General features: G+C 64.8%; 60 protein-coding genes, 1 tRNA gene and 2 pseudogenes (2 of these 63 only partly in view). 35 read left to right on the top strand and 28 right to left on the bottom strand.

Translation table 11 applies throughout. From position 1 onward, the window contains the following. From trpA to radC, 7 genes are all read right to left on the bottom strand, one after another. Positions 1-55: the 5' portion of a tryptophan synthase subunit alpha gene (gene trpA / locus WKH79_RS05165; RefSeq protein ID WP_341859814.1), read on the bottom strand. Its footprint begins 734 nt before the window's first position; 55 of the gene's 789 nt are visible here — the first part of the coding sequence; the start codon lies at positions 53-55; its stop codon lies beyond the left edge, outside the window. 496 nt (positions 56-551) lie between these two features. After that, entirely contained in the window at positions 552-1790 is a 1239-nt protein-coding gene (gene trpB, locus WKH79_RS05160) for a tryptophan synthase subunit beta (RefSeq protein ID WP_341859813.1), read from the bottom strand. A gap of 95 nt (positions 1791-1885) precedes the next feature. Further along, a complete protein-coding gene (locus WKH79_RS05155) occupies positions 1886-2518 on the bottom strand; it encodes a phosphoribosylanthranilate isomerase (RefSeq protein ID WP_050601081.1) in 633 nt (210 codons plus the stop codon). Between the two features lie 8 nt (positions 2519-2526). Next, positions 2527-3201 (bottom strand): orotidine-5'-phosphate decarboxylase, encoded by a 675-nt coding sequence (gene pyrF, locus WKH79_RS05150; protein ID WP_050601082.1) that lies wholly within the window; start codon positions 3199-3201, stop codon positions 2527-2529. After that, on the bottom strand, positions 3198-3584 hold the full coding sequence (locus tag WKH79_RS05145) for a DUF1049 domain-containing protein (RefSeq protein ID WP_341859812.1): 387 nt from the start codon (positions 3582-3584) through the stop codon (positions 3198-3200). The genes pyrF and WKH79_RS05145 overlap by 4 nt, the downstream gene beginning before the upstream one ends. A gap of 57 nt (positions 3585-3641) precedes the next feature. Next, positions 3642-4952 (bottom strand): adenylosuccinate lyase, encoded by a 1311-nt coding sequence (purB, locus tag WKH79_RS05140; RefSeq protein WP_341859811.1) that lies wholly within the window; start codon positions 4950-4952, stop codon positions 3642-3644. A gap of 107 nt (positions 4953-5059) precedes the next feature. Further along, positions 5060-5794 carry a DNA repair protein RadC gene (gene radC / locus WKH79_RS05135; RefSeq protein WP_082835715.1) on the bottom strand — a complete coding sequence of 245 codons (735 nt, stop codon included), beginning with the start codon at positions 5792-5794 and terminating at the stop codon, positions 5060-5062. A 36-nt stretch (positions 5795-5830) separates the two neighbouring features. On the opposite strand from radC, the gene WKH79_RS05130 reads away from it, so the two are divergent. From WKH79_RS05130 to WKH79_RS05090, 9 genes are all read left to right on the top strand, one after another. Then, a complete protein-coding gene (locus WKH79_RS05130; RefSeq protein WP_341859810.1) occupies positions 5831-6697 on the top strand; it encodes a hypothetical protein in 867 nt (288 codons plus the stop codon). Beyond that, complete coding sequence (locus tag WKH79_RS05125) at positions 6658-9054, top strand: YdbH domain-containing protein (protein WP_341859809.1); 2397 nt, start codon at positions 6658-6660, stop codon at positions 9052-9054. Before WKH79_RS05130 ends, WKH79_RS05125 begins: the two co-directional genes overlap by 40 nt. 5 nt (positions 9055-9059) lie before the next feature. Next, entirely contained in the window at positions 9060-9254 is a 195-nt protein-coding gene (locus tag WKH79_RS05120) for a YnbE family lipoprotein (RefSeq protein WP_050601086.1), read from the top strand. Positions 9255-9265: 11 nt separating this feature from the next. Beyond that, a complete protein-coding gene (locus tag WKH79_RS05115; protein WP_341859808.1) occupies positions 9266-9655 on the top strand; it encodes a YdbL family protein in 390 nt (129 codons plus the stop codon). A gap of 200 nt (positions 9656-9855) precedes the next feature. Next, entirely contained in the window at positions 9856-10176 is a 321-nt protein-coding gene (locus WKH79_RS05110; RefSeq protein WP_063505957.1) for an AtpZ/AtpI family protein, read from the top strand. 57 nt (positions 10177-10233) lie between these two features. Next, on the top strand, positions 10234-11022 hold the full coding sequence (locus tag WKH79_RS05105; protein WP_255357767.1) for a F0F1 ATP synthase subunit A: 789 nt from the start codon (positions 10234-10236) through the stop codon (positions 11020-11022). A 36-nt stretch (positions 11023-11058) separates the two neighbouring features. After that, on the top strand, positions 11059-11286 hold the full coding sequence (locus tag WKH79_RS05100) for a F0F1 ATP synthase subunit C (protein WP_050601089.1): 228 nt from the start codon (positions 11059-11061) through the stop codon (positions 11284-11286). An 82-nt stretch (positions 11287-11368) separates the two neighbouring features. Continuing rightward, positions 11369-11863, top strand: a complete 495-nt coding sequence (locus WKH79_RS05095; RefSeq protein WP_341859807.1) for an ATPase — start codon at positions 11369-11371, stop codon at positions 11861-11863. After that, a complete protein-coding gene (locus WKH79_RS05090; RefSeq protein ID WP_160766670.1) occupies positions 11856-12437 on the top strand; it encodes a hypothetical protein in 582 nt (193 codons plus the stop codon). Before WKH79_RS05095 ends, WKH79_RS05090 begins: the two co-directional genes overlap by 8 nt. 117 nt (positions 12438-12554) lie before the next feature. Here the strand turns inward: WKH79_RS05090 and WKH79_RS05085 are convergent, their stop codons facing one another. The 7 genes from WKH79_RS05085 to aroA form a co-directional block, all read right to left on the bottom strand. Further along, a complete protein-coding gene (locus tag WKH79_RS05085; protein ID WP_341860093.1) occupies positions 12555-13028 on the bottom strand; it encodes a zinc-binding dehydrogenase in 474 nt (157 codons plus the stop codon). Beyond that, positions 12920-13519 carry an alcohol dehydrogenase catalytic domain-containing protein gene (locus WKH79_RS05080; RefSeq protein ID WP_341859806.1) on the bottom strand — a complete coding sequence of 200 codons (600 nt, stop codon included), beginning with the start codon at positions 13517-13519 and terminating at the stop codon, positions 12920-12922. The genes WKH79_RS05085 and WKH79_RS05080 overlap by 109 nt, the downstream gene beginning before the upstream one ends. A gap of 5 nt (positions 13520-13524) precedes the next feature. Then, entirely contained in the window at positions 13525-14280 is a 756-nt protein-coding gene (gene gloB / locus WKH79_RS05075) for a hydroxyacylglutathione hydrolase (protein ID WP_341859805.1), read from the bottom strand. A gap of 197 nt (positions 14281-14477) precedes the next feature. After that, complete coding sequence (rpsA, locus tag WKH79_RS05070; protein WP_230833119.1) at positions 14478-16181, bottom strand: 30S ribosomal protein S1; 1704 nt, start codon at positions 16179-16181, stop codon at positions 14478-14480. Between the two features lie 393 nt (positions 16182-16574). Further along, positions 16575-17195: a (d)CMP kinase gene (locus tag WKH79_RS05065; RefSeq protein WP_341859804.1), complete on the bottom strand. Its 621-nt coding sequence runs from the start codon at positions 17193-17195 to the stop codon at positions 16575-16577. Next, positions 17192-17461 carry a permease gene (locus tag WKH79_RS05060; RefSeq protein ID WP_341859803.1) on the bottom strand — a complete coding sequence of 90 codons (270 nt, stop codon included), beginning with the start codon at positions 17459-17461 and terminating at the stop codon, positions 17192-17194. Before WKH79_RS05060 ends, WKH79_RS05065 begins: the two co-directional genes overlap by 4 nt. Continuing rightward, on the bottom strand, positions 17458-18765 hold the full coding sequence (gene aroA / locus WKH79_RS05055; RefSeq protein ID WP_341859802.1) for a 3-phosphoshikimate 1-carboxyvinyltransferase: 1308 nt from the start codon (positions 18763-18765) through the stop codon (positions 17458-17460). The genes WKH79_RS05060 and aroA overlap by 4 nt, the downstream gene beginning before the upstream one ends. A 169-nt stretch (positions 18766-18934) precedes the next feature. Here aroA and WKH79_RS05050 point away from each other — a divergent pair, with 169 nt between their 5' ends. The 5 genes from WKH79_RS05050 to rimM all read left to right on the top strand — a co-directional run bounded on the left by WKH79_RS05050 (position 18935) and on the right by rimM (position 22115). After that, entirely contained in the window at positions 18935-19282 is a 348-nt protein-coding gene (locus tag WKH79_RS05050) for a TIGR02300 family protein (RefSeq protein WP_050601097.1), read from the top strand. Positions 19283-19373: 91 nt separating this feature from the next. Next, a tRNA-Ala gene (locus WKH79_RS05045) sits at positions 19374-19449 on the top strand. A gap of 188 nt (positions 19450-19637) precedes the next feature. Continuing rightward, positions 19638-21125 (top strand): signal recognition particle protein, encoded by a 1488-nt coding sequence (gene ffh, locus WKH79_RS05040; protein WP_160766675.1) that lies wholly within the window; start codon positions 19638-19640, stop codon positions 21123-21125. Between the two features lie 34 nt (positions 21126-21159). Continuing rightward, a complete protein-coding gene (gene rpsP, locus WKH79_RS05035; protein ID WP_050601099.1) occupies positions 21160-21621 on the top strand; it encodes a 30S ribosomal protein S16 in 462 nt (153 codons plus the stop codon). Between the two features lie 8 nt (positions 21622-21629). After that, a complete protein-coding gene (rimM, locus tag WKH79_RS05030) occupies positions 21630-22115 on the top strand; it encodes a ribosome maturation factor RimM (protein ID WP_063512134.1) in 486 nt (161 codons plus the stop codon). A gap of 19 nt (positions 22116-22134) precedes the next feature. Here rimM and WKH79_RS05025 read toward each other — a convergent pair whose 3' ends face one another. After that, complete coding sequence (locus WKH79_RS05025; protein ID WP_341859801.1) at positions 22135-23049, bottom strand: NAD(P)/FAD-dependent oxidoreductase; 915 nt, start codon at positions 23047-23049, stop codon at positions 22135-22137. A 125-nt stretch (positions 23050-23174) separates the two neighbouring features. Between WKH79_RS05025 and WKH79_RS05020 the strand changes: the two genes are divergently transcribed. The 14 genes from WKH79_RS05020 to WKH79_RS04955 all read left to right on the top strand — a co-directional run bounded on the left by WKH79_RS05020 (position 23175) and on the right by WKH79_RS04955 (position 35864). Beyond that, positions 23175-23483 (top strand): hypothetical protein, encoded by a 309-nt coding sequence (locus tag WKH79_RS05020; RefSeq protein WP_341859800.1) that lies wholly within the window; start codon positions 23175-23177, stop codon positions 23481-23483. Positions 23484-23535: 52 nt separating this feature from the next. Next, on the top strand, positions 23536-24261 hold the full coding sequence (gene trmD, locus WKH79_RS05015; RefSeq protein ID WP_050601103.1) for a tRNA (guanosine(37)-N1)-methyltransferase TrmD: 726 nt from the start codon (positions 23536-23538) through the stop codon (positions 24259-24261). Between the two features lie 12 nt (positions 24262-24273). Then, positions 24274-24642 (top strand): 50S ribosomal protein L19, encoded by a 369-nt coding sequence (rplS, locus tag WKH79_RS05010; RefSeq protein WP_050601104.1) that lies wholly within the window; start codon positions 24274-24276, stop codon positions 24640-24642. A gap of 200 nt (positions 24643-24842) precedes the next feature. Further along, positions 24843-27131 (top strand): DPP IV N-terminal domain-containing protein, encoded by a 2289-nt coding sequence (locus WKH79_RS05005; RefSeq protein ID WP_341859799.1) that lies wholly within the window; start codon positions 24843-24845, stop codon positions 27129-27131. A gap of 85 nt (positions 27132-27216) precedes the next feature. After that, positions 27217-28242 (top strand): aspartate-semialdehyde dehydrogenase, encoded by a 1026-nt coding sequence (locus WKH79_RS05000; RefSeq protein ID WP_050601106.1) that lies wholly within the window; start codon positions 27217-27219, stop codon positions 28240-28242. Next, entirely contained in the window at positions 28239-28796 is a 558-nt protein-coding gene (locus tag WKH79_RS04995; protein ID WP_341859798.1) for a hypothetical protein, read from the top strand. The genes WKH79_RS05000 and WKH79_RS04995 overlap by 4 nt, the downstream gene beginning before the upstream one ends. A gap of 98 nt (positions 28797-28894) precedes the next feature. Further along, positions 28895-29542: a 2-hydroxychromene-2-carboxylate isomerase gene (locus tag WKH79_RS04990; RefSeq protein WP_341859797.1), complete on the top strand. Its 648-nt coding sequence runs from the start codon at positions 28895-28897 to the stop codon at positions 29540-29542. Further along, positions 29539-30294: an alpha/beta fold hydrolase gene (locus tag WKH79_RS04985; protein ID WP_341859796.1), complete on the top strand. Its 756-nt coding sequence runs from the start codon at positions 29539-29541 to the stop codon at positions 30292-30294. Before WKH79_RS04990 ends, WKH79_RS04985 begins: the two co-directional genes overlap by 4 nt. A 77-nt stretch (positions 30295-30371) precedes the next feature. Then, the gene (locus WKH79_RS04980; RefSeq protein ID WP_230833107.1) at positions 30372-30809 is read left to right on the top strand and encodes a hypothetical protein; all 438 of its coding nucleotides are present in this window, start codon (positions 30372-30374) and stop codon (positions 30807-30809) included. Positions 30810-30878: 69 nt separating this feature from the next. Next, on the top strand, positions 30879-32726 hold the full coding sequence (locus WKH79_RS04975) for a M2 family metallopeptidase (protein WP_341859795.1): 1848 nt from the start codon (positions 30879-30881) through the stop codon (positions 32724-32726). After that, positions 32720-33736, top strand: a complete 1017-nt coding sequence (locus tag WKH79_RS04970) for a YncE family protein (RefSeq protein WP_341859794.1) — start codon at positions 32720-32722, stop codon at positions 33734-33736. Before WKH79_RS04975 ends, WKH79_RS04970 begins: the two co-directional genes overlap by 7 nt. Then, positions 33733-34197, top strand: coding sequence for a RimK/LysX family protein (locus tag WKH79_RS04965; protein WP_050601113.1), 465 nt, complete (start codon positions 33733-33735; stop codon positions 34195-34197). Before WKH79_RS04970 ends, WKH79_RS04965 begins: the two co-directional genes overlap by 4 nt. Further along, a complete protein-coding gene (gene rimK, locus WKH79_RS04960; protein ID WP_050601114.1) occupies positions 34194-35099 on the top strand; it encodes a 30S ribosomal protein S6--L-glutamate ligase in 906 nt (301 codons plus the stop codon). Before WKH79_RS04965 ends, rimK begins: the two co-directional genes overlap by 4 nt. A gap of 6 nt (positions 35100-35105) precedes the next feature. Further along, positions 35106-35864, top strand: a complete 759-nt coding sequence (locus tag WKH79_RS04955) for a hypothetical protein (RefSeq protein ID WP_341859793.1) — start codon at positions 35106-35108, stop codon at positions 35862-35864. 3 nt (positions 35865-35867) lie between these two features. Here the strand turns inward: WKH79_RS04955 and WKH79_RS04950 are convergent, their stop codons facing one another. The 7 genes from WKH79_RS04950 to rpsF all read right to left on the bottom strand — a co-directional run bounded on the left by WKH79_RS04950 (position 35868) and on the right by rpsF (position 41414). Further along, positions 35868-36638, bottom strand: a complete 771-nt coding sequence (locus WKH79_RS04950) for an SDR family NAD(P)-dependent oxidoreductase (RefSeq protein WP_341859792.1) — start codon at positions 36636-36638, stop codon at positions 35868-35870. 62 nt (positions 36639-36700) lie between these two features. Next, positions 36701-38185, bottom strand: coding sequence for a methyl-accepting chemotaxis protein (locus tag WKH79_RS04945; protein ID WP_341859791.1), 1485 nt, complete (start codon positions 38183-38185; stop codon positions 36701-36703). Further along, positions 38175-38507 carry a hypothetical protein gene (locus tag WKH79_RS04940; protein WP_341859790.1) on the bottom strand — a complete coding sequence of 111 codons (333 nt, stop codon included), beginning with the start codon at positions 38505-38507 and terminating at the stop codon, positions 38175-38177. The genes WKH79_RS04945 and WKH79_RS04940 overlap by 11 nt, the downstream gene beginning before the upstream one ends. Before the next feature lie 67 nt (positions 38508-38574). Continuing rightward, positions 38575-40047 carry an AMP nucleosidase gene (locus WKH79_RS04935; RefSeq protein ID WP_255357743.1) on the bottom strand — a complete coding sequence of 491 codons (1473 nt, stop codon included), beginning with the start codon at positions 40045-40047 and terminating at the stop codon, positions 38575-38577. Between the two features lie 103 nt (positions 40048-40150). Further along, positions 40151-40813 carry a 50S ribosomal protein L9 gene (rplI, locus tag WKH79_RS04930; protein WP_050601120.1) on the bottom strand — a complete coding sequence of 221 codons (663 nt, stop codon included), beginning with the start codon at positions 40811-40813 and terminating at the stop codon, positions 40151-40153. 11 nt (positions 40814-40824) lie between these two features. After that, positions 40825-41049 (bottom strand): 30S ribosomal protein S18, encoded by a 225-nt coding sequence (rpsR, locus tag WKH79_RS04925; RefSeq protein ID WP_050601121.1) that lies wholly within the window; start codon positions 41047-41049, stop codon positions 40825-40827. Then, positions 41049-41414: a 30S ribosomal protein S6 gene (rpsF, locus tag WKH79_RS04920; protein WP_050601122.1), complete on the bottom strand. Its 366-nt coding sequence runs from the start codon at positions 41412-41414 to the stop codon at positions 41049-41051. The genes rpsR and rpsF overlap by 1 nt, the downstream gene beginning before the upstream one ends. 202 nt (positions 41415-41616) lie before the next feature. Here rpsF and WKH79_RS04915 point away from each other — a divergent pair, with 202 nt between their 5' ends. Together WKH79_RS04915 and WKH79_RS04910 are read left to right on the top strand one after the other, a co-directional pair. Further along, the gene (locus WKH79_RS04915) at positions 41617-42567 is read left to right on the top strand and encodes a DUF808 domain-containing protein (RefSeq protein ID WP_050601124.1); all 951 of its coding nucleotides are present in this window, start codon (positions 41617-41619) and stop codon (positions 42565-42567) included. Further along, complete coding sequence (locus WKH79_RS04910) at positions 42554-43198, top strand: glutathione S-transferase family protein (protein ID WP_341859789.1); 645 nt, start codon at positions 42554-42556, stop codon at positions 43196-43198. Before WKH79_RS04915 ends, WKH79_RS04910 begins: the two co-directional genes overlap by 14 nt. On the opposite strand, the pseudogene WKH79_RS04905 reads toward WKH79_RS04910, so the two are convergent. Further along, positions 43195-44623 (bottom strand): annotated as a pseudogene (locus tag WKH79_RS04905) (Mur ligase family protein). The gene WKH79_RS04910 and the pseudogene WKH79_RS04905 sit on opposite strands and share 4 nt — an antisense overlap. Before the next feature lie 53 nt (positions 44624-44676). Between WKH79_RS04905 and WKH79_RS04900 the strand changes: the two are divergent. The 5 genes from WKH79_RS04900 to WKH79_RS04880 all read left to right on the top strand — a co-directional run bounded on the left by WKH79_RS04900 (position 44677) and on the right by WKH79_RS04880 (position 49623). Continuing rightward, entirely contained in the window at positions 44677-45501 is an 825-nt protein-coding gene (locus WKH79_RS04900) for an LD-carboxypeptidase (RefSeq protein WP_341859788.1), read from the top strand. 21 nt (positions 45502-45522) lie between these two features. Continuing rightward, positions 45523-46461, top strand: a complete 939-nt coding sequence (gene fabD, locus WKH79_RS04895) for an ACP S-malonyltransferase (RefSeq protein ID WP_341859787.1) — start codon at positions 45523-45525, stop codon at positions 46459-46461. Continuing rightward, positions 46461-47213, top strand: a complete 753-nt coding sequence (gene fabG, locus WKH79_RS04890) for a 3-oxoacyl-[acyl-carrier-protein] reductase (RefSeq protein WP_050601329.1) — start codon at positions 46461-46463, stop codon at positions 47211-47213. Before fabD ends, fabG begins: the two co-directional genes overlap by 1 nt. 147 nt (positions 47214-47360) lie before the next feature. Continuing rightward, positions 47361-48485, top strand: a complete 1125-nt coding sequence (gene dnaN, locus WKH79_RS04885; RefSeq protein WP_063507049.1) for a DNA polymerase III subunit beta — start codon at positions 47361-47363, stop codon at positions 48483-48485. 55 nt (positions 48486-48540) lie between these two features. Then, positions 48541-49623 (top strand): DUF2855 family protein, encoded by a 1083-nt coding sequence (locus WKH79_RS04880; RefSeq protein WP_341859786.1) that lies wholly within the window; start codon positions 48541-48543, stop codon positions 49621-49623. Positions 49624-49704: 81 nt separating this feature from the next. Here the strand turns inward: WKH79_RS04880 and WKH79_RS04875 are convergent, their stop codons facing one another. The 5 genes and pseudogenes from WKH79_RS04875 to WKH79_RS04855 all read right to left on the bottom strand — a co-directional run. After that, complete coding sequence (locus WKH79_RS04875) at positions 49705-50715, bottom strand: NAD(P)-dependent alcohol dehydrogenase (RefSeq protein WP_341859785.1); 1011 nt, start codon at positions 50713-50715, stop codon at positions 49705-49707. Beyond that, the gene (locus WKH79_RS04870; RefSeq protein WP_341859784.1) at positions 50712-52463 is read right to left on the bottom strand and encodes a D-aminoacylase; all 1752 of its coding nucleotides are present in this window, start codon (positions 52461-52463) and stop codon (positions 50712-50714) included. The genes WKH79_RS04875 and WKH79_RS04870 overlap by 4 nt, the downstream gene beginning before the upstream one ends. A 62-nt stretch (positions 52464-52525) precedes the next feature. Next, positions 52526-52843 carry an MFS transporter gene (locus WKH79_RS04865; RefSeq protein ID WP_341859783.1) on the bottom strand — a complete coding sequence of 106 codons (318 nt, stop codon included), beginning with the start codon at positions 52841-52843 and terminating at the stop codon, positions 52526-52528. A gap of 131 nt (positions 52844-52974) precedes the next feature. Further along, positions 52975-53457 (bottom strand): annotated as a pseudogene (locus WKH79_RS04860) (MFS transporter); the annotation flags it as partial. Positions 53458-54150: 693 nt separating this feature from the next. Next, positions 54151-55351, bottom strand: the 3' portion of a protein-coding gene (locus WKH79_RS04855; protein WP_341859782.1) for an FAD-dependent oxidoreductase. The gene runs 110 nt beyond the window's last position; the window shows 1201 of its 1311 coding nt (coding positions 111-1311); its start codon lies off the right edge, out of view; the stop codon is at positions 54151-54153.

The following is a 55351-nucleotide window of genomic DNA, read 5'->3' as shown; positions in this document are numbered from 1 at the left end:
CGAGCGCGGGGTGGGGCTTGGCGAAGGCGGAGGCGAGGCGGGTCGAGGTACTCATAGGGTCAGGTTCGTCCATCTAACTTGGCAGAAGTCTGAGACATGGACCGCATGTTACACTGTCCAAGCGGTAAAAAGCCGGAGGGGGGCAAGCGGGCTTCTTGGGGTGCGGCGGGAGGAAGAGAAACGCGGCAGTTCATGCACTTCCCATGGCATGGAATGAGCCGTGTAGGACAGCGTCTATCCACCCCTCGTCACCCCGGCCCCCGAGCCGGGGTCCCGCTGGTTTGAGCGCCGCGGTGGAAGTAGCTGGACCCCGGATCAAGTCCGGGGTGACGAAGAAAGTTAGCGTGATCATTCGCCGATACTAAGGTCCGTTCCGCACCAGGGACAGAATTCGATAGCAACCATCGACGATCCGCCATCATGAATCAGGATGCCGTATCGTTCGAATTCAGGATTGAACTCGATGAGACAATCGGGGCAGTCGGAGCGATCCCGATGCTCTGAACACGTTTTTTCGACATTCTCCCGCATCATGTCGCAACAGTGCGTCGTCAAATCTCCACTCCCAGCCGCTCGGCCACGGTGAAGATGTCCTTGTCGCCGCGTCCGCACAGATTGGCGAGGATCACGCTGTCCTTGGGCATGTCCTTGGCGACCTTCGCCACTGCCGATATGGCGTGGCTCGGCTCCAGCGCGGGAATGATTCCCTCGGTGCGACAGAGCAGCTGGAACGCCTCCAGCGCCTCGTTATCGGTCACCGCAGTGTATTCGACGCGGCCTGAATCCTTGAGCCACGCATGCTCGGGACCAATGCCGGGATAGTCGAGCCCGGCGCTGATCGAGTGACCTTCGGTAATCTGGCCGTCCTCGTCCTGCAGCAGATAGGTCTTGTTGCCGTGAAGTACGCCGGGGAAACCGCCGAGCAGGCTTGCCGCGTGTTCGTTGCCATCGAGCCCGTGACCCGCCGCCTCGACGCCCAGCAGCTTGACCTCGGCGTCGTCGAGGAAGGGGTGGAACAGGCCCAGCGCGTTCGAACCGCCACCGATGCAGGCCACGGCCAGGTCGGGCAATCGTCCGATCCTCTCGAGCATCTGCGCACGCGCTTCCTTGCCGATGATGCTCTGGAAGTCGCGCACCATCTCTGGATAGGGATGCGGTCCGGCGGCCGTGCCGATAATGTAGAAGGTGTCATGGACGTTCGCGACCCAGTCGCGCAGGCCTTCGTTCATCGCGTCCTTCAGCGTCCCGCGCCCGCTGGTGACGGGCACGATTTCCGCACCGAGCAGCTTCATGCGGAAAACGTTGGGCGATTGGCGCCGCACGTCTTCGGCACCCATGTAGATTACGCAGGGCAGGCCGAAGCGTGCGCAGACCGTTGCGGTGGCGACGCCGTGCTGCCCCGCGCCGGTTTCCGCGATGATGCGAGTCTTGCCCATCCGGATGGCGAGCAGGATCTGCCCGATGCAATTGTTGATCTTGTGCGCGCCGGTGTGATTGAGTTCGTCGCGCTTGAACCAGACCTGCGAGCCGTGGCCCTCGGGCGAACCGGCGCGCAGCGCCTCGGTCAGCCGTTCGGCAAAATAGAGCGGCGAGGGGCGGCCGACGTAATGTTCGAGCAAATCGTCGAATTCGCGCTGGAATTCCGGATCGGCCTGCGCCTTGCGGTATTCACGCTCGAGATCGAGCACCAGCGGCATCAGCGTTTCAGCGACATAGCGTCCGCCGAAGTCGCCGAAATGGCCGCGCTCGTCGGGCTGGTTGCGATAGGAATTGGGATTGGTTTCGGTCATCGCGCTCCCCATGCCGTCCGCAGCAGGCGAAGTCGAGACAGCTTTGCTTTTTCACGAGGCATCAGGACTGCGGTTTGGCAGCCACGGGCCGCAGATCAGGCGGCGAGCGCGGCCCGGCAGAAATCGGCGATACGCTGCGGATCCTTCACTCCCGGTGCGCTTTCAACACCGCTCGACGTATCGACCAGCGGCGCACCGGTCGCGCGGATCGCTTCGGCGACATTGCCCGCCGTGAGGCCACCTGCCAGCGCCCAGTCGATCTTGTGGCGGTGCCCGGAAAGCAAGGACCAGTCGAAAGCCGTGCCATTGCCGCCGGGCAGTGCTTTGGCCGGTGCGTCGAACAGCAGGCGGTCGACCTTGCCGATGTATTTCTCGCTCCGGGTCAGCGTGCCAGCGTCCTTCAGCCCGACCGCTTTCCACACCTCATAGGGTAGGCTGCGACGGATACCGCCAATCCATTGCGGTGTCTCATTGCCGTGGAACTGGACCACGTCGGGCTGGATCGCGTTGAGGGCGCGTCCGGTGGTTTCGGGATCGGCATTGACCAGCAGCAGCACCGCCTTGGCCTTGCCCCGGGCCTGCTCGCGCAGTTCGCGGGCCAGATCGAGCGCGACATGGCGGGGCGAGGGTTGGTAATGAACCAGCCCGATATGCGTCGCGCCCGCGGCAAGCGCTGCATCTACCGTTTCGGGCGTCGAAAGCCCGCAGATCTTGATCTGGACCGCCATGGTGAAACCTACAGCGTGGCTTCGATGGCGCGGGCGGCCTGCGCCGGATCGTCGGCCCGGCTGATCGGGCGTCCGATGACCAGCACGCTGGCACCATCATCGCGCGCCTTGCGCGGGGTGACGACGCGCTTCTGGTCGCCGGTGCCGCTGCCCGCGGGGCGCAATCCCGGGACGACGAAAAACCCGTCCTTCCACTGGTCGTGGACCGATTTCACTTCCTGGCCCGAACAGACGATCCCGTCGAGACCGGCGCGGTGCGCAAGATCGGCAAGGCGCAGCACCTGATCGTGCGCGCTGCCTTCGATCCCCGTGCTCGCCAGATCGCGATCGTCCATGCTGGTCAACATGGTCACAGCAACGACCTTGGTGTGTTCGCCCGCTGCGGCCTTGGCATCCTCGAGCATGGCGCGCCCGCCGCTGGCATGCACGGTGACGATGCGCGGCTCCAGCACATGGATCGCCTGCATCGCGCCCGCGACGGTATTGGGGATGTCGTGGAACTTCAGGTCGAGGAAGATCGGCAATCCGAGCTGGCCGACCAGATGAACCCCATGCGCGCCATGCGCGCAGAAGAATTCGAGGCCCAGCTTCACCCCGCCGACATGGCCCTTGACCTTCCGGATCAGGTCGAGGCCGTCCTGGAGATGCGGGAGGTCGAGCGCGAGATAGATCGGATTGGTCATGCGGGCTTCGCAGGATCTGTGTCGACGGGGTCGACGGGATTGACCGGTTCGGGCGGCGGGTTGTGCACCGGAGCCTCGGGCGTAGGAGCAGGCGCGGGCTGGACGGTTGCCGAAGCATCGGGAGCGGGCGTAGCCGCGCCGAACCGGCTGGTCGCCGCCTCCAGCGCATTGATGCGCCTCGTCGCGCGCCACTTGCTCGCCCGGTGCACGAGCCACATCGGGATCAGCCCCAGCAGGAACGAGACCACTACCAGCGCGGGCAGCTTGGTTTCGAGCACGAGGTTCGACCAGATCTGAACCTCAACCGGCTTCCAGTTGAAAAAGCTGAATGCGAGCAGCGAAAACAGCAGCAGGACCCAGCCGATGGTGCGCACGATTTGCATGGAATGTAGCCCTCTTTCGTCTTGGCGTGGGATGCTAGGCCGGGACCCGTCCCGCGTCTAGCCGAAGACCCGCGCGAAGATCGTGTCGACATGCTTGAAGTGGTATTCGAGATCGAACTTCTCTTCGAGCTGCTCCACACCCAGCGCGGCGGTAACCTCCTCGTCGCGCTTGAGCAGATCGAGAAGCGTCAGCCGGCCGTCCGATTCCCACACCTTCATCGCATTGCGCTGGACGAGGCGGTAGGCGTCCTCGCGGCTGACCCCGTTCTGCGTCAGCGCCAGCAGCACGCGCTGCGAATGGATCAATCCGCCCATGCGGTCCATATTCGCCTGCATGCGCTCGGGATAGACCAGCAGCTTGTCGACCACGCCGGTCAGCCGCGCTAGCGCGAAATCGAGCGTGATGCAGGCATCGGGACCGATGAACCGCTCGACCGAGGAATGCGAGATATCGCGTTCGTGCCACAGCGCGACGTTTTCCAGCGCGGGCAGTGCATAGGCGCGGATCATGCGCGCCTGACCGGTAAGGTTCTCGGTCAGGATCGGGTTGCGCTTGTGCGGCATCGCGCTCGACCCCTTCTGGCCGGGCGAGAAATACTCTTCCGCCTCGAGCACTTCGGTGCGTTGGAGATGGCGGACTTCGACCGCCAGCCGTTCGATCGAACCGGCGATGACCGCCAGCGTCGAAAAGAACATGGCGTGGCGATCGCGCGGGATGACCTGCGTCGAGACGGGCTCCACGGTCAGGCCGAGCTTGTCGGCGACATGCTCTTCCACCTGCGGGTCGATGTTGGCGAAAGTGCCGACTGCACCCGATATGGCACAGGTCGCGATTTCCGCGCGCGCCGCGACCAGGCGGGTCTTGCAGCGGTCGAATTCGGCATAGGCCTGCGCTAGCTTGAGCCCGAAGGTCACCGGTTCGGCATGGATGCCATGGCTGCGCCCGATGGTGGGCGTGTATTTGTGTTCCTCGGCGCGGCGCTTGATCGCCTCGAGCAGGCCGTCGAGATCAGCCAGCAGGATATCGGCAGAGCGTGCCAGCTGAACCGCCAGCGTCGTGTCGAGCACGTCGCTGCTGGTCATGCCCTGGTGCATGAAGCGCGCTTCGTCGCCGACATTCTCAGCCACCCAGGTAAGGAAGGCGATGACATCGTGCTTGGTGACCGCCTCAATCGCATCGATCGCCTCGACGTCGATCTTGGGATCGGTTGCCCACCAGTCCCACAGCGCCTTGGCCGCGCTCGGCGGGACCACGCCCAGTTCGCCCAGCTTTTCGGTCGCATGCGCCTCGATCTCGAACCAGATGCGATACTTCGCTTCGGGCTCCCACAGGGCAGTCATATCGGGACGGGCGTAGCGGGGGACCATATAAGAGCTCCGATTGCGGGTCAGGCGGGATTCGCGGCTGCGCGGCGGCTAGGCCGAGCCGGCAGAATTGGCAAGGTTTGCCCCCGGGGGGGGCCGTCCTGAACAGATCAGAGGAGGCCCTTGGCGCGCAGCGAGACGTTGCCTTCGCGCCCGATGATGACGTGGTCGTGGACGGTGACCCCCAGCAGGCGGCCTGCTTCCGCGATCCGCGCGGTAATGGTGATGTCGGCGCGGCTGGGTTCGGGATTCCCGCTGGGGTGGTTGTGGACGAGGATCAGCGCCGTCGCGCCCACATCGAAGGCCTTGCGGATGACCTCGCGGGGATGGATGGCGGCTTCGTCGATCGACCCCTCGCTGAGGAGGTGGTCCAGGATCAGCCGGTTCCGGGTGTCGAGATAGAGCCCGCGCACCCGTTCATGCGTCAGATGCGCCATGTCGATGTTGAGATAGTCGAGCAGCGCTTGCCAGCTACCCAGCACCGGGCGGTTTTGCACCGCACCGCGCGCCATGCGCCGCGCCGCCAGCGCATTGGCGTGCAATGCCGCAACACTGGCATCGCCCATGCCCTTGACCTGGCGCAGCGCCTGCGGATCGGCCGTGAGCACCGCGGCGAAAGACCCGAAGTGTGCGATCAATGCCTTGGCGAGCGGTTTCGTATCGCCCTGGCGGATGGCAGCGAACAGCAGGAATTCGAGCAGTTCGTAATCGGCCAGCGCTTCAGCACCGCCGTCGAGCAACCGTTGGCGCAAGCGTTGTCGATGGCCGGTACCGGCATGGCCCGCCGAATTTTTTGGATCTCCCGGCAACCGATCCCCCACATCCCGCGTTTGAGGCACTTGCATTGCCTTTAGCAGGCATATCGCGCAAGTGTGGGATCGATGGAGCGGGCCGCGAGCGACAATGACATGACGGCCGACGATTCCGTCAGGCGATCCCGCTGGCGCCGCAAGCGCTGGGCGGCGCTGCTGGTCGTGCTGGGAGCGCTGCTACTGGCTGGCCTCGGCCTATGGCTGTCGCGCGAACGGATCGTCGACGACATCATTCGCGACCAGCTCGAGGCCTATGATATCCCGGGCAGCTACACGATCGAGCGGATCGGCGGGACCACGCAGATACTGTCCGACGTCGTGCTCGGAGATCCTGACAATCCCGACTTCACCGCCGAGCGGCTGGTGGTCACCCTGCGCCACCGGTTCGGCATTCCGGAAATCGGCGGCGTGGTGCTGGTCAAGCCGCGCCTCTATGCCAGCTACCGCGATGGCGAACTGAGCCTCGGGCGGCTCGATCCGCTGGTGTTCGGCGGGGACGACAGTCCGGCGAGCCTGCCCAATCTGAATTTCGAAGTCCGCGACGGCCGTGCGCTGCTGGCGACCGACTACGGGCCGGTCGGCATCAAGCTGGCGGGTTCCGGACTTCTCAGCCATGGCTGGCAGGGATCTATCGCGGCGAGCGCCCCCGAGCTCGCGACTGCGGGCTGCGGTATCGAGAATGCCACCGCCTTCGGCAAGCTCACCTCGGTATCGGGTGAGCCGCAGTTCGCAGGACCCGTCCGCTTTGCGGCGCTCACCTGCGAGGAAAGCGGCCTTGCGCTCGACGACTACGCGATGGAGCTGAGCGTCGTTGCCGATACGGCGCTGGCCAATCCCGCGATCGAAGCAAGGCTCGAGGGGGAGAAACCCGGTTCGGCGACCAGTCCGCTGCAGCCTTGCTGGGCACGGTCCGCGCCCAGATCCGCGACCGGCTGACGACCGCCAGGTTCACGCTCGCCGCGCGCGGGGTCGATACACCGCAGGCGCTTGCCGCAGTGCTCACCGCCGAGGGGCAAATGCGGGCGACCGACGGCTTCGACCACGTCCAGCTCGACAGCAATCTGGAAGGCAACGGGCTAAGGCTGGGCCGCTCCACGATTGCAGCGATCCGGTCGCTGGCGCAGACCGGGGAGGGCACGCTGGTTGCGCCGCTGACCGGCAAGCTGGCGGCAGCGCTTCAGCGCGAAGCCCGTGGCAGCGCGCTCGATGCCGATATACGCCTGCGGATCGATCCGCAGGGCTACTCGCTGCTCGCGCCGCGCGCCGAATTGCGCGGTGGTAGCGGGGCGCAGCTCGTATCGCTTTCACGCGTCGAGATTGCTGCGCCGGATGGCGAAGCCCCTTACGTTGCGGGGAACATCGCAACCGGCGGCGCGAACATGCCGCGGATCAGCGGTCGGATGGAACGCAGCGAATCGGGTGGATCGATATTCCGCCTGGCGATGGAGCGATATGCCGCGGGCGACAGCGCTCTCGCCGTCCCCCAGATCGTCATTGCGCAGGGGCCGGGCGGCGCCCTCGGATTTTCTGGCCGGGTGCTCGCAAGCGGACCGCTGCCGGGCGGCTCGGCGACGAACCTCCTGCTGCCGCTCGAAGGCCGCTACGCGGGCGGGCAACTGGCGCTGTGGCGTTCCTGCATGGACGTTGCGTTCGACCGGCTTCAGCTCGCCGACCTCACATTCGAAAAGCGCGGGGTCACACTGTGCCCGGCACGGGGACGCCCCATTCTCTCCAGCGGGCCGGGCGGCCTGCGCATAGCCGCCGGCACCAGCGGGCTCGATCTCGAAGGATCGCTGGGGGAAACCCCGATACGGATTGCCACCGGTCCGATCGGGTTCGGCTATCCCGGCGTAATGACCGCGCGGGAAATCGATGTATCGCTGGGCCCGGTCGAGACCGCCAGCCGGTTCCGCATTTCCGACTTGGACGCGCGGATCGGGCAGGACATCGCCGGAACGTTCAGCGATGCGGATATCGCGATTGCGGCCGTCCCGCTCGATCTGATGCAGGCAAGCGGACAGTGGCGCTTCGCCGATGGGCGCCTGGCGATCGAGGAAGGCGCGTTCACGCTGGTCGATCGCGACGAATCGCCCCGGTTCGAACCGCTTATGGCGCGCAATGCCACGCTGACACTGGCCGAGAATGTCATCGACGCGCAGGCGCTGCTGAGGAATCCGGCAAGCGAACGCGTGGTGACCGCGGTCGATCTGCGCCATGATCTTGGAACCGGTGCGGGCTGGGCGGATCTCGACGTGCCCGGTGTCCGGTTCGATGAAGACTTGCAGCCCGAACAGATATCGCAGCTGGCCAAGGGGGTGATCGCCAATACCCGGGGAGTGGTCACGGGCGCCGGACGTATCGACTGGGCCGCAAACGGGACTGTGACCAGTACCGGGCGTTTCTCCAGCGACGATCTCGATTTCGCGGCTGCGTTCGGACCGGTGAAGGGCGCGGCGGGGACGGTCGAGTTCACCGACCTGCTCAACCTTACGACCGCACCCGACCAGACGATCCGCGTTGCCTCGGTCAATCCGGGGATCGAAGTCTTCGATGGCGAGGTCGGCTTCGAGTTGCGCAATGGCGAAGTGCTGGCGGTATCGGGCGGATCGTGGCCCTTCATGGGCGGCGAATTGCTGCTCCGCGATGTCGATCTGACGCTGGGGATCAGCGAGGAGCGGCGCTACATCTTCGAAATCGTCGGGCTCGAAGCTGGCACCTTCGTGACCGCGATGGAACTCGAAAACATCTCGGCAACGGGGCTGTTCGACGGAACGGTTCCGATCGTGTTCGATGAACGCGGCGACGGGCGGATCGACACCGGCGTGCTGATTTCGCGGCCCCCGGGTGGCACCGTCTCCTATGTCGGCGACCTGACCTATGAAGACCTCTCACCGATTGCCAATTTTGCCTTTGATGCCCTGAAAAGCCTCGATTATTCGCAGATGCGGATCGTGATGGAAGGCCCCCTGACGGGCGAAATCGTGACCCGTGTGCGTTTCGACGGCGTGCGCCAGGGCGACGCGGCCCGGTCCAATTTCGTCACGCGGCGCCTGGCGGCACTGCCCCTGCAGTTCCGCATCAATGTGCGGGCGCAGTTCTACCAGCTGCTGACCAACCTCAAGTCGCTCTACGATCCCGCATCGGTGCGCGACCCGCGCGAACTGGGCCTGCTGTCCGACGACGGCACGCGCCTGCTGCGGCGCTCGATTACCGGCGAGGAAGCCGAACCCGATATCGACCCGGACGACATCGTGCCGGATGAAGAACCCATTCAGGAGCAGGAAAGCGAGTGAGGGCTATGAACGACCCCAAATTGACCGGGAGGGTGGCTGCCGCCATGCTCGCCACAGTCGCGCTCGGTGGTTGCATTACCGTCAATGCACCCGAGGAGCCGATCGTGATCGAGCTGAACGTCAACATTCGCCAGGAAGTGATCTACCGCCTCGCCGAAGACGCGGGCAATACGATCGAAGACAATGCGGATATCTTCTGATGGGTGAGGTTATGAACAAGCTAACGAAATCGGTTCTCGCTGCGGCGGCCCTGGCGACTGCGCTGGGCGGCATCGCGTCCCCGGCATTCGCCCAGCGCGATCCCGCCTATGCCTCGGCGCGTGCCACCGGGCAGGTGGGCGAGCGGATGGACGGATATCTCGGCATCGTCGTGGCGGAGACCCCGGCGCTGCGCCGCATCGTCAACGACATCAACATCAAGCGCCGTGCGGTCTATTCCGAACGCGCCAAGGCAACCAATGCCACGATCGAGGAATATGCGCTGACTGCCGGGTGCCAGGCCATACTCGCAACCGCAGTTGGCGAGAAATACCAGGCGCCCGACGGCAGCTGGCAGACGCGCACTTCGGCCGCTCCCCTGCGCGACCCGCGCTGCCCCTGACCCTTAGGCCCGACCGCCGGTTGGGCGGATTTGTGAACGCCGGCGGGCCATGCTGCCCGGTCTGTTTCGATTTTCCCGACCTTGGATGCACAGCACGCGCCGGTCCGTGTTGACTCGCCAACACCCCCCTTCTAAGGGGGCGACGCCCTCGGCGGGCAAGTCCGTGCCCGTGCCGCGCAACCCCCTTAAAGGAGCAAGGCATGAGCAACGACGAACCCGCACGGGAACCTGTTAAGGAGGATGCGCGGATCGACGCGCTGGAGGCGCGGCTTGCAGCCGCGCAGCAGCGCGAAGAGGAACGCAACCGTCCTCAGGCTTCGGGTGCCGATGCGAATTATCGCAGCGGAAACCGGGTCCTGGCGGATCTTCTTGGCGGGCTCCTTGGCGGTGCGGTGATCGGTTATGCCATCGGCTTCTTTACCGATACCAACCCGTGGGGTCTGTTGGTCGGGCTGTTCCTCGGAATAGTGGTGGCCTTCAGGAACGTTATCCGCGCGGCAAACCGGCGCCCCGGTGAATAATCCCCGAACCGAGGGGGTTACGGGGTGTTCGTTACAGGATTTAGGGACGTAAGAGACGTGGCAGCCGAACAGGCCAAAGTCGACCCGATGTACCAGTTCACGATCGAGCCGCTTGCCGGTTCGGGCGGCTGGGAAATCGCAGGCTACAACATTGCCTTCACCAACAGCGCGCTGTGGATGCTGATCACCACGGTGGTGCTGTTCCTCTTCGTGCTCGGCGGGATGAAGCGCGAACTCGTGCCCGGACGCTGGCAGATGGTCGTCGAATCCTTCACCGGGTTCATCGACGATATGCTCGAAGCGAACATCGGCAAGGAAGGGCGCAAGTATGTGCCCTATGTCTTCAGCCTGTTCATGTTCATCCTTTTCGCCAACCTGCTCGGCCTGATGCCGCTGGGCGTGTTCGGCCTGCACCCGTTCACTTTCACCAGCCACTTCACCGTCACCGGCGTGCTGGCGATCATCAGCTTCTCGATCGTGCTGCTGGTGGGTTTCTGGAAGCACGGGTTGCACTTCTTCTCGCTGTTCGTGCCCGAAGGCACGCCGCTGCCGATGATCCCCATTCTTGCACCTATCGAGTTCATCTCCTTCATGGTGCGCCCGTTCAGCCTTGGCCTGCGTCTGTTCGTGGCCATGATGGCCGGGCACGTTCTGCTCGAAGTGCTGTCGAGCTTCGTGATCGACGGGACCAATGCCGGCGCCACCTTCGGCCTGATGGTCGGTTTGCCCAGCTTTATCCTGATGATCGGCATCTGCGCGCTCGAACTGCTCGTAGCCGGCATTCAGGCTTATGTTTTCGCCCTTTTGACGTCGCTGTACATCAACGACGCCGAGAACCTTCACTAATCGTTTTAATTTAGCGTTTTTCCAAAGGAGTTTGAAATGGAAGCTGAAGCTGCAAAGCTGCTCGGAGCCGGTCTCGCCGCTGTTGGTGCCGGTCTCGCCTCGCTGGGTGTCGGCAATGTCTTCGCCAAGTATCTCGAAGGCGCACTGCGTAACCCCGGCGCCGCCGACGGTCAGCAGGGCCGCCTGTTCATCGGCTTCGCCGCTGCCGAACTTCTCGGCCTGCTGGCGTTCGTCGTCGCGATGATCCTGATCTTCGTCGCCTAAGCACGACCACCGATATTGCACCGGCCGGATATGCGTCCGGCCGGTGCCGTGATTTTACCGTACCCGCCTTTCGAGAGCTGACATGCCCCAGATCGCACAGCTTGCCGAAACATGGTCCAGCCAGGTCTTCTGGCTGCTGGTCTTTTTCGGCATCACTTTCTTCGTCATCGGCCGCGGCATGGTGCCGAAGGTGATGGAAACCGTCGCCCAGCGTGACAGCCAGATCGCCGCCGACCTCGGCGCGGCCAAGGCCGCCCGCGATGCAGCCGACGAGCAGGAAGAGGCCTGGCGGGTCCGCGAGAACGAGAACCGCGCCGCGGCGCAGGCGATCGTGGCCAAGGCCAAGGACGAGGCTGCCGCCAAGTCCGAAAAGAAGCTCAAGGCGGCGCAGACCCGTCTCGACAAGAAGCTGGCCGAAGCCGAAGACCGTATTGCCGAAGCACGCACGGCGGCGCTGACCGAAGTCGAGGCAGTCGCTGCCGAAGCGGCTCAGGACATCGTCAGCCGTCTGGCCGGTGTAAAGGTGACCAAGCCGGTTGCCACCAAGGCGGTCAAGGAGGCGATAACTCATGGCTAATCCCGTAACCGGAGCGCCCGAAGTGTTCGCCACCGAAGCTGCCCAGACCCTGGTCGAGAATGGCAATGGCGGCGCACCGGTCCACGTCGAGCCCGAATTGTGGGGGCTTGCGCCCTTCCAGATCGTCTCGATCTCGATGCTGGTCCTGCTCCTGTTCGCCTTTTTCGGCGCCAAGGTTCACAAGAAGCTGGCCGGCGGGATCGACGGCAAGATTGCTGCGATCAAGGAACAGCTCGAAGAAGCCAAGCAGCTGCGTGCCGAAGCCGAGACGCTGCGCGAGGAATATGCGCAGAAGATCGCCGGGGCCGAAAAGGACGCCGAAGCGATGCTGGCCAATGCCCGTCATGAAGCCGACGCGATCCTCGAGAAGGCCGAAGCCGACAGCAAGGACATGGTCGAGCGCCGCAAGCGGATGGCGGAAGACAAGATCGCCGCTGCCGAACGCGAGGCAGTGGCCGACGTGCGCAACCGCGCGGTCAGCGTGGCGACGGCGGCAAGCCGGTCGCTGATTTCCGACAAGCACGATGCCGAAGCCGACAGGCTGATGGCCGACAAGGTCATCGCCGGGATCTGATCCCGCTCGCGGCAGCCCGACATTCGAGAGGGCGGTCCTGCGGGGCCGCCCTTTTCGTATGTGCTGCGTCTCGGAGGAGGCACCGGAGCCAAGGGCGGTGCCAGTGCCAGCGGGAGGCTACGGTTCGAGGACCAGCTTGCCGACGCTGTCGCCGCAGTCCATCCGTTCGAAGGCTTCGCGCCATGAGGTTAGCGGCAGCGTGCAGTCGACATGCGGCGCAATCCGTCCCTCGCTTGCCAGCGTGTCGATCGCGCGGGCGACATGCTCGCCGCGCTCGGGAAACCGCCTCGCATATTCGCCGGCGCGGATGCCCACTACCGAGAACCCCTTGATCAGCGGGATATTGACCGCGATTTCGGGAATCCGCCCGGAGACGAAGCCGATCACCAGCAGCTTCCCGCCGAAGGTCACGCAGCGCGTGCTTTCATCGAAAACGTCTCCGCCCACCGGGTCGAAAACGAGATCGCACAGCCGACCATCGGTCAGCCGGGCAATGTCTTCGCGGAACCGCCCGGTGTTGAGAATGGCAGCGTCGGGTCCGGCGACTGTGCGCAGCATTTCGAGCTTGTCCTCGCGGTGCGTTGCCGCGATGACCCTGCCGCCCAGCGCGCGCGCGAGGTCGCAGGCGGCAAGACCCACCCCCCGCTTGCCCCATGCACCAGCACGGTCTGCCCGGGCTGCAAGCCGCCGATTTCCACCAGCGCGACATAGGCAGTGTGATAGGCCGCGCCCATTGCCGCCGCAGCAGGGAAATCCATTCCTTCCGGCATATGGCGCAGCGCGGACGCGGGGAGCGCGACGTATTCCGCGAACGCGCCAGTCTTGGCCCCTCCGCGCACCCGGTCGCCTACGGCAAAGCCGCTGCCGGGCGCCGCTTCCACGACCTCGCCGGCCATTTCCAATCCCGCGATGAAGGGCGGTTCGGGTTTGAACTGATAGTCCCCGCGCGTCATCAGCAGGTCGGGATAGTTGAGCGAGGCGGCGCGCATGCGCACCACGACCTCGCCCCGGGGCCGTTCCACCTCGGCAAGTTCGACGCCCGACAGGTCGGGCGAAAGCGCGGTGACGAGGACGGCTTTCATTGCGGTCAGAAACTGTCCTTGGCGGCGCGCAGGGCGGCGAAGGTCTCCGCCGGGATGGTCCCGCCCCAGCGATCGCGCAACGCGTCCGCATCCGCCCGCAGGAAGGGGTTGGTGGCCAGTTCGCGCGACAGCACGGTCGGCACGGTGGGTTCGCCCTTGGCGCGTTGTTCGTCGATGCGCGCGGCATAGAGCGCCAGTTCGGCATTGTCCGGATCGGCATGCAGGGCGAACTTGGCATTCGCCTGCGTATATTCATGCGCGCAATAGAGCAGCGTGTCGGCGGGCAACTGGCGGATCCGGTCGAGGCTGTTCCAGAACTGCTCGGCTTCGCCTTCGAACATGCGGCCGCAGCCGAGTGCGAAGACGCTGTCGCCGACGAAAGCCATGTCAGCTTCGGCGATGTGATAGGCGATATGGCCGTTGGTGTGGCCCGAGACATCGATCACGCGTGCCTGCCAGTCGCCCAGCATCACGCTGTCGCCATTGCCGACCACGCGGTCGATCCGGCTGAGTTTGTCGACTTCCTGCGGGGCGATGACGGTGGCTCCGGTCGCATCCACGATCGCCGCATTGCCGCCCGCATGGTCGGGATGCCAGTGCGTGTTCCAGATCTGCGTGATCTGCCAGCCCTTGGCGCCGGCCTGTTTCAGGTATTCCGCCCCGTCGGGAGTATCGATCGCCGCGGTTTCGCCGCTGGCGGGGTCATGCAGCAGGAAACCGTAATTGTCGGACAGGCACGGGAATTGGTGAACTTCGAGCATGACGGGGAACCTAGGCGGGTTCCCCCGTATAGGAAAGGCCCGCTTGCGGATCTCGCAAGCGGGCCTTCCTGTGTTCGTCATCCCGGCGCAAACCGGGATCGCTGACGGCACCGCGGGACTTGTCGCCCATGATCCTGGATCAGGTCCGGGATGCCGGTGCGGCAGGCGCCCGCTGCGCGGGCGCCAACCTGTTACCGTCAGTCTTCCTTCTTCTTCAGCGCTTCGCCGAGGATGTCGCCGAGCGAGGCACCCGAGTCGGACGAACCGAACTGCTGGACCGCTTCCTTCTCTTCGGCGATCTGACGCGCCTTGATCGAGAAGTTGGGCTTCTTCGAACGATCGAAGCCGGTGACCATCGCGTCGACCTTGCTGCCGACCTGGAAGCGCTCGGGGCGCTGCTCGTCGCGGTCGCGGCCGAGATCGCTGCGCTTGATGAAGCCGGTCGCGCCGTCTTCGCCAACCTGCACTTCGAGGCCGCCATCGCGTACCTCGAGGATCGAGACGGTGACGGTTTCGCCCTTGCGGACCGAACCGGCGGCACCGGCTTCGGTCGGTGCACCCTTTTCGAGCTGCTTCATGCCGAGGCTGATGCGCTCCTTGTCGGTGTCGACATCGAGGACGACGGCTTCGACCTGCTCGCCCTTGCGGTGCAGTGCCAGGGCGTCTTCACCCGAGATGCCCCAAGCGATGTCCGACATGTGGACCATGCCGTCGACGTCGCCGTCGAGACCGATGAACAGACCGAATTCGGTGGCGTTCTTGACTTCGCCTTCGACCTTCGAGCCGACCGGGTGCTTGTCCGCGAATTCTTCCCACGGATTGCGCTGGGCCTGCTTGAGGCCGAGGCTGATGCGGCGCTTCTCGCTGTCGACTTCGAGGACCATGACTTCGACTTCCTGCGAGGTCGAGACGATCTTGCCCGGGTGGACGTTCTTCTTGGTCCAGCTCATTTCCGAAACGTGGACCAGGCCTTCGATGCCCGGTTCGATTTCGACGAAGGCGCCGTATTCGGTGATGTTGGTCACGGTACCGGTCATCTTCATGCCGACCGGGTACTTCGCGGCAACGCCATCCCACGGATCGCTTTCCAGCTGCTTCATGCCGAGGCTGATGCGCTGGGTTTCTTCGTTGATGCGGATGATCTGGACGGTCACCGTGGCGCCGATTTCGATCATTTCGCTGGGGTGGTTGACCCGCTTGTAGCTCATGTCGGTGACGTGCAGCAGGCCGTCGATACCGCCGAGGTCGACGAAGGCGCCGTAATCGGTGATGTTCTTGACCACGCCGTCGATCACCTGGCCTTCGGCCAGCTTGTCGATCAGTTCGCTGCGCTGTTCGGCGCGGGTTTCTTCAAGCACGGCGCGGCGCGACACGACGATGTTGCCGCGGCGGCGGTCCATCTTGAGGATCTGGAAGGGCTGGGCCATGTCCATCAGCGGGGTGACGTCGCGCACGGGGCGGATGTCGACCTGGCTGCCGGGCAGGAAGGCCACGGCACCGTCGAGGTCGACGGTGAAGCCGCCCTTGACGCGGCCGAAGATGCGGCCTTCGACGCGCTTGCCTTCGCCGAATTCGTTTTCGAGCTTGTCCCAGGCGGCTTCGCGGCGGGCGCGGTCGCGGCTGAGCATCGCTTCGCCTTCGGCGTTTTCGACGCGGTCGACATAGACTTCGACTTCATCGCCGACGCCGGGCGCGGTTTCGGTTTCGGAGCGCTGGAATTCCTTGAGATCGACGCGGCCTTCGCTTTTGAGGCCGACATCGATGTGCGCCATGCCGTTTTCGATGGCAGTGACGGTGCCCTTGACGACGCGACCCTCGAAGCCGCCGTCATCGGCGCCACCGAGCTGCTCGTCGAGCATGGCCGCGAAATCGTCGCGGGTGGGATTGGCTGAAGTTGCCATGTGTGAGTAGTCCTAACTTACGTTTGCTACCGGCCACCGGTTTTACCGGGGTCTTTACCCGTCTCTGCGCACGATTGCGCAGGCCAACGGGGCAAGAGGGCCGCTGTCTCCCGCGAGGCCGGATGCCGCCGCGGAAGTCCTTTCAATCGGGGATTGAGAGAACGGGCGCGCGCCTAGGCGAAACGGGCGCGAAAAGCAAGCGAATTGCGGGCCGCTGCCGATAGACATGGACCGCATGTTACACGGTCCGGAGCAAAAACCGGTGCTGGCGCTCCGCTTCGTGCAAACGGCGGGATTCCGCAGGGTCGATAGCAAGGGGAGGGGCATCGCTGGCACCATGCGCCGGCCCGGGCCATGTAGGAAAGCGCCCCGCGCGCCGCTTCCCGGGACCGCTCAGCCGATGGCCTGCTCGACTGCCTCGATCGCCGCGGCGACGGCCTCGTCCTTGTCGAGGTTGCTGGTGTCGATCACCATGGCATCGGGGGCCGGTACCAGCGGCGCGACGGCGCGGTTGCGGTCGCGTTCGTCGCGGCGCCGCAGGTCGTCCTGGATCTCGAGCAGGTTCACGCCCGCGCCGCGTTCGCGCATTTCGAGGAAGCGGCGCTGCGCGCGCGCCTCGACGCTGGCGGTGACGAACAGCTTGGCCTGCGCCTCGGGCGCGATCACCGTGCCGATGTCGCGCCCGTCGAGCACGGCGCCGGTGTCGCGCGTGGCGAAGCTGCGCTGGCGGTCGAACAGCGCCTGCCGCACCGCCGGGTGAACCGACACGCGGCTTGCCAATCCGCCGGTCTGCTCATCGCGCAATGCGGGATCGCCGAGCAAGGTATCGGGAAAGGCGGTGGCGGCGAGCGCATCGCCGGCGTCGTCCGGGTCGCCGCCATCGAGGAAGACCTGCCGGCCGACCGCGCGATAGAGCAGCCCGGTATCGAGATGGGGCAGGCCGAAATGAGCCGCCAGGGCCTTGGCAATCGTGCCTTTCCCGCTGGCAGTCGGTCCGTCTACGGCAATGATCATGCTTCGCGTTCCTGTGTCTTGCGCGTGCCCCGCACGGCCTTGGCGATGCCGAAGATCGCGATGGCGGCCCAGAATCCCTCGAGCACGAGGCTCGGCCAATTGGTATGCACCAGCAGCGAGACGGTAAGCAGCGCTGCCCCCATGAGATTGGAGCCATGCAGAACGAACGGGTTGGGCGCATCCTTGATGGTCAGATAGCCATAGGCGCCGATAATGCAGGCGGTGCCGACGAAACCAACCCAGCTGGCCCAGTCGAGCCCGGTCATGCCGCGGCCTGCGCGATCAGATCGATGAAATTGGGGAAGCTGGTGGCGATCGGTTCGGCGCTGTCGATGGCGACGCCGTCGCCGCTGGCGAGCCCTGCGACCGCCATGCTCATCGCGATGCGGTGGTCGAGATGCGTGGTAACCGGACCGCCGCCGGGCAGCGGCGTGCCGCCGGTGCCCGTTATGGTCAGCCCGTCGTCGCTTTCCTCGACCTTTGCCCCGGCCAAGCGCAGCGCGGCCGCCATGGCGGAGAGGCGGTCGCTTTCCTTGACGCGCAATTCCTCCAATCCGCGGGTGATGGTGGTGCCGCGCGCCAGCGCTGCGGCCACGAACAGCACGGGGAATTCGTCGATCATGCTGGGGGCGATCGCCGGGTCGACTGCAATCCCTTCGAGGACGGCGTGGCGTACACGCAGATCGGCTACCGGCTCGCCGCCGACCTCGCGCTCGTCGATGAATGCGATATCCGCGCCCATCTGCCGCAGCACGCGGAAGATGCCATCGCGCGTGGGATTGAGGCCGACGTTCTCGATCATCAGGTCGCTGCCGGGCACGATGCTGGCGGCGACGGCAAAGAACGCCGCCGATGATGGATCGCCCGGCACTTCGATATCGCAGGGGTGCAAATCGGCGGGGCCGTGGATGCGGATGATCCGCGCGCCATCATCCTCTTCCACGCTCAGTTCGGCACCGAAGCCGCGCAGCATACGTTCGGTATGGTCGCGTGTGGCGACCGGTTCGATCACACTGGTGATGCCGGGCGTGTTGAGGCCCGCCAGCAGCACCGCGCTCTTGACCTGCGCGCTGGCGACCGGGAGGCGGTATTCGATCGGTACGGCGGGCTGGAGGCCTTCCATCATCAGCGGCAAGGTGCCGCCGGGGGAGGGGGTGAAGCTGGCCCCCATCTGCGACAGCGGATCGATCACCCGGCCCATCGGGCGCTTCGACAGGCTGGCATCGCCGGTAAAGGCGGCGGTGATGCCATGGCTGGCGATGAGCCCCATCAGCAGCCGCGTCGAGGTGCCCGAATTGCCCATGTCGAGCGCCTCGCCGGGCTGCAGCAGCCCGCCGACGCCGACCCCGTCGACCACCCAGTCGGACCCGTCGCGATCGATCCGCGCGCCCATCGCGCGCAGCGCGGCCGCAGTGGCCAGCACGTCTTCGCCCTCGAGCAGGCCCGAAATGCGGCTGCGGCCCACGGCCAGCGCCCCGAACATGAGCGCGCGGTGGCTGATCGACTTGTCGCCGGGGACGCGGATGCGCCCGGTCAGCGGGCCGGAAGGAAAGAAGGTATGGGCGGTCAAGCGATTGTCCCGTATGACGCTGGTGGCGGAACGCCGCGCTTTGACAGTGGCAATGCGTTCTGGCAAGGCGCGCGCGCTGTTGATTCCTGCATGGCAGGTTCCCATCAATACGATTACGAATTCACGGCCCCGGGCGTAACGGCTGGGGCGGCACACTCAAGGATTACACATGGTCAAACCGGAATGGGGCACCAAGCGGACGTGCCCGAACTGCGGCACCCGCTTCTACGATCTGAACAAGGACGAACCCGTCACCTGCATCGAATGCGGTGAGGAATGGTCGCCCGAACCCGTGCTCAAGTCGAAGCAGCCGATCCTTGCCGAGGAAGAAAGCAAGAAGAAGAAGGACGCCGAAGCGGACAGCGATCTGGGCGGCGACGACGACGATGACGATCTCGACATCGATATCGACGAGGACAGCGATTCTCCCGACAATGAAGTCGACCTCGGCGGCGACGACGACCTCGGCGTCGAAACCAAGTCCAAGGGCGACGACGACAACGTCGACGAAAGCTGATTTTTTCTCTTGCGTTGCGCGGGGCGGCCCCATAAAGGGCTGCCTCCGCAAGGCTGGCGCACCTCCCAGGGGGCGCCATGAAAAATGGCTCGGGGCCTTAGCTCAGCTGGGAGAGCGCTACAATGGCATTGTAGAGGTCAGCGGTTCGATCCCGCTAGGCTCCACCATTTTCCCCATTGCGGGCCGGATATGTTGGTAGCAGGCCGCGACGACGGTTGCGGCTTGCTTCCACCACACCCGGGCAGACAGTTCTGGGTTTCACCGGGGAATTCCCCACGCTGGCCAACGAGTTTTCGTTCGCCGGCGTTTTTCGCGTCTATTCGGGCCGCCCGCGGTTCGGAAGGAGTAAGCAGGCATGTTCGACAATCTGTCCGATCGCCTCGGTAACGTCTTCGACCGCCTGAAGGGGCGCGGCGCGCTGTCCGAAAGCGACGTGCGCGAAGCCATGCGCGAGATTCGCGTGGCGCTGCTCGAAGCCGATGTCGCGCTGCCCGTGGTGCGCCGCTTTATCGATGCGGTGACCGAGAAATCGGTCGGCCAGGACGTGCTGCGCTCGGTCACGCCGGGCCAGCAGGTCGTCAAGATCGTCGATGACGAGCTGGTGGCGATGCTCGGCGGTGGCGGGGATGCCGATCCCGCCGACCGCGAACTCAATTTCGCGGCCAAGCCGCCGGTGGTGATCATGATGGTCGGCCTGCAGGGTTCGGGCAAGACGACCACGACTGCCAAGCTGGGCAAGCTGCTCAAGGAAAAGCACGGAAAGAAGGCGATGATGGCGTCGCTCGACGTCAACCGTCCGGCGGCGCAGGAACAGCTCAAGGTGCTCGGCGAACAGGTCGATGTCGCCACGCTGCCGATCATCGAGGGCCAGCAGCCGGTCGATATCGCCCGCCGGGCGATGGACAGCGCCAAGCTGCAGGCCGCCGACGTGCTGCTGCTCGATACGGCAGGCCGCCTGCATGTCGATGAAGCGCTGATGGCCGAGATGAAGGCCATCGCCGGCGTCTCGACGCCGACCGAAGTGCTGCTGGTGGTCGACAGCCTGACCGGCCAGGACGCGGTCAATGTCGCGCAGAGCTTCACCGGCGAAGTGCCGCTGACCGGCGTGGTGCTGACCCGCATGGATGGCGATGCGCGCGGCGGTGCGGCGTTGTCGATGCGCTATGTCACCGGCAAGCCGATCAAGTTTGCAGGGACCGGCGAAAAGCTCGACGCGATCGAGGCGTTCGACCCCAAGCGCGTGGCGGGCCGCATCCTCGGAATGGGCGATGTCGTCAGCCTGGTCGAAAAGGCCGCGCAGGGCATCCAGCAGGACGAGGCGGAAGCGCTCGCCAAGAAGATGGCCAAGGGCCAGTTCGACCTCGAAGACCTGCGCATGCAGTTGAAGCAGATGCAGAACATGGGCGGGCTGGGCATGCTCGCGGGGATGCTGCCGGGCATGAAGAAGGCCAAGGCGGCGATGGCCGCGTCGAACATGGACGATCGGGTGCTGCTGCACATGGATGCGATCATCGGGTCGATGACCGCCAAGGAGCGCAAGAACCCCGCGCTGCTCAACGCCAAGCGCAAGAAGCGCGTGGCAGCGGGGTCGGGCACGCAGGTGCAGGACGTCAACAAGGTGCTGAAGATGCACCAGGAGATGTCGCGCGCCATGAAGCAGATCAAGAAGATGGGCGGGCTCAAGGGCCTCGGCGCTTTGTTCGGCAAGGGGGGCATGGGTGCCGCCATGCCGGGTCTTGGCGGTCCGGGCGGCGGGATGCCCGGAATGGGCGGCGGCAAGGGGCCGGGGGTGGATCCTTCCACGCTCCCGCCCGACCTGCAGGACTTGCTCAACAAGAAATAGATTTCAGACGTTTACATTCGAAAGGTAATATCAAATGGCAGTTGCAATCCGTCTTTCGCGTGGTGGTGCGAAGAAGCGCCCCTACTACCGCATCGTGGTTGCCGATTCGCGTGCTGCACGCGACGGCAAGTATCTCGAGCAGATCGGCACCTACAACCCGATGCTGCCCAAGGATTCGGGCGAGCGCGTCAAGCTCAACGAAGACCGCGCCCGCCACTGGCTGAGCGTCGGCGCCAAGCCGAGCGACCGCGTCCACCGCTTCCTCGATGCCGCCGGCATCCTCGAGCGCAGCCCGCGCAACAACCCGAAGAAGGCCGAGCCGGGCGAAGCCGCCAAGGAACGCGCCGAGGAAAAGGCCGCGAAGCAGGCTGAAGCCGAGGAAGCCGCCAAGGCTGCCGCGGAAGAAGCCAATGCTCCGGCCGAAGAAGCAGCTGCCGAAGACGCTCCCGCCGAGGAAGCCGCAGCTGAAGAAGCTACCGAAGACAAGGGCGAGTAAGCACGCCCATGTCGGACAAGCCCGTCACGCTCGCTGCCGTCACCGGTGCGCATGGCGTGACGGGCGAAGTCCGCCTGAAGCTGCTCGGCGAGGGCTATGAAGCGCTCAAGCCACACAAGAGTTTCAACGGGGGTTCGCTGACCCTCACCAAACTCCGCAGCGATAACAAGGGCGGCGCGATCGCGCGGTTCGCCGAGGTGGCCGACCGGACCGCAGCCGAACAGCTGCGCGGTACCGCACTTGCGGTTTCGCGCGAGAACCTGCCGGCGCTGGACGAGGGGGAATTCTATTTCTCCGACCTGCTCGATCTGGCCGTCGTCACCGATACGGGCGAAGCGGTGGGCCGCGTCTGCGCAGTGGAGAATTTCGGCGCGACCGATATCGTCGAGATCGAGAAAACCGACGGCAAAAAGTTCATGGCGCCGCTGACCGCGCAGGCAGTGCCGCGCTGGGACGCGAGCCAGCTGGTGATCAACCCCGATTTCATCGGCTAGCCGGGAGGCGCCCGCAAATTCAGCGCCTGAGCGGACGTTCGCGGGCGAGGTGATTGCGGATCGTGGTCGCGGCAACGCCTGCCTGTCCCATCGCATGGCTGATCTGGTCGAGTCCGATCACGACGTCGCCCGCAGCGAACAGCCCCGGCACGCTGGTTTCGAGATGGTCGTCCACCAGCACGCAGTCCTGTTCGCTGACCTCGGCCCCGCAGCTGACTGCCAATCCCGAACGCACCAGCGATCCAAGCGCGGGATAGATGCTGTCGAAGGCCATGCGGCCCGCGCCAGTGTCGAAGGCGATCCGGCCATTCTCGATCGCATAGCCGCTGCACGGGCCCGCCACCCGGGCGATCCCCGCCTCGTCCAGCGCCTGCGAACACTGTGCGGACAGGTCGTGGCCGCCGTGCGGTGATACCAGCGTAAGGTCGGCCGTATAGGTGCGGATGAACTGCGCTTCGGCGGTGCCATGGTCGGCGGTGCCGATCACCGCCACGCGCTTGTCGGTCACTTCGTAGCCATCGCAGACCGGGCAATAGCGCAGCAGCCCGCGGCCGAGCGCTTCGGCGTGGAACTGGTCGTCCATCCCTTCCGGCCGGTTGTTGACCACGCCGGTCGCCAGCAGGACGGTGCGCGCGCGGAACTCCTCGTCGTCGCAGCGCACGATGAAATGGTCGCCATCGCGCCGCAGGTCGGTCACGCGGCGGGGTTCGCGCAGCGCGCCGTAGCGAGCCGCCTGGTCGCGCATGCGTTCGAGCAGTTCGTTGCCGTTGATCCCGTCGGGAAAACCCGCATGATTGTGGCTGGTGGGGATCCAGCTCGCCCGGCTCGTACCGCAATCGAACATGCGGATCGCAAGGTGATAGCGCGCCAGATAGATCGCGGCGGTCAGCCCGGCGGGCCCCGCACCCACGATGATGCAATCGTCGACATTCATGGCAGGACTACGCACCACGCGCCGATGGGTGCCGTTCGCCGAGGCAGAATGGCCGCCGGACCGATCCGCGCTTTGCATGCACACGCCGGCATGGCAGGACCTTCGGCAAGGGAGGACAGCAAACGATGATCGACAATATGGTTTTCCTCGCCGGCGCTTACGCAGCGTTGGCCGCCGGGCTCGGTGCAGGTGTCGGCAGGGTGTCGCCTTCGATCGGGCCGCGGCTGCGCCATGCTTTCGCGGGCATCGCGCCGCTTGCCGCGGTGCTCGGGATGAAGCTGACCGAGGCCGACAGCGTGACGCTGCATGGCGCGGACCTCGCCGCGGGCGGCGGACTGGTCGTGCTGGGTATCGCCGCGTCGGTAATGGCCGCGAAAGCCTTGCCTGCCGCCAGGCGCGCTGCGCCTGCAGAGGATCGCCTGCCGATCGGCTGATCCCCGAGGCCGGCTATGGCGCTGCTGCCGATTGGCGGCTAGGGCGCGCGGCATGGGTTTTGCAGCCACCATTCTCACGCTCTATCCCGAGATGTTCCCCGGTCCGCTGGGGGTCAGCCTTGCCGGTCGCGCGCTCGAGCGCGGCGACTGGTCGTGCGAGACCGTGCAGATCCGCGATTTCGCCACGGACAAGCACCGCACCGTCGACGATACGCCCGCGGGCGGCGGCGCTGGGATGGTGCTCAAACCCGATGTGCTTGGCGCGGCGATCGCCAGCGTGGGCGAGGGGCGGCCGATCCTTGCCATGACGCCGCGCGGCAAGCCGATATCGCAGGCGCGCATCCGCGCCATCGCGCAGGGCCCCGGCGTGGCCATCTTGTGCGGCCGTTTCGAAGGCTTCGACGAACGCATTTTCGAGGCCTATCCGCAGATCGAGCAGGTCAGCCTCGCCGATATCGTCCTGTCGGGCGGCGAGACCGCTGCGCTGGCCATTCTCGACGCTTGCATTCGCCTGCTTCCCGGCGTAATGGGCGCGCCCGATAGCGGAGTCGAGGAGTCCTACGAGAACGGGCTCATCGAATACCCGCAATATACCCGACCTCAGCAATGGGAAGGGCGCACGATCCCTGAAGTGCTGCGATCGGGGGATCATGCGAAGATCGCTGCTTGGCGCAAGGCAAGGAGCGAAGATGATACTCGGTTACGCAGGCCGGACCTTTGGGAGCGTTACTGTGACGCTCGGGACCGACCTGCCTCTGGCGCGCGGCGAAAAGACTAAGGATACGGTTCGATGAACCTCATTCAGCAGCTCGAAGCGGAAGCTATCGAGAACCTCGGGAAGGAAATCCCCGAATTTCGCGCCGGTGACACCGTGCGCGTCGGCGTCCGCGTTGTCGAAGGCAACCGTGAACGTGTCCAGAATTTCGAAGGCGTTGTCATTGCCCGCTCGAACCGCGGCATGGGCAGCAACTTCACCGTGCGCAAGATGTCGTTCGGCGAAGGTGTGGAGCGCGTGTTCCCGCTCTACTCGCCGATCATCGACAGCATCACCGTGGTGCGTCGCGGCATCGTGCGTCGTGCCAAGCTCTATTACCTGCGCGGCCGCACCGGCAAGCGCGCGCGTATCGCGGAACGCCGCGACAACGCGCCCAAGGCGTAAGCGCAAACAGCAGTTCTCTTCGCGAGAATCTTGGGGCGGTTTTCCTTCGGGGAGACCGCCCTTTTTGCATCTTGCGCCGCAGTTGCCTGGCGAGGGAGCACGAGCCTTCACCGGGCCGGCGGGGCATGGCGCGGGCCCGGAGCTTGCAATCGCGCCACCGCGTTGCGAGGAAGCAGTCGATCGATCCTTGGGGAGAACCTATGAAAGCCATGTCCCTTGCCGCCGCGCTGGCGTTCGGCACCTGCCTGTCTGCCCCGGCCAATGCCCAGACCACTACGGAGACCGCGCCCATGGACCTGACCTTCGAGCGTGTCTTCGCCTCGCCCGGCCTCGACGGGCCGACGCCGCGCAAGGTGAAGCTGTCACCCGACGGGCGTTATCTCACCGTGTTGCGCAATCGCGCCGACGACCGCGAACGCTACGATCTGTGGGCCTATGACCGCAATGCGGGCGAATGGGCGATGCTGGTCGACAGCGAGGTGCTGGGTTCGGGCCGCGAACTGTCCGAGGAGGAGAAGATGCAGCGCGAGCGCGCGCGGGTCGGCAGCCTGAAGGGCATCATCGACTATCAGTGGACCGAGGATGGCACCGGCGTGCTGGTCCCGCTCGATGGCGATCTCTACCTCGCGCGAGTGGGCGGGGAAGTGGTGCGGCTGACCGATACCGAGGAAAGCGAACTCAATCCCGCGCTCAGCAACACGGGCAGCCACGTTTCCTTCGTCCGCGATCGCCAGCTGTGGGTCGGCGAGACGGGGGGCGAGACCGCGCCGATCACGCCGCGCGAAGGCGAGGCGGTACGCTGGGGCGAGGCCGAGTTCGTCGCGCAGGAGGAAATGGGCCGGATGACCGGCTATTGGTGGAGCCCCGACGACCGGCGCATCGCGGTCGAGCGCTTCGACGAGAGCATGGTCGGCATCGTGACGCGGGCGGCGATCGGCGCGACGGGCACCAGGGTGTTCGACCAGCGCTATCCGGTCGCGGGCAGCGAAAACGCCGATGTCGAACTCTATGTGATGGATCCCGACGGCGAGAACCGGGTGAAGGTCGATCTCGCCGCGCATCAGGAGCCGGGAATCTATACCGAAGGCGATCCGACCGATTTCTACCTCGCCCGGGTGGACTGGGCGCCCGATGGCAGCGCGCTCTACGTCCAGCGCCAGAACCGCGCGCAGACCGTGCTCGACATGCTCCGCGTCGATCCGGAGACGGGCGCGGTGTCGCCGGTCTTCACCGAAAAGGCCGCGGTTGCGGATTACTGGATCAATCTTGGTGACGATTACAAGCTGCTCGAGAATGGCAGCCTGGTCTGGTGGTCCGAGCGCGACGGCTTTGGTCACCTCTATCTCTATTCTGCCGACGATGGCTGGAAGGATGCACGCCAGCTTACGCGCGGGTCATTCGTCGTCACCAAGTTGGTGGGTGTGGACCAAGCAGCGGAGCGCCTGTTCTATCTCGCCACGAGCGAGGAGGACCCGCTCGAACAGCATATCTATGCGCTCGATTATGCCGATCCCTCCGCGCAACCGCTGCAGCTGACCGAAAGCGGCTTCACCCATACGGCGACGATGGACGGGAAGGGGCAGACGCTCGTCATCATCCGCTCGAACGACGACACGCCGCCACAGAGCTACATCGCCGACCAGGAGGGGCAGCGCCTCGCATGGATCGAGGAGAACGCGCTCGATGCGGATCATCCCTACGCGCCCTACCTCGCCAGCCACCGGCCGACGCAATACGGCACGATCCCAGCCGAGGACGGCACGCCGCTGCACTGGGAAATGATCACGCCCGAAATGGAGCCGGGCAAGCGCTATCCAGTCTATTACTATCACTACAGCGGGCCGGGCCCGCAGATCGTCAACCGGGGCTGGAACGGCGCGTTGCCCCAGGCCATCGTCGACAGGGGCTATATCTGGTTCGCGCTAGACAACCGCGGCAGCAATTACCGCGGGGTTGCCTTCGAACAGCCGATCTACCGGGCGATGGGCGGGGTCGAAGTGCGCGACCAGAAGGCCGGGGCGGAATATCTCAGGACGCTCGACTTCGTCGATCCGGACAAGATCGCCGTGGATGGCTGGTCCTATGGCGGCTACATGACGCTCAAGCAGTTGCAGGCCGACCCGGGCCTCTACGCCGCGGGCATCAGCGGCGCGCCGGTGACCCGCTGGGAGCTTTACGACACGCATTATACCGAGCGTTACATGGGCACGCCGCAAGACGACGGCGCAGCCTATGATGCCGCCAGCGCAATCCCCGATGCGACGAAGATAAGCGATCCGCTGCTCATCATCCACGGCATGGCCGATGACAATGTGGTGTTCGAAAACGCGACCGAGATCATCTCCGCGATGCAGGAAGCCAATGTGTCGTTCGAGATGATGCTCTATCCCGGATACACCCACCGCGTTTCGGGCGAACAGATCTCACCGCATCGCTACAACACCGTGTTCCGCTTCCTTGAGAGCCATGGTGTAACCCCGCCCGAGTGAGGCTTTAGGGTGCGCAAACGTATGTGCGCTTGCGGGGGCGCAGCTAATCGCTATCTCGGCGACACAGAAATACTGGAGATGTAATTTGGGTTATCGTGTTGCCGTGGTCGGTGCGACCGGGAATGTCGGCCGGGAAATGATGCAGGTCCTGGCAGAACGCGGCTTCCCCTGCGACGAGGTGGCAGCGGTTGCCAGCAGCCGCTCGCAGGGCACCGAAGTCGAATTCGGCGACACGGGCAAGATGCTCAAATGCAAGAACATCGAGCATTTCGACTGGGCCGGCTGGGACATCGCGCTGTTTTCCGCGGGCAGCGGACCGGCCAAGGAATATGCGCCCAAGGCGGCGGCGGCCGGCTGCGTCGTGATCGACAACAGCTCGCTCTACCGCATGGATCCCGATGTGCCGCTGATCGTGCCCGAGGTGAACCCCGAGGCGATCCACGATTATGCCAAGCGCAACATCATCGCCAATCCCAACTGCTCGACCGCGCAGCTGGTGGTGGCGCTTGCGCCGCTGCACAGGGCGGCGCGGATCAAGCGCGTGGTGGTCTCGACTTACCAGTCGGTCTCGGGCGCAGGCAAGGCGGGGATGGACGAGCTGTTCCAGCAGAGCCGCGCGATCTTTGTCGGGGATTCGATCGAGCCGGTGAAGTTCACCAAGCAGATCGCCTTCAACGTCATCCCGCATATCGATGTCTTCATGGACGATGGTTCGACCAAGGAAGAATGGAAGATGGTGGTCGAGACCAAGAAGATCCTCGACTCCAAGATCAAGCTCAACGCGACCTGCGTGCGGGTGCCGGTGTTCGTCGGCCACGCCGAGGCGGTGAATATCGAGTTCGAGGACGAACTGTCGGCCGAACAGGCGCAGGACATCCTGCGCGAGGCCCCCGGCATCATGCTCGTCGACAAGCGCGAGGACGAGGGATACGTCACTCCGGTCGAAGCAGCGGGCGACAGCGCGACCTACATCAGCCGCGTGCGCGACGACCCGACGGTCGACAATGGCATCACGCTGTGGTGCGTCTCCGACAATCTGCGGAAGGGCGCCGCGCTCAATGCGGTGCAGATCGCCGAGCTCCTCGGCCGCGAATGCCTCAAGAAGGGATGATCCGCACCGCCCTCCTGCTTGCGCTCCCGCTGGCCCTGGCGGGATGCGGTTCGGCGTCGGACCAGCCCGTCGCTGAAGCGGGCGAGCAGGGCGATGCCGCGCAGCAGCGCATCGTACAGGCGCGGATCGTGGTGAACGCCGACGGGCTTTCGGCGGGCGGCGAAACGCTCGGCTTCAGCACACCGCGTGCCGAGGTCGATGCCCTGGCCGAACAAGCGTTCGGCGCAGCGCCCGCAAAGTCGCGCAATGAAGAATGCGGCGCAGGGCCGATGGATTTCAGCCAGTTCGGTCCGCTGCAGATCGCCTATCTCGACGGCAGCTTCGCCGGCTGGTTCCTCCGCGCCGGCGAAGGCGTGGTTACCGCGGATGGCATCGCCCCCGGTGTGACGACCTTGGACGCATTGCAGGACGAGCGGCAGGTACAGCAGCTCGACACCACGCTGGAGGGCGAGTTCCAGTACACGACGGGCGATTACGGAACGATCACCGGCTTCGCCGCGCCCGATGGATCGATCGACGCGCTGCAGGCCGGAATTAGCTGCTTCTTCCGTTGAACGTCATCCCGGCTCGAGCCGGGATATTGCTCCACCCGCCGCAACACCGATAGCGGACCCGGGTTTCGCTGGGTCGACGGAGATGTATAAGTCCCTGCATGACCCTGACCGCAGAGCTCTATTTCAGCTTCCGTTCGCCCTACAGCTATCTTTCGGTCGGCCGGTACCGCGCCATGGCCGAGGAATACGATCTCGACATCGCGCTTCGTCCCGTCTGGCCGCTGGCAATCCGCGAACCCGACTTCTTCGAGCGCAACCATCCCAACTGGCTGGCCTATACGCTGCGCGACATGATGCGCGTGGCGCAGTTTCACGGCATTCCCTTCGGACCGCCGCGGCCCGATCCGATCGTGCAGGATGCCGCCACACGCAAAATCGCCGCCGATCAGCCCTATATCCGCCGCGTCACGCGGATGGGGCAGGCCGCGGCACGAAGAGGCAAGGGCCTCGTCTTCGCGCATGAGGCGGGGCAGTTGATCTGGGGCGGGCAGGAAAACTGGCACGAGGGCGACCACCTCGCCGGCGCGCTGACCCGCGCCGCGCTCGACGCGGCGGAGATCGATCGCGAGGTGGCCGCCGAGGAAGACACGCTCGACGCCGAAATCGCTGCCAACCAGGATGCACTCGAGGCCTCGGGTCATTGGGGCGTGCCGACGCTGGTGTTCGAGGGCGAACCGTTCTTCGGGCAGGACCGTATCGCAATGGCGCGCTGGCGGATGGAACAGCAGGGTCTGGCGAAGCGATGACCACCGAATTCTTCGACAGTTTCGACGGCACGCGGCTGGCGCTGCATCGGCATGGGGCAGGGCGCCCGTTCGTCCTCCTGCACGGCCTGTTTTCCAGCGCGCAGATGAACTGGATCAAATGGGGGCACCACGAGGCGATCGCCGCGCAGGGGTTCGAGGTGCTGATGCTCGATTTCCGCGTGCATGGCGACAGCGCCGCGCCGCATGATCCCGAAAGCTATCCGAGCAATGTGCTGGTGCGCGACGTGGCCGCGCTGGTCGATCATCTCGGGCTCGACGATTACGATCTCGGCGGGTTCTCGCTCGGCGCACGCACATCGCTGCACGGCGCGGCGCACGGCGTGTTGACGCCTGCGCATCTGGTCATCGGCGGGATGGGGACTGCGGGGCTGGGCGAATGGCAGCGCCGCGCGGCCAAGTTCCGCCGCGTGATCGACGAGTTCGATGCCATCCCGAAGGGCGATCCCGACTATTTCTCGATGCAGTTCCTCAAGTCGCAGGGGGTCGACCGGGTCGCGGCGCGGCTGCTGCTTGACACCATGCCCGATCTCGATCTCGCCTTGCTCGACAATATCACCATGCCCACGCTGGTCGTGTGCGGTGACGAGGACCGCGACAATGGCTCGGCCGCCGATCTGGCGCAGCTGTTGCCCGATGCCGATTTCGCCGAAGTACCCGGGACGCATATGAGCAGCGTGACCAAGCCCGACCTCGGGCAGGCGATCGCCGACTGGCTCGGAGCGCAGACATAGGCAGACCCGCGCCTGCGCTGACCTGGTGGCTGTGGGGCCTGCTGGCCTTCGCCGTCGTCGTTGCGTTGAGCCTGGCGGTGACCGCGCCCGACGATGTGACGCTGGGCATTGCCGAACACCAGGCGGCCGGCACTGCTGCACGGGTCGATGCCATCCAAGCACAGTGGCATGCGGGCGGCGTGCGTCCGCTGGCCGTCTTCGCAATGTTCGGCGATCTGGTCTTTATCGGCATATATGGCGCAGGCAGCTGGATAGCCGGCCGCAGTTTCATGCGCATGGGTGGCACGGTGCGGACGATCGGCGCGGTCGTCGCAGCCGCGGCGCTTGTATTCGTGCTGACCGATTATACCGAAACGCTGCTGCAGCTGGCCCAATTGCTGCGCGATGCGGGGTCAGACCAGTTGGCGGGCATTGCTGCCACCGCGCGTCCGGTCAAGGTCGCGGCGTGGGTCGTGACCTTCCTCGGCGTAATCGCGGCATGGCTCATCCGCCGGTTTGCTGCGCCAACCGCTTGATTAAGCTGCGCGGCAGGTGCAATCCGGTAGCACGTGAAACCACATCATTCCGATCCTGAGAGGACCCGCATGAAATTCGCAACCGTCGCGCTCTCCGCGCTTGCCGTCTCGCTCGCTACGCCGGCCATGGCCGATGACCATGCGGAAACGCCCGCAGCCGCAGCTGCTGCTTTCCCGATGACCCCGCAGGGCGCCGCCGACTGGGTGGCGATGGTCGAACAGGACATGTTCGATTTCTCGGTCGAATACGGCCGGGTGCTGTGGCTCAACTCGACCTATATCGTGCACGACAGCAACCAGCTGGCAGCCAAATACGGCGCGCAGGCGACGGAAAAATCGGTCCGGTACGCGAACGAGGCCGCGCGCTATGCGCAGGTCGCGGGGCTTGACCCCGAAGTCGCCCGCAAGCTCGACATCCTGCGCAACGGCATCGTTATGCCCGCGCCCGTCCGCGACGGCGCCGCGACCGAGCTCAACGAAATCGCCACCAAGCTCAACAGCCAGTACGGGCAGGGCAAGGGCATGCTCGGCGGCGAGCAGATCAACGGCAGCGATATCGAGGCCGAGATGGGCAATCTCGAGCGCACGCCCGCCGAACTCGCCGAGATGTGGGCGAGCTGGCACGACAATGTCGGTGCGCCCATGCGCGAGGATTACCAGCGCATGATCGCCATCGCCAACGAAGGCTCGAAGGAACTCGGCTTTGCCGACCTGGGCGCGATGTGGCGTTCGAACTACGACATGGACCCAGACCAGTTCGCCGCCGAGACCGAGCGCATGTGGCAGGAAGTAAAGCCGCTCTACATGGCGCTGCACACCTATGTCCGGGGCAAGCTCAACGCCAAGTACGGCGCCGAAGTGCAGCCCGCCGACGGCCCGATCCGCGCCGACCTGCTCGGCAATATGTGGGCGCAGGAATGGGGCAACATCTATCCGCTGGTTGCGCCCGAGGGTGCCGGCGACATCGGGTACGATCTGACCGACCTGATCGCGGCCAAGGGGCTCGACGAGATCCAGATGGTGCGGACCGGCGAAGGGTTCTTCTCCTCGCTCGGCTTCGAACCGCTGCCGGACACGTTCTGGGAGCGCAGCCAGTTCATCAAACCGCGGGACCGCGAGGTTGTGTGCCATGCCAGCGCGTGGGACGTCGACAATGTCGACGATCTGCGCATCAAGATGTGCATCAAGAAGAACGCCGACGATTTCGTGACCATCCATCACGAGCTGGGCCACAATTACTACCAGCGCGCCTACAACCAGCAGGACTACCTGCACCTCAACGGCGCCAACGATGGCTTCCACGAGGCGATCGGCGACATGATCGCGCTGTCGATCACTCCCGAATATCTCGTCCAGATCGACATGCTTGACGAGGCAGACGTACCCAGCGCGGACAAGGATATCGGCCTGCTGCTGCGACAGGCGATGGACAAGGTCGCCTTCCTGCCTTTCGGCCTGATGGTCGACCGTTATCGCTGGCAGCTGTTCGACGGCACCATCCCGGCCGACCAGCTGAACAAGGGGTGGAACGATTTGCGGCTCGAATACCAGGGGATCGTCCCGCCGGTGGAGCGCGATGAAAGCGGGTTCGACGCCGGCGCGAAGTACCACATCCCCGGCAACGTGCCTTACACGCGCTATTTCCTTGCGCGGATCCTGCAGTTCCAGTTCTTCAAGGCCGCCTGCGACCAGGCCGGCTGGGAAGGGCCACTGCACCGCTGCTCGTTCTACGGCAATGAGGAAGTCGGCAAGAACCTCGCCGCCATGCTCGAAATGGGCGCCAGCAAGCCGTGGCCCGATGCGCTCGAGGCCTTCACCGGCGAGCGGCAGATGAGCGGCACGGCAATGGTCGAGTACTTCGCTCCGCTGAAGGCGTGGCTCGACGAACAGAACGCCGGCCAGACCGAAGGATGGTAAGCCGCCTCGCGCTGCTGCTGGCGCTTCCGCTGACCGCCGCTTGCGCCCCCATGGCGCCAAGCGGCGATGCCCGCGCGCCGATATCCGGACAGCCGGTCGAGGGGGCGCTGTTCGTGGCGGGCAAGTTCGGCAACACGCTGACGAAGGTGGAGCTGGCATCGGGCGAAACCGTCGCGAGGGTTGCCAGCTGCGCCAATCCGCACGAACTCGCCACGTCGCCCGACGAAAGCCATCTCGCGCTTGCCTGCTATGGCGGGCGCACGGTCGATATCTTCCGGACGTCGGACCTCGGCAAGGTCGCCAGCGTGAATCTGGGCGAGGGCGCGCGGCCGCACGGGATCGTGTGGCATGCCAATGGCGATATCTACGCCACGGCGGAGGGGCGCCGCTCGATTTTCTGGATTCGCGATCCGCTCGGTGCGGCGGAGGCATTCGAATATGGTTCGGGGCAGGATGGCACGCATATGCTGGCGGTCGCGCCGGATGGCCGCCATGCCTGGACCACCAATCTGGGTTCGCGCACGGTCAGCCTGATCGACCTCAAGACCCGGCGGGCCCCGCGTTCGGTCGAAGTGGGCGAGGAACCCGAGGGCATTGCGCTGGCGGATGATGGCCAAACGCTGTGGGTTTCGGCGCGCGGTTCGAATGCCGCGTTCAAGCTCGATCCCGAGACATTGGCGATACGGCAACGGATCGAAACCGGCGCCTTCCCCCTGCGGATCGTCGTCAGGCCGCAGGGCGATTACGCGGTCACCTCCGATCTTGCCGATGGCGGGCTGAGCGTGATCGATACCGCCACCGGCGAACTGGTCCGCAGCATTGCAGTGTCGAGCCCTGCCGAGGCCGAGGCGCGGACGCAGGTCACGATCCTGTTCTCCCCCGATGGCGAGCGGATCTACGTTGCCGAAACCACCGCCAACACCATTGCCGAGGTCGACTTCGCCAGCGGCCGCGTGCTGCGCCGCCTGCCCGGTGCCGGGGGCGGCGACGGCATCGCCATCATCGAATGAGCGCGAACCGCAAGCCCCTGCCGCCGATCGGCTGGCGCGAGCTGGTTCATCTGCCCGAGCTCGGCCTGCATTCCGTTCCGGCCAAGATCGATACCGGCGCGCGGACATCCTCGCTGCATGGAACCGTGCTCGCCGAATTCGAGCGGGACGGCGAGAAATACGTGCGTTTCGCGGTCGATTTCGAACGGCAGCACGTGCGGCAGGTGTGCGAGGCGGTGCATGTCGATATCCGCGGCATCACCAGTTCGAATGGCGAAACGCAGCGCCGCTATGTTATCAAGACCCCGCTGAAGATCGGCGACGTCGAGTTTCGCGCCGAACTCAGCCTCGCCGACCGGCGCGACATGCGTTTCCCGATGCTGATCGGACGTTCGTCGCTGCGCCGCCGGTTCGTAGTGGACAGCGGCTATTCGTGGCTGCAAACGCCCGAAATGAAGGTCAAGAAAGGCCACAAACCATGAAAATCGCGATGCTGGCGCGCAATCCCAATCTCTATTCGCACCAGCGCCTGCAGCAGGCCGCCGAGGATCGCGGGCACCAGCTCGATATCCTTAACACCCTGCGCTGCACGGTGCATATCGCCAGTCACAAGCCCGAAGTCTTCTACAATGGCGAACCGTGCATCGGTTACGATGCGGTGATCCCGCGGATCGGTGCGTCGATCACCAATTACGGCCTTGCGATACTGCGCCAGTTCGAGATGCGCGGCTGCTGGCCGCTCAACGAAAGCGTGGCGATCGGGCGCAGCCGCGACAAGCTGCGCAGCATGCAGATCCTCGCCAAGCACGGGCTGGGCCTGCCGCTGACTGCCTATGCCAACGACCCCAAGGCGGCGGAGGAGATCATCAAGGCCGTCAAGGGGCCGCCGGTGGTGATCAAGCTGCTGGAAGGCACGCAGGGCATCGGTGTCGTCCTCGCCGAAACGATGTCATCGGCCAAATCGGTGATCGAGGCGTTCCGCGGCGCCAACGTCAACATCCTCGTGCAGGAATTCATCAAGGAAGCGGGCGGCACCGACATTCGCGCACTGGTGGTCGGCGGCAAGGTGGTCGCGGCGATGAAGCGCACCGGCGCGGCGGACGACTTCCGCAGCAACCTGCACCGCGGCGGCAGCGCCGAGCTCATCAAGATCACGCCCGAAGAACGCTCGACCGCGGTGCGCGCCGCCAATCGCATGGGCCTCAACGTGTGTGGTGTCGACATGCTGCGCAGCAACCACGGGCCGGTCATCATGGAAGTCAATTCCTCGCCCGGCCTGGAGGGGATCGAGAAGGCGACCGGCAAGGATATTGCCGGGCTGGTGATCGAGTTCATCGAGAAGAGTGCGCGCGACGGCAAGACCAAGACGAAGGGGCGGGGGTAGGAAAATTTGACTGAGGGCGTTCAAGCTCCGCCAGATGTGACCGTCTGTCTTCGAAAGCTGGCGCCTAATCTCCCAAGTAACATTCGCTATCGCTTACTCAATTGTCTTGACCATTTTGACCGCGCCGAATGCCTCTTCGAGGTTGACCGCGAGATGGCTTCTTTCCGTGCAATAACCGGAGAGGAAGAAGCGGCGACGTGTGTAATTCTCGCGATGAAGGCACGTCGTTACGAACATAGCGAGCGGTTCCGCCCATGGAACCATCTCGACAAGGCCGCTGTAGTTTCAGCGTTGATCGCTATAGCGCCAACAGTAGTGCCTCTACTGTCCGAGTTTCAGCTCGTGTTCGATTTTAGCAAGTGTCGTATCGATTTAAAGATTCCGTTGTCGAACTTTAACATCGACGGGGGCGAAAATGTTGCGGTTCAACCTGTTGAGCCTCTTGATCAAACTTTTAGCAGGCCATACATCCCTGAAAATGAGGCGTTTGATGCCGCGTTCGAACGATTGACTGGTGAAGAAGGCCCGCAGTCGCTTTTGACGCTCATTAGGAAAGCTGCGCAGTCGAGGAACACAATCCTCTATGCTTCGGATACAGCATTACCTGAAAGTAAGGCCACCAAAGAGAGTTTATATTCTCGTCGTATAAAAGCCCAAACCCTTTTGGTGATTGCCGTAATGATTATTCAGCATAATGGTCACGCTAAGCTCATCTCACAACTAATCGTCCCTGTGCTGAAAGCGATTGAGCGCGCACCATCGTAGTTATCACGCATTGCGCGCCATCAGCCCGCCGTCCACCGGGATCACCGCGCCGGTAATGTAGCTCGCCGCGGGGAGTACGAGCGATAGCGTCACATGCGCGACTTCTTCCGGGTCGCCATAGCGCTTCAGTGCCGTCCGCCGCTTGGCATAGATCACCTTGTGTTCGTCGGGCACTGCATCGGTCATCGCGGTGCGGATCGGCCCGGGACAGATGCAGTTTACCGTGATGGCTTCGGGCCCGAGATCGACCGCCAGCCCGCGGGTAAGGCCGACCACGCCCGACTTGGCCGCGACATAGGGCGTGTCGCCGGGCGTCGCACCGAGACCTTCGGTGCTGGCGACGTTGACGATCCGCGCGGCATCGCTTTTCCGCAGATGCGGGAGCGCGGCGCGAACCATGCGCTGCTGCGCGGTCAGCATCACGGCCAGGGCGCGGTGCCAGGTCTCCTCATAGGCATCGTCTTCGAGTGCGCAGAAGCTCGAGATGCCGGCATTGTTGACGAGTATGTCGATTCCGCCGAAATCCGCTGCGACCTGCGCCACAACCTGTGCGATCGCATCCGCGTCCGACACGTCGAGCGCATAGGCGCGCGCGCCGTCCCCGCACGCTGCCGCCACGGTTTGGCATCCGGCGATATCGAGATCGGTCACCGCGACGCGCGCGCCTTCCTTTGCCAGCAGCATCGCGGTTGCGCGGCCCATGCCGCTGGCGGCCCCGGTGACGATGGCGACCCGGCCCGCGACCGAGCGCGAGCGATTGGGTATTGTGGTCATGCGATCAATTTCCTCCCCGACAGCAGGCTATCGAAGAATGGCATCGCCGTCACGGCCGCCAATCAGGCGGCCTTGATACTGGCAACGAAGTCGCCGGCCGATCGCTCGAGCGAATGGATGGTCTCGAGCAGCGCCTTCACGTTCTGCCGGGCATCGCCGGACAGCTTCTGGGTGGTGCTTGCGCGGTTCGCCAGGACGGCGCTGTTGTGGGCCATCTGTTCGGTGCCCGCAGCGGTGTCACCCATGGTCTGTTCGATGCTGGAGGTCGCCGCCCGCTGGTTGTCGACATCGCTGCGCACCGTCATCGCCGATCTGGCGAGTTCGGCGATTGCCCCGCTGAGCTTGCCGAAGCTGTTCTCAGCTTCGCCGGTGCCCTTGCTGATGCCCGAGAGCAGGTCCTCAATCTCGCGCGTGGCACGTGCGGCCTGCGCGGCGAGCTGCTTTACCTCCTGCGCCACCACGGCGAAACCCTTGCCGGCATCCCCTGCGCTGGCAGCCTCGATCGTGGCATTGAGCGCGAGCAAATTGGTCATTTCGGCAATTTCCGCGATCGAACGCGTCGCATCGCCGATGGTCTTCGACTGGTTGGCAAGCGATCGGACCGCGTCGCCGCCGGTTTCGGTGCGCGTTCCTGCCTCGCTGGCGAGCTCGTCCTGGCGACCGGCGGTCACTGCGATGTTGCCGATCGAACGGGACAATTCGGTAACGCTGCCGGCCACCGCATCGATGGCACTGGATACCTGCGAGGCCGCCGCGGCGACTTCGCCTGCCTGCTGCCCGGTGTCGCGCGCATTCTCGTCCAGCGAATGCATCACCTCGTCGAGTGCGCGAGCGCTCTTGGCCACCGCCATCGTGACTTCGGAAACCGAGCTTTCGAAATCGGCCGCGATCCGCAGCATGTCTTTGCGCCGACGGGCGGCGAGGTTGCTTTCCAGCCGGCTGCGTTCGGCGCGCTCCGAATCGGCAAGGCGGAGCGCCTCTTCGGCAGACCGCGTGGCCTGTTCGCTTTCCGCCAGCGCAGAACCGATGCGCGTGATCAGCGAATTGAGCGTGGTGGCAATATAGCACAATACGCCTGCTTCCAGCACCACGGCCAGCGCGTGGATGAACACCCGGTTCACACCTCCGCCACCGGAAAAGACCCAGCTGGGCGCGGCAATCGACAGGATGAGGTGGTGCAGGGCGACGGTCGCCGCAGCGAGCAGGATCGGGCGGACGTCGCACAGGATCGTGAGCGTCGCGATGGCGACGAAGAAATACATATGCATATCGATCTGCCACGGAGCACCGCGCAGCGCGTAGAGCATGAGCGCAGGCTGCAGCGCGGCCATGAGCGCGACCGCCATGCGTGCAGCGCTGTCGTAGCGGCGTTGCCAGGCCGCGATCGTCGGCAGCAGGTTCAGCAAGACGCTCGCGGCGAGTGCATGAAAAGCCTGCGTGCCCATTGCCGGGATAAGTGCGGCAAGGCTCAGCGAGGCAGCCCAGCCTGCGATCGCAATTCCTATCACGCCTTTGGTGCGCAGCGCATTGATTTCGTTATGTTCCACTGACTGCTCCGGTGCAGCCGCCCTGCGGGACGGCGAGAACGAGGATGCCGTGCTCGAAGAGAAGCTCGAAAAGCGGCGGACGCGCACCCTGCATGACATAACCACCGCCCAGCGCGGTGCGGGCGACAGCGCGCCGCCCGTCCTGAAACACGATTCCGGGCAAGGCCCGGTCCGCCGCAGGAGATATGGGGTAGAATGCCAATTGGCCGAAAGCCGGCGGCGCCAGCAGCAGGCCGCCGACCGCGCCGATCGCGATTACGGCCTGGGACAATCCCAGCAATCGGCGCGGCTTCGGCTTGGATTCGGGCTTCGCGATATGCATCGCGATGGCTGGTGGCAGCAAATCCTCCCCAAGCCGTTAACCTTGATGCCGCGGTTTTCCCAAGGGTCTATCTGAACGGCGGCTCGTTGAACGCGCGCAGCTTGCGGCTGTGGAGGCGGGGGCCTTCTTCGCGCAGCCGCTTGCAGGCATTGACCCCGATCTGGAGATGCGCGGCAATCGCTTCTTCGTAGAAGGCATTGGCCTGTCCGGGCAGCTTGATCTCGCCATGCAGCGGCTTGTCCGAAACGCACAGCAAGGTGCCGTAGGGGACGCGGAAGCGATAACCCTGGCCGGCGATGGTGGCGCTTTCCATATCCACGCCGACCGCGCGGCTCAAGCTCATGCGCTTGGCCGACTGCGTGAAGCGCAGTTCCCAATTGCGATCGTCGGTCGTGACCACCGTACCGGTGCGCATCCGCTTCTTGAGATCGGCACCATGTTCGCCCGAAACCGCTTCGGCCGCACCCGCCAGCGCCTGCTGCACTTCGGCGATCGCGGGGAGCGGGATTTCCGGCGGCAGCACCGGGTCGAGCACGTGGTCGTCGCGCAGATAGGCATGCGCCAGGACGTAGTCACCGATCTTCTGGCTGGGGCGCAGACCGCCGCAGTGCCCGATCATCAGCCATGCTTCGGGCCGCAGCACCGCAAGGTGATCGCAGATCGTCTTGGCGTTGGACGGGCCGACGCCGATATTGACCAGCGTGATCCCTTCGCGATTGGGGCCGACGAGGTGGTAGGCGGGCATCTGGTGCCGGCGCCATGCGGTGTCGGACAGCTGCGCGCGCGCATTATCGGTCTGTTCGGTAAGCATCATGCCCCCGGCACCGGCCAGTGCGGTGTAGCCGTTGGAGCCCAGCTGCGCGCCCGCCCAGTCCACGAATTCATCGACATAGCGATGATAATTGGTGAACAGGATGAAGCGCTGGAAGTGGTCGGTGCTGGTCCCGGTGTAATGCGCCAGCCGGGCCAGGCTGAAATCGGTGCGCAACCCGTCGAACAGCGACAGCGGGATCGGGTCGTCATCGTTTTCGAGCACGATGCCATCGGCCAGCTCGTCGCCGATATCGGCCAGTTCGGTCGAGGGGAAATGCCGCGCGATCAGGTTGGGATCGACGCCTGCCAGCTCGGCCCCGGCGCCCCCGTCGAGGACATAGGGGAAGGGGATTTCCTGTTTCGAGGAACCGACTTCGAGTTCGACCTCGTAATTCTCGCTGATCAGTTCGAGCTGCTCGCGCAGATAGTCGCGAAACAGCTCCGGGCGGGTGACCGTGGTGGTGTACAGCCCGGGCGCATTGAGGCGGCCGAACGCGCGGTTGCGGTCGGCAGGCTGATCGCCGCCGCGGAAGCGCAGGCGCAATTCGGGATAGGCATAGCTGCCGTCGTGGCGCCGTTCGGGCGCGGGAAGCTCGCGTTCGCGGCCGAAGGCGATCACGTCCTCGCGAAGCCGCTCCACGGCAGCGTCATAGATTTTCTCGAGCCGGTCGAGCGTCTGTTCGATGGATTCCATGGGCGTTGCTCCTGCCTCTTGTTGTTTTAGGATTTGTGTCGCCCACCCACATAGGGTGCGCAGGCGGTTCTTACAAAAAGGGCGCGGAGACCGAAGCCGCCGCGCCCTGATTGTCGATCGCACGAAGCGACGAAGCTTACTCGCCTTCGGGCGCGGTCGCTTCGATCTTGGCTTCGGTCTCGCTCATGCCTTCGGGCGTGCTGATGCCGTCTTCGAGCATGTCGGCGGGGATTTCACCCGGTTCGAGCGTCGGGTCGGTCCGGTTCGCTTCGGCCTGTTCTTCGATCTCGCGCTGCTCGTCTTCGAACATCTGCGCCATCACGTCGATACCCTGGCTCTGCAGTTCGGCTTCATCGTCGCTGCGGGCGACGTTGGCCTTGATCGTGACCGAGACCTCGGGGTGCAGGTCGATGCGGACTTCATGCATGCCGATCGCCTTGATCGGGTCACCCATGATGACCTGCTTCTTGTCGATCTCGTGGCCCTTTTCGGCCAGCGACGCGGCGATGTCGCGCACGTTGACCGAACCATAAAGCTGGCCGGTGTTCGACGCGGCACGGATCAGGACGATTTCTTCGCCCTGGACCTTCTCGCCGGACTTTTCGGCTTCGCTGCGACGTTCCGCGTTTTCCTTTTCCAGGCGGTCGCGGTTCGCTTCGAAGACCTTCTTGTTGGCTTCGTTGGCGCGCAGTGCCTTCTTCTGCGGGAGCAGGAAGTTGCGGGCATAGCCGTCCTTCACGGTGACGACGTCACCGATCGAGCCGAGCTTTTCGATCCTCTGAAGGAGAATGATATCCATGATTATTCCCCTTACTTCACGATGTACGGCAGCAGGCCGATGTGACGGGCGCGCTTGATGGCCTTGGCCAGTTCACGCTGCTTCTTTGCGCTGACGGCGGTGATGCGGCTGGGGACGATCTTGCCACGTTCGGACATGAAGCCCTGCAGCAGGCGGACGTCCTTGTAGTCGATCGTCGGGGCGTTCTTGCCCGAGAAGGGGCAGGACTTGCGGCGGCGGAAAAACGGGCGGGCCATCAGTTACGCTCCTCGCGGTCGCGGCGCTTCTTCGCATCGCGCTCGTTCTTGCGCATCATCACGCTCGGACCTTCTTCGTGCTCTTCGACACGGATGGTCATGTAGCGGATGACGTCTTCATTGATGCGGGTCTGGCGCTCGAGCTCTTCCACGACGGCACCGGGGCCCTCGATGTTGAGCATCACGAAATGCGCCTTGCGGTTGCGGTCGATCTTGTAGGCGAGGTTCTTGAGGCCCCAGGTCTCCGTCTTGGTGACCTTGCCTTCGTTCTTCTCGACAATCTCGGTAGCGGTGGCGGCGAGCTGGTCGACCTGAGCCTGGCTCAGGTCCTGTCGCGCCAGGAAAACATGCTCGTATAGAGCCATGCCCTTGTCCTTTCACATGTGGCCGATCGCTGGCTTGTCCGCGGGATTGCGGGGCCCCTCCGGCTTTCTTCGAATCCCCGCCCACAGGCAGGGGATGCGCGCACATAACGGGATTGGCGACGAATGCAAGCCAATCTCGGGGCTTGGCAGGGTGGAACCGGGCGGGCAGGGCGGCATTGGTTGGAAAACGAAGGAGTAGTGCGTGCCCGGTGGACTTGTAGCCCTGCTAGACGACGTGTCGATCATCGCCCGCGCGGCGGCGGCCTCGGTCGACGATATTACGGTTGCGGCGGGCAGGGCGGGCTCGAAGACCGCCGGCGTCGTGATCGACGATGCGGCGGTCACGCCGAGTTACGTCACGGGCCTCAGCCCTGCGCGCGAACTGCCGATCATCTGGAACATCACCAAGGGCAGCCTGAAGAACAAGCTCATCATCCTGCTGCCCGGCGCGCTGCTGCTCAGCTGGCTGCTTCCCAGCGCGATCGTCTTCATCCTGATCCTGGGCGGTTGCTACCTGTCCTATGAAGGGGCGGAAAAGGTGATGGAAAAGCTGGGCGGCCAGAAACACGGCGTCACCGTGGAGGATGAGATCACCGACCCGGCGGCGTTCGAGAAACAGCGGGTGAACGGCGCGATCCGAACCGATCTGATCCTCTCGGCCGAAATCATGGCGATCACGCTGAACGAAGTGGCCGCGGAAGACTTCATCGTACGCGCGGGCGTGCTGGCGATCGTCGGTATCGGCGTGACACTGGTGGTCTATGGATCGGTCGCGCTGATCGTGAAGCTGGACGATATCGGATTGCACCTGCGCGAGAAGACTTCGGCCGCAGCACAGGCCTTCGGGCAGTTTCTGGTGACCTCGGTACCCTATCTGCTGACCACGCTGTCCTTCATCGGCACGATCGCGATGCTGTGGGTCGGCGGCGGCATCATCCTGCACAGCCTGCACGAACTGGGCATCCATGGTCCCTCCGATTGGGCGCATGGGCTGCAGCACACGGTGGAAGCGGTGACCGGCGGACTTTCGGGCATCCTCGGCTGGGGAACCTATGCGGCGCTGTCCGCCCTGACGGGGCTCGCGCTCGGCTTCGTGCTGGCGATCCTCATCCACAAGGTCTTCAAGATCGGCATTACCCATGGCGATCACTGAGCCGCCGGTCCTCTACACCTGCGCGGGTTCGCGCGGGCTGCGGGCGACCTGGGCGGCGGAAGAGGCGGGGGTCGCTATCGACCTGCGGCTGTTGCCGTTCCCGCCCCGCTTCAAGGCGCCCGACTACCTTGAGGTCAATCCCCTGGGTACGGTACCCATGCTGGTCGATGGCGCGGCGCACATGACCGAGAGCTGTGCGATCGCGCATTACCTTGCCACCAAGGGCGCGGACCAGTCGCTGGTCGTGGCGCCGGACGAGATGGATTATCCCGCCTATCTCGATTTCACCTACCACGCCGATGCCACGATCACTTTCCCGCAAACCGTCTATATGCGCTTCGCCCTGTTCGAGAAGGACAAGGGCTGGAGCGAGGCGGGCGAGGCCTATGCCAAGTGGTTCTGGAAGCGCCTCGTCAAGCTCGAGCAGCGCCTCGAAACGCGCGACTACCTGTGCGCGGATCGCTTTACCGCGGCCGATATCTGCTGCGGTTACGCGCTGATCCTGGCGGGCCGGGTGGGATTGGACGAGGGCGTACCGCAATCGCTCAGGGACTACCGCGACCGGCTGACCGAACGCGAGGGATATCGCCGGGCCGTGGCGCGTGAAGCCGCAGGCCCCGCCGCGATTTAGGGCAGCCGGTCGAACAGGCCGCGCGCAAATACGCTCAGCGTGTCATCGCGCGCGCCCATGACAACGATCCGGTCCCCTGGCTGCGCGAGTTCGGCGAGCCTGTCGCCCACCGCCGTGCGCTCGGGAATGTGTTCGGCCTGGCCGCCCGCCTGCTCGATCAACCGCACGATCTCGCTCGCTGCCTTCGCTGCGATCGACGCTGCCGCCGAAATAGACCGGGTCGCACAGGATAACGCGGTCCTCGTCACCCAGTTCATGCGCGAAGGTCTGGGCCAGCTCCTCGCCCATCTGGCGCAGGGGCCCGTAGCCGTGCGGCTGGAAGAAGGCGAGCACGCGGCCCGGGTGCGCCTTGAGCGTGCGCAGCGTGGCGGCGCATTTTTCCGGATTGTGGCCGAAATCGTCGATCACGGTGATGGCGGACGGGCTGGTGCCGACGATGTCGAACCGCCGCGCGAGACCTTCGAAACCGGCGAGCGCGGCGACCGCATTGGCGACCGGTATGCCCGCTGCCGCTGCCGCTGCGATTGCCGCCAGCGCGTTGGCCAGATTGTGCCGCCCGGGCAGGTTGAACATCAACGGATGTTCGCTGCCGTCGTGCCGGTCGACGACCAGCGCGGCCTGCCGCATCGGGCCTTCCGCGACCGAGCCGGGGACCACGCCGATCTGCGCCTTTTCCTGCTCGATCCCGAAGGTGACGACTTCCTTCGCATGCGGCAGCAGCGCCAGCGCTTCGGGATCGTCGGCATTGATCACCGAAATGCGGCTGCGCGAAAGGTAGTCGCCGAACAGCTGGCGCAGCTCTTCCATGCTCTTGTGGTCGAGACTGACATTGAGCAGCACGCCGACAGCCGGACGATAGAGCGCGATCGACCCGTCGCTTTCGTCGACCTCGCTGACATAGAGGCTCTGCCCGCCGACCACCGCGCTGGCATAGGGGCGTTCGGGCGAGACGAAGTTCTTCATCACCGCGCCGTTCATGATCGTCGGCTCGCGTCCGCAGGCGTGCAGGATCCAGCCGAGCATGCCGGTGACGGTCGACTTGCCGCTGGTCCCGGCAACCGCCAGCCCCGCACCGCTGGTGTTGAAGAGGATCGAATTGAGCTCGGCGCGGGTCAGCCGCAGGCACTCCAGTTCCTTGGCGCGTTTGGCATCGGGTACGGTATCTTCCACCGCGGCGCTGGCGACGAGGATCTGCTTGGCCGAGACGATCCCGCTGCCGTCCTGCGGATGCAGCGTGAAACCCTGTTGTTCGAGCGCGGCGAACTTGTCGGGCGTGCGGGCCTGATCGTGGCTGCGGTCCGATCCTTCGACCGTGCAGCCGCGACCTTTCAGGATCTGCGCCAGCGGCAGCATCCCCGATCCGCCGATCCCGCAGAAGAAAAAGGGGCGGGCGAACAATTCATCTGGAGTGGGCATATCGCTCATGCGCGTGCAGCTATTGAGTTGTGCCGCGCGATACAAGCACGCTAGCAGGGCGCATGGTCAGAATTGCGATCTGCGCCCCCGGAAAGCGGTTGAAGCGCGAACGCGCCGCGGCGGTCGAAACGCTGGTGGCGGGGCGCAGCGACGTGTCGTTGCACTTTCACGATCAATGCTTTGCCGAAGACGGGCATTTCGCCGGCGGCGACGCGGTGCGGCTCGCCGCCTTGCTCGATTGCGCCAACGATCCCGGATTCGATGCGGTGTGGTTCGCGATGGGCGGTTATGGTTCGAACCGCATCGCCCCGCAGGCGGTGGCGGAAATGAACGCGGCAGCGCGGGACAAGTCCTATCTCGGCTATTCCGACACCGGCTTCCTGCTCGCCGCGCTGTACAGGCATGGCATCGGGCGCGTCGCGCATGGGCCGCTGGCGGGCGACGTCCGGCGCGAGGGCGGCGCCGCTGCGATCGAGCGCGCGCTGGACTGGTTCAAGGGCGGCACCGATGGCCTGGAACCGGATCTCGATGAACGGCCTGCGGCGGCCTTCAACCTGACGACCCTGGCGATGCTGGCGGGGACCGAACTCGCGCCCGACCTGTCGGGTCATGTCGTCATGATCGAGGAAGTGGCGGAGCATCTCTATGCGGTCGACCGCCTGCTGTTCCATGCTACGCAGCATCTGCAGGGAATCGCGGGCCTGCGGCTGGGCCGCATCAGCGATGTCCCCGTCAACGACCGCCCCTTCGGCACCGACGAAGTCGCCATCGCGCAGGACTGGTGCAGGCGCAGCGGCATCCCCTACCTCGGCCGGGCGGATATCGGCCACGATGCTGCCAACAAGATTGTCCCCTTCGGACTTGAGACGCGGGGCGCTCGCGCCTAGTCGCGCGGTCGAGGAGATTTTATGACTGCATTCATCTTTCCCGGCCAGGGCAGCCAGAAGGTCGGCATGGGCGCCGATCTCGCCGAAGCCAGCGCGCATGCGCGCGAAGTGTTCCAGGAAGTCGACGAAGCGCTCAAGCAGAAGCTTTCCGCGCTGATGAAGGATGGCCCCGAAAGCGAACTGACGATGACTGCCAATGCGCAGCCGGCGATCATGGCCAATTCGGTGGCCACTGCTCGGGTATTGGAAAAGGAATTCGGCGTGACGCTGGCCGACACGGCCGCTTGCGTCGCGGGCCATTCGCTCGGCGAATACAGCGCGCTGTGCGCCGCCGGGGCATTCTCGCTGACCGACACGGCCAAGCTGCTGCGCCTGCGTGGCATCGCCATGCAGGATGCGGTTCCGATCGGCGTCGGCGCGATGGCCGCGCTGCTCGGTGCGGATATCGAAAAGGCCACCGCGCTGGCCGAGGCAGCGGCCCAGGGGCAGGTCTGCGAAGTCGCCAATGACAACGATCCGACGCAGGTGGTGATCTCCGGCCATGCCGAGGCGATCGACCGCGCGATCGAGATGGCCAAGGATCACGGGATCAAGCGCGGCATCAAGCTGCCCGTTTCGGCGCCGTTCCATTGTTCGCTGATGGGTCCTGCTGCGCTGCGCATGAAGAACGCGCTCGAAACGACGCCCCCGCAGGCCTTTGCAGTGCCGCTGTTCGCCAATGTCACTGCCGCACGCGTCACCGATCCGGCCGAAGAACAGGCGCTGCTGGTCGATCAGATCACCGGCCGCGTCCGCTGGCGCGAAAGCGTTCTGGCAATGCGCGAGGCAGGCATCGAACGGTTTGTCGAAGTGGGCGGCAAGGTGCTCGCCCCGATGGTGGGCCGCATCGACAAGGAGGCCGCAACCGTCAGCCTCGTCACCATGGAAGACCTCGAAAACTTCGCCAAGGAGCACGCATGATGTTCAGCCTCGAAGGGAAGACCGCGCTCGTGACCGGTGCCAGCGGGGGGATCGGTTCGTCGATCGCCTACGCGCTGGCGAAGCAGGGTGCGCGCCTCGCGCTGTCCGGCTCCAACGGCGACAAGCTGCGCGCCTTCCGCGAACAGCTCAACGACGAATTCGGCCATGACCATGTCGAGATCACCTGCGACCTTTCCAATCCGACGCAGGTCGAGGAACTGATCCCGGCCACCGTCGACACGCTGGGTTCGATGAACATCCTCGTCAACAACGCCGGCATCACCCGTGACAATCTGGCGATGCGGATGAAGGATGACGAATGGGACCAGGTCATCCGCATCAATCTCGAGGCGAGCTTCCGCCTGATGCGCGCCAGCGCACGGCCGATGATGAAGGCCAAGGGCGGGCGGATCATCTCGATCACCAGCGTGGTCGGGCATACCGGCAACCCCGGCCAGATGAACTATGTCGCCGCCAAGGCGGGCCTGACCGGCATGTCCAAAAGCCTCGCGCAGGAACTGGCGAGCCGGAACATCACCGTGAACTGCGTGGCCCCCGGCTTCATCCGCACAGCGATGACCGACGCGTTGAACGACGAGCAGAAAGCGGCGATCAACGGGCGCATTCCGATGGGCCGCATGGGCGAAGGCGACGAGATCGGCGCTGCGGTTGCCTACCTTGCGAGCGACGAGGCAGCCTATGTTACTGGCCAAACGCTCCACGTGAACGGCGGCATGGCGATGATGGGCTGATTTCACCCACTTTTCCCCAAGGAATTGCGGCGCCGCGGCGTCCGGCCTTGCCCCGCATGCCCGCCCCGCTAGGGTGACTATCCGTATTCCGGCGCTGGTGGGGCGATTCCGGCCTGCCAGGCGCCCAAGAGGGACGAAAGTAGGACCATGAAGGCCACCATCGAACGCGCGACGCTGCTGCGTTGTCTCAGCCACGTCCAGTCGGTCGTGGAGCGCCGCAATACCATCCCGATCCTCTCCAACGTGCTGATCGAAGCCGAAGGCGACAATTCGCTCAGGGTCATGGCAACCGACCTCGATCTGCAGGTGATCGAGCATATGGAAGCCAATGTCGACAGTGCAGGGGCAATCACCGTTTCGGCGCACCTGCTGTTCGATATCGCACGCAAGCTGCCCGAAGGTTCGCAGGTCAGCCTCGAAGCGGCGGAAAACCGCATGGCGATCAAGGCGGGGCGCAGCCGCTTCTCGCTGCCGACGCTCCCGCGCGACGACTTCCCGGTCATCGTCGAAGGCGATCTGCCGACCAGTTTCGAACTGCCCGCCAAGACCTTCGCCGACCTCATCGATCGGACGCGTTTCGCGATTTCGACCGAGGAAACCCGGTATTATCTGAACGGTATCTTTTTCCACGTGTCGGACGACAACGAACCCGTCCTGCGGGCGGCTGCAACCGACGGTCACCGGCTCGCGCGCTTCACGCTGCCGCGGCCTGATGGGGCAGAAGGCATGCCCGACGTGATCGTACCGCGCAAAGCCGTGGCCGAACTGCGCAAGCTGCTCGACGAGTCGCTCGACGGCAATGTCCAGATCGACCTGTCGGCCAGCAAGGTCCGCTTCACGCTCGGCGGCGAGGGCGGAGTGGTCCTGACCAGCAAGCTGATCGACGGGACCTTCCCCGATTATTCGCGCGTTATTCCAACGGGTAACGACAAGCTCCTTAAGCTCGACCCGAAGAGCTTCCACGAGGGGGTCGACCGCGTGGCGACGATCGCCACCGAGAAGACCCGCGCGGTCAAGATGGGGCTCGATCGGGACAAGGTCACGCTGACCGTAACCAGTCCCGACAATGGCACCGCGACCGAGGAAGTGCCGGCGGAATATTCGTCCGACGGGTTCGAAATCGGCTTCAACGCGGGCTATCTCAAGGATATCCTCAACCAGATCGATGCCGACACGGTGGAAATCCATCTGGCCGATGCCGGCGCCCCGACGCTGATCCGCAAGGACGAGAATTCGCCCGCGCTTTACGTCCTCATGCCGATGCGGGTTTAAGCGCTCGCATTGGCGTAGATCTGCGGTTAGCGTCGCTCTCGAAGGAGAGACGCGAATGCAGCAAGTCCATGTCCGCAAGAATGCAATCGGCGAGGCCCGACTGGTCGATTGCGACCAAGGAAAGCTGGCCGACGATGCGGTGCGCCTGGAAATCGAAAGCTTCTCGGTCACGGCGAACAACGTGACCTATGCGGTCGTCGGCGACGGCTTCGGATACTGGAACTTCTTCCCCGTGCAGGGGGCAGGCACCGACGGCATGGGCATCGTGCCCATGTGGGGCCATGCACGCGTGATCGAAAGCAATGTGTCCGAGATATCCGTGGGCGAGCGGGTCTATGGCTACCTGCCTATGGCGACGCATCTGGACGTCGTGCCCGGAAAACTGTCCGCCAGCGGCTTTACCGACATGGCCGCACATCGCCAGCCGATGAGCCCGGTCTATAACAGCTATTCGCGGCTTGCAGCCGACCCGGAACACGATCCGGCGCGCGAAGGCGAACGGATGATCTTCGGTCCGCTGTTCAAGACCGGTTTCCTGATCGAATACTTCATGCGCTCGCAGGACTGGTTCGGCGCCGGACAGGTAATCCTGACCAGCGCATCGTCCAAGACTGCCATGGGCCTTGCCAGTACGGCCAGGCATCGTTCGCCGGATATCCGGCGGATCGGCCTGACCTCTTCGGGGAATGTCGCTTTCGTGAAGCAGAGCGGTCTCTACGACGAAGTGCTGGCCTATGACGATGTGCAGGCACTGGCAGGTCAGCCCGCGGTATCGGTCGATTTTGCCGGCAACGCCCGTCTGCTGGGCGCGATCCATGCGCATCTTGGCGACGCGTTGAAGTACTCCTGCCTGGTGGGGGCGACGCATATCGAGGAGCGCGGCGGCGGGGCGGGGGACCTGCCCGGACCGGCGCCGACGCTGTTCTTCGCACCCGACCATGCGGTCGCGCTGTTCAAGGACCTGGGGCCGCAGGAAGCGGGCCGCCAGATGGCCGAGAGCTGGCGTATATTCCTTGCCGATGCCGGCGACAGCGTGACCATTGAACGCCATGCGGGCCTTGCTGCTGCACGCGACGTTTTCGTCAGGATGGCCGGCGGCAGTGTCGATCCCGCCAAGGGAATCATCATCGAACCGTGATGGGCCGCCGGGGGCCGGTGGAGGCCGGCCCCGCGATACCCGGTCAGTGTCCGGTCCCCGCTACGGCAGGCAACCGCGCGCCTAGATCTCGACTGCGATCTTGCCGAAGTGGCTCCCGCTTTCCTGATGGCGGAAGGCATCGGCGAGGTCGGCTAGCGCGAAGGTATCGCTGATGACCGGCTTGATGCCGTTGGCCTCGATCGCAGCGATCATGTCCTGCTGCATCGCGCGGCTGCCGACGGTTAGGCCCTGCACCTTGAGGTTCTTGGAGAACAGCAGCGCGGTTTGCACCGGCCCGGCGAAACCTGCCAGCACACCGATCAGCGCGACATGCCCGCCAACGCGTGTGGCCAGCATCGATTGGTCGAGCGTGCCCGCCCCGCCGATTTCGACCACGCAGTCGACCCCGCGCCCGCCGGTTATCTCCAGCGCCTTCGGGCCCCAAGCTTCGATTTCCTTGTAATTGATCAAATGGTCCGCCCCCAGTTCGCGCACCCGTTCGAGCTTCTCGTTCGAAGAAGAGGTGGCGATGACAGTGGCGCCCGCGGCCTTCGCGAACTGCAGGGCGAAGATCGAGACCCCGCCCGTGCCCTGGACCAGCACGGTGTCGCCCGGCTTGACCGCGTAGTCGACGAACAATGCGCGCCAGGCGGTCAGCCCGGCGCAGGTCAGCGTTGCAGCCTCGGCATGGCTGAACCCGGAGGGTGCGCGCGTGAACCAGTGGGTCGGGGCAGTCACTGCCCCGCGCGCATAGCCGTCGATCCCGTCACCGGGAACGCGGGTGAACGCGCTGGACGGCGGGCGGCCGTCGAGCCAGTCGGGGAAGAAGGTGCTGACCACCTGGTCGCCCACGGCGAATTCGGTCACCCCGTCGCCAACCGCCGAGACGATGCCAGCGCCATCCGACAAGGGGATGCGACCCGGTTCGGTCGGGATCATGCCTTTCACGACGGCGTAATCGTGATAGTTGAGCGAACTGGCCTTTAGATCGACGGTAATCTCGCCCGGACCGGGCGCCGCTGCGGCGACGATATCGACCCATTCCAGCGCATCGAGGGTGGACGGCTTCGCGCCCGTACGGATTGCTTTCATTCTGCAGCCTCCAGCATTTCGGCCCGCTGCGGGCCGCGGATCAGGCCACCGGGCGCCTCGCCCGTCCATTCGCCTTCGCGGAATGTGACCTTTCCGTTCTTGATCGTCGCGACATAGCCCTCGGCCTTCTGCAGCAAGCGTTTGCCGCCCGCAGGCAGGTCGAAGGCCAGCCAGGGCTTGCCCAGCTTGATCCGGCCCATGTCGATGATGTTGATATCGGCCAGATAGCCGGGCGCCAGTACGCCGCGGTCCTCCAGCCCGTAGAGCCGGGCCGTGTCGTTGCATTGCCGCTTGATCGCATTTTCGAGGCCGATCGTGCCGCGCGCCCGGTCACGCACCCAGTGCTGCAGCATGAAGGTGGGCGAGGCGGCATCGCAGATCGTCCCGCAATGCGCGCCGCCATCGGACAGCGAATTCACCGTGTCGTCGGCGTGTTGCAGGTCTTTCAGGAAATCCAGATTGCCATCGGCGTAATTGAGGATCGGCAGGTAGATGAAGCCCTTGCCCTCGTCGCGGCACAGCAGCTCGTAGGCATATTCATCGCCCGACATGCCCGCTGCCTTCGCGCGTTCGAGAATACTTTCTTCCGCGGTCGGTTCGTAATTGAAGTCGGGGTCCATTTCGAACTGCATGTTCCAGCCGCCGCAAACGACCATGATCAGGCCCATGATGTCCTGGTTGACCTCGGAAAAATCGTGCTGTTCGGCGATGAGGCGCGCCTTGAACTCGGGGTCGAACAGCTTGGCCTTCTGCTCTTCCCACGGGAGGTCCTCGATCTCCTTCCAGCTCGGTTTGAGCCGGAAGGGATGCACGGTGCCCTGCCACGCCATGACGATGCCGTTGCCGCGCAGCGCGATCTGCGCGACGATGTTCGCGCCATTGTCGTTCTCGGCGCGCATGCTCGCGATCTGCTCGTCGAGCGGAAGTTCCTTGGCGATCGACTGGAGCGCCGCGAAGGTGACCGGCAGCCCGGTCTCGCGGCTCATCTTGCCCATCCAGCCGAACTCGTCCCATTCGCGCATCATGTCGCTGGCCATTTCGAACACGCCGTGCCCGGCGCGGCCCATTGCGCGGCCGATCTCGACCAGCTCCTCGGCAGTGGCGGTGGTGCCGGGGACGACCTCACCGCCGATATCGCGGTGGAGCACCGTACGCGAAGTGGAGAATCCCAGCGCGCCCGCGCGCACGCCGTCTTCGACGATGCGGCTCATGGCGGCGATGTCTTCGGCGGTCGGAACGGCACCGGGGCGCTCGCGATCGCCCAGAACATAGGCGCGGACCGAACCGTGCGGGACATGGGTGCCGACATCGACGGTACGGGGCAGTTCTTCCAGCGCATCGAGATATTCGGGGAAGGTTTCCCAGTTCCACTTCATGCCCTCCGCCAGCGCGGTCCCGGGAATGTCTTCCACGCCTTCCATCAGGCCGATCAGCCATTCGTGCTTGTCGGGACGCGCCGGAGCGAAACCGACACCGCAATTGCCCATGACGACGGTCGTTACGCCGTGCCAGCTCGACGGGGCCATTTCCTGGTCCCAGGTCGCTTGTCCGTCGTAATGCGTGTGAATGTCGACGAAGCCGGGGGTGACCAGGTGACCCTCCGCATCGATTTCCTCGGCGGCGTCGCCGCTGACGTGGCCCACTTGAGCGATAAGCCCGTCCTTCACGGCGAGATCCCCGGTAAAGCGGTCCTGTCCGGTACCATCGACAATCGTCCCGTTGCGAATGATCAGATCATATGCGGGCATGTTGGTGCTCCTCTCTCCGCCGAGGAAGGTTCCACATTGCAACCGATGAGTCCAGCGCCGAGCTATTCGGCGTGCGTGGGCATGCGGACAGCAAGCAGGACGAGGAAGCCGATCGCGAACAGCAGGTGGATCGAAGTCATGCCGATCCGCTGGTCGCCCGTCCACAGGGTGAACTGTTCGACCAGCAGCGGCCCCATCCATACGGTGATGGTGCCGGCAATCGCGTAGAGGCCGAAGAATTCACCGCTACGCCCCCCGGGGCAAGCGTGACCAGCATCGTGCGGCTCGACGAAATGCTGGCGGTGGCGGTCACCGCGATCACGCTGATGAGACCGAGATAGACGAGGTCCGACAGGGTGCGGAAGACGAGCCCGTCCCACACCACCACATTGTCGACCAGGCCGAGGAACAGGCTTTCGCGGGTGATACTCAGCTGGAGCAGTCCGACACCCACCATGGCGAGAATTTCCAGCGCCAGCGCGCGCTTTACGCCGACCTTTCCTTCCAGCCAGCCGCCGAAAATGCCGCCGCCGAATGCGCAGGCGCTGGCGAAGATCGCGTAGCAGAGCATTTCGAGGAAATTCCAGCCGAGGAAGAGCGCGACATAGACCGCGCCGAGCGCCAGCAGCGCGGCCATCGCGTCGGCGTAGAACATCCGCGCGATGAGGAACCGCATCAATTCGCGGTATCGCGCTGCCTCGCGCAACGTGCGTGCAACGCTGCGTGCGCCTTCCCGGAAGGCGCGCATCCAACTGGCCCCGGGTACGCCCGGGTCGCGTGCCCTGGTGAAGAAGGGAATCGAGAACAGCACCAGCCACACCGCGCAGATCGGGCCGGCTAGCCGCGCATGTTCGAACGTCGTCAGGTCGATTCCGAATTGCGGCGCCGCGAATGGCCAGGCGATCGCAGCGGGCAGCACGAAGAGCACGGCAATCGCGAGAAAGATCAAGGTCGCAGCGAGGTTGCCGAGACCCAGTCCGAGACCCGATATCATTGCCAGTCGGCGTGGTTCGCCCGACACGCTGAGCGTCGCATTGTGCGTCACTTCTGAATAGGTGTAGCCGACATAGGCGACCACCAGCAGGGCCATGATCGCGGGAACCGGCAGGCCTTCGCCCCCCGGCATCGCGAACCACAGCAGCGCCGAACAAACCGCGATGGCCCCGAGAAACAGCGCGAGGATCGGTTTCAGCCGCCCGCCGCGGTCGAGCGCCGCACCCAGGACCGGCGCGGTCAGGGCGGCAATGAAACCGGCCCATTTGGTCACCGAGGCTATGGTTGCCTGCCCCTGCGCATTGGCCGCGGCAAGCGCGTCGCCGGGCGGCAGGTCGTCCAGCGCACCGCTGGCAAGCAGGTCCGCGCCGATAATGTCGCGCGCAAAATAGGGCGCGAAGATGTAGATCACGATCAGGATGTAATAGGGGTTGCGGGCCCATTCGAAGATCGCCCAGGCAAAGCCGGTTCGACCGAAAGCGCCGCCTTCGCCCGTAGTCTGGCGGGGCGGTTGGCTGGCAAGCGGGTTCGCTAAGAGCGCGGGATCGGCAGTCATGTCATTGTCCTTGCGATCCGCCTGGTCCGGGCTGGACAGCAGTGCTGGGGGTATCGATTGCGAAGCGGCCGGGCGGGCAAGGGCGGTATCCCCCGGTCAGCTTGGCCGGGGTGTCGGACCTGTGCGAGCGAAGGACGATCACGTGCCGCGTGCTGCGATCATGCTTTCGATATCGACGAACTTTTCCCGCGGCGCTCCTTCGCGCGCGGCTGCGAATTCGGCTTCCTCGATTTTCTGCCAATCGCGGAAAGTGACGATCTCGATCCCGCGTTCCTGCGCCAGTTCGTCGAAACCCGCGCGGCCAGCTTTGCCGGAGCTTGCGGCGATGTCTTCATCGACCGTGTCGATGACCCCATATCCATCGGGCCGGTTGGTGCCGATCGTGCCGCTGGGGCCGCGCTTGGCCCAACCGACGCAATAGAGGCCGGGCAGGATCCGGCCCTCGTCATTGGCGAAATGTCCCGCCCGCTGGTCGAACGGCACGCCCTCTATGGCCGAGGTGCGATAGCCGATACAGCTGACGACCAGATCGGCCGGCAGGTTATCGGTTTCGCCGGTACCCACCGCGCGCCCGGTTTCGAGGCGGGTCCGCTCCACTTCTATGGCACTTACCCGGCCGTTCGTGGCGGTAATGGCTCGGGGACTGGCGAAGAAATCGAACTCGATAGAAACCGGTTTGGCATCGCGGTCGGCTGCCGCAGGCTGCGCGAATTCGCGCAGCAGCGTGACCGATTTGCGCACCCCCGGTTCGAGAACGGCATCGTCGGCAACCGGCGGCAGGTCTGCCGGATCGACCTGCGGAGCGGCGCGGTCGAGCGTCCCCAACTCGCCCAGTTCCTTGGGCGTCATCATGATCTGGTGCGGACCGCGCCGGCCGAGGATGGTGATTTTCTCGATAGCGCTGCCGCGCAAAGCCTCCAGCGCGTGGGCGACGATGTCCGAGCCGGCAAACTCGCCTTCGGTCTTGGCCAGGATCCGCGCCACGTCGAGCGCGACATTGCCCATCCCGATGACGACGGCATGCTTGCCCGACAGCACGGGGTCCATCCCCGCAAACTCGGGGTGGCCGTTGTACCAGCCGACGAATGCCGCACTGCCAAAGACATTTCCGGTCCGCGCGCCAGGGATTTCCAGCGGGCGATCCTGCGGCGCGCCCGTGGCCAGGATGACCGCATCGTAGAGCGAACCGAGCTCCTCGATGGAAACCGAACCACCGACGTCGACATTGCCGATGAAGCGTACCGATTGGCCGATCGCCGTTTTTTCGTACCGGCGCGCAACCGCCTTGATCGACTGGTGATCGGGCGCGACGCCGGTGCGGATCAGGCCGAACGGCACC

The organism is Qipengyuania sp. GPGPB31, assembly GCF_038396345.1.
In the GTDB taxonomy this organism is placed as follows: Bacteria; Pseudomonadota; Alphaproteobacteria; order Sphingomonadales; family Sphingomonadaceae; genus Qipengyuania; species Qipengyuania citrea.
Note: the sequence above shows the minus strand (reverse complement) of the source record. Positions and strands in the feature narration are given on the sequence as shown.

Bases quoted from the DNA above. Each gene is read 5' to 3' on its own strand.
- trpB (WP_341859813.1), bottom strand. From the start codon at position 1,790: ATGACCGAAACCAATCCCAATTCCTATCGCAACCAGCCCGACGAGCGC.
- WKH79_RS05155 (WP_050601081.1), bottom strand. From the start codon at position 2,518: ATGGCGGTCCAGATCAAGATCTGCGGGCTTTCGACGCCCGAAACGGTA.
- pyrF (WP_050601082.1), bottom strand. From the start codon at position 3,201: ATGACCAATCCGATCTATCTCGCGCTCGACCTCCCGCATCTCCAGGAC.
- WKH79_RS05145 (WP_341859812.1), bottom strand. From the start codon at position 3,584: ATGCAAATCGTGCGCACCATCGGCTGGGTCCTGCTGCTGTTTTCGCTG.
- purB (WP_341859811.1), bottom strand. From the start codon at position 4,952: ATGGTCCCCCGCTACGCCCGTCCCGATATGACTGCCCTGTGGGAGCCC.
- radC (WP_082835715.1), bottom strand. From the start codon at position 5,794: ATGCAAGTGCCTCAAACGCGGGATGTGGGGGATCGGTTGCCGGGAGAT.
- WKH79_RS05130 (WP_341859810.1), top strand. From the start codon at position 5,831: ATGGAGCGGGCCGCGAGCGACAATGACATGACGGCCGACGATTCCGTC.
- WKH79_RS05120 (WP_050601086.1), top strand. From the start codon at position 9,060: ATGAACGACCCCAAATTGACCGGGAGGGTGGCTGCCGCCATGCTCGCC.
- WKH79_RS05115 (WP_341859808.1), top strand. From the start codon at position 9,266: ATGAACAAGCTAACGAAATCGGTTCTCGCTGCGGCGGCCCTGGCGACT.
- WKH79_RS05110 (WP_063505957.1), top strand. From the start codon at position 9,856: ATGAGCAACGACGAACCCGCACGGGAACCTGTTAAGGAGGATGCGCGG.
- WKH79_RS05100 (WP_050601089.1), top strand. From the start codon at position 11,059: ATGGAAGCTGAAGCTGCAAAGCTGCTCGGAGCCGGTCTCGCCGCTGTT.
- WKH79_RS05095 (WP_341859807.1), top strand. From the start codon at position 11,369: ATGCCCCAGATCGCACAGCTTGCCGAAACATGGTCCAGCCAGGTCTTC.
- WKH79_RS05090 (WP_160766670.1), top strand. From the start codon at position 11,856: ATGGCTAATCCCGTAACCGGAGCGCCCGAAGTGTTCGCCACCGAAGCT.
- WKH79_RS05080 (WP_341859806.1), bottom strand. From the start codon at position 13,519: ATGAAAGCCGTCCTCGTCACCGCGCTTTCGCCCGACCTGTCGGGCGTC.
- gloB (WP_341859805.1), bottom strand. From the start codon at position 14,280: ATGCTCGAAGTTCACCAATTCCCGTGCCTGTCCGACAATTACGGTTTC.
- rpsA (WP_230833119.1), bottom strand. From the start codon at position 16,181: ATGGCAACTTCAGCCAATCCCACCCGCGACGATTTCGCGGCCATGCTC.
- WKH79_RS05065 (WP_341859804.1), bottom strand. From the start codon at position 17,195: ATGATCATTGCCGTAGACGGACCGACTGCCAGCGGGAAAGGCACGATT.
- WKH79_RS05060 (WP_341859803.1), bottom strand. From the start codon at position 17,461: ATGACCGGGCTCGACTGGGCCAGCTGGGTTGGTTTCGTCGGCACCGCC.
- WKH79_RS05050 (WP_050601097.1), top strand. From the start codon at position 18,935: ATGGTCAAACCGGAATGGGGCACCAAGCGGACGTGCCCGAACTGCGGC.
- ffh (WP_160766675.1), top strand. From the start codon at position 19,638: ATGTTCGACAATCTGTCCGATCGCCTCGGTAACGTCTTCGACCGCCTG.
- rpsP (WP_050601099.1), top strand. From the start codon at position 21,160: ATGGCAGTTGCAATCCGTCTTTCGCGTGGTGGTGCGAAGAAGCGCCCC.
- rimM (WP_063512134.1), top strand. From the start codon at position 21,630: ATGTCGGACAAGCCCGTCACGCTCGCTGCCGTCACCGGTGCGCATGGC.
- WKH79_RS05025 (WP_341859801.1), bottom strand. From the start codon at position 23,049: ATGAATGTCGACGATTGCATCATCGTGGGTGCGGGGCCCGCCGGGCTG.
- WKH79_RS05020 (WP_341859800.1), top strand. From the start codon at position 23,175: ATGATCGACAATATGGTTTTCCTCGCCGGCGCTTACGCAGCGTTGGCC.
- trmD (WP_050601103.1), top strand. From the start codon at position 23,536: ATGGGTTTTGCAGCCACCATTCTCACGCTCTATCCCGAGATGTTCCCC.
- rplS (WP_050601104.1), top strand. From the start codon at position 24,274: ATGAACCTCATTCAGCAGCTCGAAGCGGAAGCTATCGAGAACCTCGGG.
- WKH79_RS05005 (WP_341859799.1), top strand. From the start codon at position 24,843: ATGAAAGCCATGTCCCTTGCCGCCGCGCTGGCGTTCGGCACCTGCCTG.
- WKH79_RS04995 (WP_341859798.1), top strand. From the start codon at position 28,239: ATGATCCGCACCGCCCTCCTGCTTGCGCTCCCGCTGGCCCTGGCGGGA.
- WKH79_RS04990 (WP_341859797.1), top strand. From the start codon at position 28,895: ATGACCCTGACCGCAGAGCTCTATTTCAGCTTCCGTTCGCCCTACAGC.
- WKH79_RS04985 (WP_341859796.1), top strand. From the start codon at position 29,539: ATGACCACCGAATTCTTCGACAGTTTCGACGGCACGCGGCTGGCGCTG.
- WKH79_RS04975 (WP_341859795.1), top strand. From the start codon at position 30,879: ATGAAATTCGCAACCGTCGCGCTCTCCGCGCTTGCCGTCTCGCTCGCT.
- WKH79_RS04970 (WP_341859794.1), top strand. From the start codon at position 32,720: ATGGTAAGCCGCCTCGCGCTGCTGCTGGCGCTTCCGCTGACCGCCGCT.
- WKH79_RS04965 (WP_050601113.1), top strand. From the start codon at position 33,733: ATGAGCGCGAACCGCAAGCCCCTGCCGCCGATCGGCTGGCGCGAGCTG.
- rimK (WP_050601114.1), top strand. From the start codon at position 34,194: ATGAAAATCGCGATGCTGGCGCGCAATCCCAATCTCTATTCGCACCAG.
- WKH79_RS04950 (WP_341859792.1), bottom strand. From the start codon at position 36,638: ATGACCACAATACCCAATCGCTCGCGCTCGGTCGCGGGCCGGGTCGCC.
- WKH79_RS04940 (WP_341859790.1), bottom strand. From the start codon at position 38,507: ATGCATATCGCGAAGCCCGAATCCAAGCCGAAGCCGCGCCGATTGCTG.
- rplI (WP_050601120.1), bottom strand. From the start codon at position 40,813: ATGGATATCATTCTCCTTCAGAGGATCGAAAAGCTCGGCTCGATCGGT.
- rpsR (WP_050601121.1), bottom strand. From the start codon at position 41,049: ATGGCCCGCCCGTTTTTCCGCCGCCGCAAGTCCTGCCCCTTCTCGGGC.
- rpsF (WP_050601122.1), bottom strand. From the start codon at position 41,414: ATGGCTCTATACGAGCATGTTTTCCTGGCGCGACAGGACCTGAGCCAG.
- WKH79_RS04910 (WP_341859789.1), top strand. From the start codon at position 42,554: ATGGCGATCACTGAGCCGCCGGTCCTCTACACCTGCGCGGGTTCGCGC.
- WKH79_RS04900 (WP_341859788.1), top strand. From the start codon at position 44,677: ATGGTCAGAATTGCGATCTGCGCCCCCGGAAAGCGGTTGAAGCGCGAA.
- fabD (WP_341859787.1), top strand. From the start codon at position 45,523: ATGACTGCATTCATCTTTCCCGGCCAGGGCAGCCAGAAGGTCGGCATG.
- fabG (WP_050601329.1), top strand. From the start codon at position 46,461: ATGTTCAGCCTCGAAGGGAAGACCGCGCTCGTGACCGGTGCCAGCGGG.
- dnaN (WP_063507049.1), top strand. From the start codon at position 47,361: ATGAAGGCCACCATCGAACGCGCGACGCTGCTGCGTTGTCTCAGCCAC.
- WKH79_RS04880 (WP_341859786.1), top strand. From the start codon at position 48,541: ATGCAGCAAGTCCATGTCCGCAAGAATGCAATCGGCGAGGCCCGACTG.
- WKH79_RS04875 (WP_341859785.1), bottom strand. From the start codon at position 50,715: ATGAAAGCAATCCGTACGGGCGCGAAGCCGTCCACCCTCGATGCGCTG.
- WKH79_RS04870 (WP_341859784.1), bottom strand. From the start codon at position 52,463: ATGCCCGCATATGATCTGATCATTCGCAACGGGACGATTGTCGATGGT.